The organism is Pseudomonas sp. LRP2-20 (assembly GCF_024349685.1).
Lineage (GTDB): Bacteria > Pseudomonadota > Gammaproteobacteria > Pseudomonadales > Pseudomonadaceae > Aquipseudomonas.
Genome location: NZ_AP025944.1, coordinates 934684 through 992354, shown reverse-complemented (window position 1 = coordinate 992354; position 57671 = coordinate 934684). Strand labels below are relative to the sequence as shown.

42 protein-coding genes and 1 tRNA gene (2 of these 43 only partly in view) are annotated in these 57671 nt (G+C 64.0%); 23 read left to right on the top strand and 20 right to left on the bottom strand.

The window, feature by feature from the left end; translation table 11 throughout:
- Nucleotides 1-556, bottom strand: partial view of a tRNA preQ1(34) S-adenosylmethionine ribosyltransferase-isomerase QueA gene (gene queA / locus OCX61_RS04260; protein ID WP_261942744.1) — the 5' portion only. It extends 494 nt beyond the left edge of the window; the window shows 556 of its 1050 coding nt (coding positions 1-556); the start codon lies at nucleotides 554-556; its stop codon lies beyond the left edge, outside the window.
- Nucleotides 557-664: 108 nt separating this feature from the next.
- On the opposite strand from queA, the gene OCX61_RS04255 reads away from it, so the two are divergent.
- Nucleotides 665-749: transfer RNA gene (locus OCX61_RS04255), tRNA-Leu, on the top strand.
- A gap of 147 nt (nucleotides 750-896) precedes the next feature.
- On the opposite strand, the gene OCX61_RS04250 is transcribed toward OCX61_RS04255, so the two are convergent.
- Nucleotides 897-2228: a Fic family protein gene (locus OCX61_RS04250; protein ID WP_261942743.1), complete on the bottom strand. Its 1332-nt coding sequence runs from the start codon at nucleotides 2226-2228 to the stop codon at nucleotides 897-899.
- Between the two features lie 370 nt (nucleotides 2229-2598).
- Between OCX61_RS04250 and OCX61_RS04245 the strand changes: the two genes are divergently transcribed.
- From OCX61_RS04245 to OCX61_RS04230, 4 genes are all read left to right on the top strand, one after another.
- Complete coding sequence (locus OCX61_RS04245; protein ID WP_261944267.1) at nucleotides 2599-3246, top strand: trypsin-like peptidase domain-containing protein; 648 nt, start codon at nucleotides 2599-2601, stop codon at nucleotides 3244-3246.
- Between the two features lie 150 nt (nucleotides 3247-3396).
- The gene (locus OCX61_RS04240; protein ID WP_261942742.1) at nucleotides 3397-4167 is read left to right on the top strand and encodes a hypothetical protein; all 771 of its coding nucleotides are present in this window, start codon (nucleotides 3397-3399) and stop codon (nucleotides 4165-4167) included.
- 98 nt (nucleotides 4168-4265) lie between these two features.
- Nucleotides 4266-4745, top strand: a complete 480-nt coding sequence (locus OCX61_RS04235; protein WP_261942741.1) for a GNAT family N-acetyltransferase — start codon at nucleotides 4266-4268, stop codon at nucleotides 4743-4745.
- Nucleotides 4746-4825: 80 nt separating this feature from the next.
- Nucleotides 4826-5716: a bestrophin family protein gene (locus OCX61_RS04230; protein WP_261942740.1), complete on the top strand. Its 891-nt coding sequence runs from the start codon at nucleotides 4826-4828 to the stop codon at nucleotides 5714-5716.
- A 169-nt stretch (nucleotides 5717-5885) separates the two neighbouring features.
- Here OCX61_RS04230 and phnE read toward each other — a convergent pair whose 3' ends face one another.
- From phnE to OCX61_RS04210, 4 genes are read right to left on the bottom strand one after another with little or no spacing between them, the layout of a single operon-like run.
- Nucleotides 5886-6653: a phosphonate ABC transporter, permease protein PhnE gene (phnE, locus tag OCX61_RS04225; RefSeq protein WP_261942739.1), complete on the bottom strand. Its 768-nt coding sequence runs from the start codon at nucleotides 6651-6653 to the stop codon at nucleotides 5886-5888.
- Nucleotides 6650-7477, bottom strand: coding sequence for a PhnE/PtxC family ABC transporter permease (locus tag OCX61_RS04220; protein ID WP_261942738.1), 828 nt, complete (start codon nucleotides 7475-7477; stop codon nucleotides 6650-6652). The genes phnE and OCX61_RS04220 overlap by 4 nt, the downstream gene beginning before the upstream one ends.
- Nucleotides 7471-8268, bottom strand: a complete 798-nt coding sequence (locus OCX61_RS04215) for a phosphonate ABC transporter ATP-binding protein (RefSeq protein WP_261942737.1) — start codon at nucleotides 8266-8268, stop codon at nucleotides 7471-7473. Before OCX61_RS04215 ends, OCX61_RS04220 begins: the two co-directional genes overlap by 7 nt.
- The gene (locus OCX61_RS04210) at nucleotides 8265-9119 is read right to left on the bottom strand and encodes a putative selenate ABC transporter substrate-binding protein (protein WP_261942736.1); all 855 of its coding nucleotides are present in this window, start codon (nucleotides 9117-9119) and stop codon (nucleotides 8265-8267) included. The genes OCX61_RS04215 and OCX61_RS04210 overlap by 4 nt, the downstream gene beginning before the upstream one ends.
- A gap of 126 nt (nucleotides 9120-9245) precedes the next feature.
- Here OCX61_RS04210 and selD point away from each other — a divergent pair, with 126 nt between their 5' ends.
- Nucleotides 9246-10280 carry a selenide, water dikinase SelD gene (gene selD / locus OCX61_RS04205; RefSeq protein ID WP_261942735.1) on the top strand — a complete coding sequence of 345 codons (1035 nt, stop codon included), beginning with the start codon at nucleotides 9246-9248 and terminating at the stop codon, nucleotides 10278-10280.
- Complete coding sequence (gene mnmH, locus OCX61_RS04200) at nucleotides 10280-11380, top strand: tRNA 2-selenouridine(34) synthase MnmH (RefSeq protein ID WP_261942734.1); 1101 nt, start codon at nucleotides 10280-10282, stop codon at nucleotides 11378-11380. Before selD ends, mnmH begins: the two co-directional genes overlap by 1 nt.
- A gap of 33 nt (nucleotides 11381-11413) precedes the next feature.
- Here mnmH and OCX61_RS04195 read toward each other — a convergent pair whose 3' ends face one another.
- The 13 genes from OCX61_RS04195 to hmpA form a co-directional block, all read right to left on the bottom strand.
- Entirely contained in the window at nucleotides 11414-11794 is a 381-nt protein-coding gene (locus OCX61_RS04195; protein WP_261942733.1) for a lysozyme inhibitor LprI family protein, read from the bottom strand.
- An 11-nt stretch (nucleotides 11795-11805) separates the two neighbouring features.
- Nucleotides 11806-12345, bottom strand: coding sequence for a hypothetical protein (locus OCX61_RS04190; RefSeq protein ID WP_261944266.1), 540 nt, complete (start codon nucleotides 12343-12345; stop codon nucleotides 11806-11808).
- Nucleotides 12346-12356: 11 nt separating this feature from the next.
- On the bottom strand, nucleotides 12357-12920 hold the full coding sequence (locus tag OCX61_RS04185; RefSeq protein ID WP_085673742.1) for a GNAT family N-acetyltransferase: 564 nt from the start codon (nucleotides 12918-12920) through the stop codon (nucleotides 12357-12359).
- A gap of 371 nt (nucleotides 12921-13291) precedes the next feature.
- Nucleotides 13292-13675: a YkgJ family cysteine cluster protein gene (locus OCX61_RS04180; protein WP_261942732.1), complete on the bottom strand. Its 384-nt coding sequence runs from the start codon at nucleotides 13673-13675 to the stop codon at nucleotides 13292-13294.
- A 150-nt stretch (nucleotides 13676-13825) separates the two neighbouring features.
- Nucleotides 13826-15034 carry an alanine transaminase gene (gene alaC / locus OCX61_RS04175; RefSeq protein ID WP_261942731.1) on the bottom strand — a complete coding sequence of 403 codons (1209 nt, stop codon included), beginning with the start codon at nucleotides 15032-15034 and terminating at the stop codon, nucleotides 13826-13828.
- Nucleotides 15035-15207: 173 nt separating this feature from the next.
- On the bottom strand, nucleotides 15208-16335 hold the full coding sequence (locus OCX61_RS04170) for a hypothetical protein (protein WP_261942730.1): 1128 nt from the start codon (nucleotides 16333-16335) through the stop codon (nucleotides 15208-15210).
- A 133-nt stretch (nucleotides 16336-16468) separates the two neighbouring features.
- Nucleotides 16469-17356 (bottom strand): heme o synthase, encoded by an 888-nt coding sequence (gene cyoE / locus OCX61_RS04165; protein ID WP_261942729.1) that lies wholly within the window; start codon nucleotides 17354-17356, stop codon nucleotides 16469-16471.
- An 11-nt stretch (nucleotides 17357-17367) separates the two neighbouring features.
- Nucleotides 17368-17700 carry a cytochrome o ubiquinol oxidase subunit IV gene (cyoD, locus tag OCX61_RS04160; RefSeq protein WP_054887538.1) on the bottom strand — a complete coding sequence of 111 codons (333 nt, stop codon included), beginning with the start codon at nucleotides 17698-17700 and terminating at the stop codon, nucleotides 17368-17370.
- The gene (gene cyoC, locus OCX61_RS04155) at nucleotides 17700-18323 is read right to left on the bottom strand and encodes a cytochrome o ubiquinol oxidase subunit III (protein ID WP_027920308.1); all 624 of its coding nucleotides are present in this window, start codon (nucleotides 18321-18323) and stop codon (nucleotides 17700-17702) included. The genes cyoD and cyoC overlap by 1 nt, the downstream gene beginning before the upstream one ends.
- 3 nt (nucleotides 18324-18326) lie before the next feature.
- The gene (cyoB, locus tag OCX61_RS04150; RefSeq protein ID WP_054887537.1) at nucleotides 18327-20345 is read right to left on the bottom strand and encodes a cytochrome o ubiquinol oxidase subunit I; all 2019 of its coding nucleotides are present in this window, start codon (nucleotides 20343-20345) and stop codon (nucleotides 18327-18329) included.
- Nucleotides 20346-20348: 3 nt separating this feature from the next.
- A complete protein-coding gene (gene cyoA, locus OCX61_RS04145) occupies nucleotides 20349-21293 on the bottom strand; it encodes a ubiquinol oxidase subunit II (RefSeq protein WP_085673753.1) in 945 nt (314 codons plus the stop codon).
- A gap of 558 nt (nucleotides 21294-21851) precedes the next feature.
- Nucleotides 21852-22358, bottom strand: a complete 507-nt coding sequence (locus OCX61_RS04140; protein WP_261942728.1) for a disulfide bond formation protein B — start codon at nucleotides 22356-22358, stop codon at nucleotides 21852-21854.
- Between the two features lie 506 nt (nucleotides 22359-22864).
- Nucleotides 22865-24043, bottom strand: a complete 1179-nt coding sequence (gene hmpA / locus OCX61_RS04135) for an NO-inducible flavohemoprotein (RefSeq protein WP_261942727.1) — start codon at nucleotides 24041-24043, stop codon at nucleotides 22865-22867.
- A 155-nt stretch (nucleotides 24044-24198) separates the two neighbouring features.
- Between hmpA and norR the strand changes: the two genes are divergently transcribed.
- The 15 genes from norR to OCX61_RS04060 all read left to right on the top strand — a co-directional run bounded on the left by norR (nucleotide 24199) and on the right by OCX61_RS04060 (nucleotide 56813).
- A complete protein-coding gene (gene norR, locus OCX61_RS04130; RefSeq protein WP_261942726.1) occupies nucleotides 24199-25752 on the top strand; it encodes a nitric oxide reductase transcriptional regulator NorR in 1554 nt (517 codons plus the stop codon).
- A 149-nt stretch (nucleotides 25753-25901) separates the two neighbouring features.
- A complete protein-coding gene (locus tag OCX61_RS04125) occupies nucleotides 25902-38687 on the top strand; it encodes a BapA/Bap/LapF family large adhesin (RefSeq protein ID WP_261942725.1) in 12786 nt (4261 codons plus the stop codon).
- Nucleotides 38688-38750: 63 nt separating this feature from the next.
- The gene (locus OCX61_RS04120; RefSeq protein WP_261942724.1) at nucleotides 38751-40184 is read left to right on the top strand and encodes a TolC family outer membrane protein; all 1434 of its coding nucleotides are present in this window, start codon (nucleotides 38751-38753) and stop codon (nucleotides 40182-40184) included.
- Complete coding sequence (locus tag OCX61_RS04115; protein ID WP_261942723.1) at nucleotides 40181-42349, top strand: type I secretion system permease/ATPase; 2169 nt, start codon at nucleotides 40181-40183, stop codon at nucleotides 42347-42349. The genes OCX61_RS04120 and OCX61_RS04115 overlap by 4 nt, the downstream gene beginning before the upstream one ends.
- Nucleotides 42346-43530 carry an HlyD family type I secretion periplasmic adaptor subunit gene (locus tag OCX61_RS04110; protein WP_261942722.1) on the top strand — a complete coding sequence of 395 codons (1185 nt, stop codon included), beginning with the start codon at nucleotides 42346-42348 and terminating at the stop codon, nucleotides 43528-43530. The genes OCX61_RS04115 and OCX61_RS04110 overlap by 4 nt, the downstream gene beginning before the upstream one ends.
- Nucleotides 43531-43810: 280 nt before the next feature.
- The gene (locus OCX61_RS04105) at nucleotides 43811-44710 is read left to right on the top strand and encodes a chemotaxis protein (RefSeq protein WP_261942721.1); all 900 of its coding nucleotides are present in this window, start codon (nucleotides 43811-43813) and stop codon (nucleotides 44708-44710) included.
- Nucleotides 44711-44808: 98 nt separating this feature from the next.
- The gene (locus OCX61_RS04100) at nucleotides 44809-45120 is read left to right on the top strand and encodes a hypothetical protein (RefSeq protein ID WP_261942720.1); all 312 of its coding nucleotides are present in this window, start codon (nucleotides 44809-44811) and stop codon (nucleotides 45118-45120) included.
- Nucleotides 45117-45851 (top strand): YkgJ family cysteine cluster protein, encoded by a 735-nt coding sequence (locus OCX61_RS04095; RefSeq protein ID WP_261942719.1) that lies wholly within the window; start codon nucleotides 45117-45119, stop codon nucleotides 45849-45851. The genes OCX61_RS04100 and OCX61_RS04095 overlap by 4 nt, the downstream gene beginning before the upstream one ends.
- 839 nt (nucleotides 45852-46690) lie before the next feature.
- Entirely contained in the window at nucleotides 46691-47854 is a 1164-nt protein-coding gene (locus OCX61_RS04090) for an efflux RND transporter periplasmic adaptor subunit (RefSeq protein WP_261942718.1), read from the top strand.
- Complete coding sequence (locus tag OCX61_RS04085) at nucleotides 47851-50943, top strand: multidrug efflux RND transporter permease subunit (protein WP_261942717.1); 3093 nt, start codon at nucleotides 47851-47853, stop codon at nucleotides 50941-50943. The genes OCX61_RS04090 and OCX61_RS04085 overlap by 4 nt, the downstream gene beginning before the upstream one ends.
- Nucleotides 50944-50952: 9 nt before the next feature.
- The gene (locus tag OCX61_RS04080; protein WP_261942716.1) at nucleotides 50953-51627 is read left to right on the top strand and encodes a heavy metal response regulator transcription factor; all 675 of its coding nucleotides are present in this window, start codon (nucleotides 50953-50955) and stop codon (nucleotides 51625-51627) included.
- A complete protein-coding gene (locus OCX61_RS04075; RefSeq protein WP_261942715.1) occupies nucleotides 51602-52996 on the top strand; it encodes a heavy metal sensor histidine kinase in 1395 nt (464 codons plus the stop codon). The genes OCX61_RS04080 and OCX61_RS04075 overlap by 26 nt, the downstream gene beginning before the upstream one ends.
- 335 nt (nucleotides 52997-53331) lie before the next feature.
- A complete protein-coding gene (locus tag OCX61_RS04070; protein WP_261942714.1) occupies nucleotides 53332-53553 on the top strand; it encodes a hypothetical protein in 222 nt (73 codons plus the stop codon).
- Nucleotides 53554-53757: 204 nt separating this feature from the next.
- Nucleotides 53758-55089 carry an OprD family porin gene (locus tag OCX61_RS04065; protein ID WP_261942713.1) on the top strand — a complete coding sequence of 444 codons (1332 nt, stop codon included), beginning with the start codon at nucleotides 53758-53760 and terminating at the stop codon, nucleotides 55087-55089.
- Nucleotides 55090-55316: 227 nt separating this feature from the next.
- Complete coding sequence (locus tag OCX61_RS04060; RefSeq protein WP_261942712.1) at nucleotides 55317-56813, top strand: sensor domain-containing diguanylate cyclase; 1497 nt, start codon at nucleotides 55317-55319, stop codon at nucleotides 56811-56813.
- On the opposite strand, the gene OCX61_RS04055 is transcribed toward OCX61_RS04060, so the two are convergent.
- Complete coding sequence (locus tag OCX61_RS04055) at nucleotides 56810-57286, bottom strand: ferritin-like domain-containing protein (RefSeq protein ID WP_261942711.1); 477 nt, start codon at nucleotides 57284-57286, stop codon at nucleotides 56810-56812. The two genes, OCX61_RS04060 and OCX61_RS04055, sit on opposite strands and share 4 nt — an antisense overlap.
- 201 nt (nucleotides 57287-57487) lie before the next feature.
- Between OCX61_RS04055 and OCX61_RS04050 the strand changes: the two genes are divergently transcribed.
- Nucleotides 57488-57671, top strand: the 5' portion of a protein-coding gene (locus tag OCX61_RS04050; RefSeq protein WP_085674113.1) for a DUF3820 family protein. The gene runs 38 nt beyond the window's last position; only the first 184 of its 222 coding nucleotides appear in the window; it begins with the start codon at nucleotides 57488-57490; its stop codon lies off the right edge, out of view.

The window sequence follows — 57671 nt, the reverse complement described above, 5'->3', positions numbered from 1 at the left end:
GCAGCGCTTCGTCGAAGTGCAGGCCGGCAGTCGGCGCAGCTACGGCACCGGCACGCTCGGCGTACACGGTCTGGTAGCGCTCGCGGTCGGCGCCCTCGTCCGGGCGGTCGATGTACGGCGGCAGCGGCATATGGCCGACGCGGTCGAGCAGTGGCAGCACCTCTTCGGTGAAGCGCAGCTCGAACAGCGTGTCGTGGCGGGCGACCATCTCGGCCTCGCCACCGCCATCGATGAGGATCATCGCGCCTTCTTTAGGGGCCTTGCTGGCACGCACATGGGCCAGCACGCGGTGGCTGTCGAGCACGCGCTCGACCAGCACTTCCAGCTTGCCGCCGGAGGCTTTCTGGCCAAACAGCCGCGCGGGAATTACCCGGGTGTTGTTGAACACCATCAGGTCGCCCGGCTGCAGGTAGTCGAGCAGATCCGGGAATTGCTTGTGCGCCAACGCCCCGCTCGGCCCATCGAGGACCAGCAGACGGCTGCCATGGCGCTCGGCCAGAGGGTGGCGGGCGATCAGGGAATCGGGGAGTTCGAAGGAAAAATCGGCGACGCGCATGATGATGTTCGGGTTCGACAGGGCCGGGAAGTTTAGCCCAATGTGTGAAAATTGACCATGAAAGCCGATTGACCGACCACGGGCACCTCTCTATACTGCGCGCCACAAGCCCTGATGGCGGAATTGGTAGACGCGGCGGATTCAAAATCCGTTTTCGAAAGGAGTGGGAGTTCGAGTCTCCCTCGGGGCACCAAGATCCGGAAAAAACCGACCTTATGGTCGGTTTTTTTGTGCCCTTGTTTTGATGATTCCCCAAAGGCTGAAGCGACCTGTAGAACAGCGTTCAGCCCTATTGAACACGCCAGCGAATTCAAGACGTGCTCTCTGCCTGGGTAGATTCTCAGCAGGGGCGCCCTGCATCAATCCATGCCTTCACCTGATTCAAGGTAAGCCGATAACGGGCACAGTTGTGCAGTGCGAGAATATCCAGTTCGTTGCGCAACAGCGGTTCGAACTGTACGTTCTCTTCTGCTGGCAGATCCAGCCCAGCCACCACTTGAGCCACCGTCATGCGCTCACGAACGACCGCATTGATCGCCTCGTTCAGCAGCTCTCGATAACGCAGACGAACCAGATCGGGAACACCCATTGCTTCGAGCATCACCCCATACTTGCTTATGGAGCGGCGATACACCCAGACGAACAAGTCCGCCGCCATGGCCATGTCACGCTGCTCGTACACGCCCATCATGGCCAACGCATAGTCCTGCGGATCCACATCCAGAAACGATAACGGCGAGCAGTTGTAGAGCAACAACGGGATGTTGGCCGCCAGCCGGCTCGTGCGTTTGTTGCCATCCTCGAAAGGTTGCAGGTAAGCAAGATTTACCCAGAGGAAGAAGGCTGCCTCGATCGGGTTCTTCACCTGTCGCGCCTTGTCCAGCACCTGTTCGAACATTTCTTCCAGCAGCGAAGGCACCTGGGTCGGAAAGTACGTGGTACCACTGATGTTCACCACGGTCTGGCGAATGCTGCCCAACGCCGTGCCATCGGCAAGCAGGTCCTGCATCAGCAGGGCATGCAGGTTGCTTATCACTGCCGCGTTCAGCCCATACTCGGGCACCGCATCTACCATGAACTCGATGGCGGCCTTGTGGTTGAGCAGCATGACCGCGTCCAGATCGCCGTCCGTTACACCACTTTTGAACAACCTTTCCGTGTCGAGCAGCGTGTACCGGTTACCTTCAAGGTGTGAGGAAGACCACGAGAGGTCGATCAACAAGGGCTCCAGCACCTTGCGCGCATAGGTGCCTGCCGGTTGCTGCCCCCGCATCCGCCCCTCGACTTCAAGCGCGGCAGCCAGCGCGGAAGGCAACCACGCAGTCTGATTCGGTTGATAGCTGTCAACCAAGCCACGCTGATAGGTGACCGCTTCGCGCACTGCCAGAGGCCGAAGCAGCGATGCACGAAGCACGCGACTTTCCGGTGACCAGGGGATTGCGGCCGAGGCGCCCCACTCCACGGAGCTTTCGGCAAGCTGGGTTCCTGCAACCGCCTGCCGGTAACGCGTGGTGCGCCCGTCTTTCTCACGCTCGACCTGGCCCGACTCGAGCAATACCTCAAGATGGCGCTTGACCGTCGACCAACTTGCGTCAGTGCGCTCTGCTAGTTCACGAGAACTGAGGGCCTGGCCGCCCTGCAAAGCGACCAGAATCTTGTTTGGCAAACTCATGACATCTCCGGATATAGCTCAATGCAGCTCAATATAGCTCAATGCAGCTCAATGCAGCTCAATGCAGCTCAATGCAGCTCAATGCAGCTCAATGCAGCTCAATGCAGCTCAATAGAGCTCATCTGCGATCACCCATCCCCGCAACACCTTTTTACCCCCCGTTTTTGACGCCAACCCAACGGCCATGGGCCCTTCAGCAATCCACGCAATCTATTGGCCAAGCCGTGATTGATAGCAATAAGCTGTCACTCGTCGGATATATATTCCGAAAGCATTGATGGCTTAATGACATCTAGCCATAGTTGCGCTCCTTTTCCAGCCAACCACCGCGTGCCCCATGAACAAAACCGCGCCCTGTCTGGCAGCAATGATGCTGCTGAGTGGGTGCAATGGAATGCCAACCGCATACGTTTCAGATCCCGTCTACGACCAGGCTTTTGTCGTCACCTCCGGTGCCCCCCTGCCAATGCTGCTGATGGCCACTGCCATCCAGTGGAACGAAGACTTTGCCGTCACCGCCAAGCACACACCATTCCTGCCCAATGTGGTGCACGAAGGCTTGGGGGACGTGGTGTTCTTCAAGCACAAGGCCAGCAAGGTGCCGCAGTGGCGTCAGTTCGTGCCGGGCGAGTCGGTGACCGCAGTCGGCTTCAACAGCTTCATGATGCCGGTGCAAGGCAAGGGCCGCACGCTCGACTCCCTGGTGCGACTCGAAGGCACGCCGAGCAGCGTTTTCTATTCGGTGCATGATGGCCCTATCACCAAGGGCATGTCCGGAGGCCCGGTGTTCGCCGATGACGGCAAGGTGGTCGGGATGAACGTCGCCTTCATCGCCAAGGATGGGATCGATGCCCGCAACCGCCCGGATCTGGCCAGCAAGGCACGGGTGAGCGTGTTCCTCTCGTACAGCGAAATCGACAAGGAATGGCGGCGCTTTCAGTACCTGGTGCACAAGGGCAAATCACACGGCGCGCCAGCCGCAATCCAAGGCTACGTGACAGTCGCCAGCAAACTCTGAGGCAGCCAGGCTCCAGAACACGCCAGGTTTCGCTTGCGCGACGCCGCACCGATGAGCCTGGCCCTTTACCCGTGCTCCCTGCATTTACGATAATGTCATTTTGAAATCACCCGTCTCAGCCACCTGCCGAGACAATGACACGGAGTTCGTATGTCCCAGATGGAGCAGACCCTGCAGGCTGCCAGGAGTAATCGCGTCACGTCCATGGTCGCCAAGATCATGACCGGCATCGGTGTCGCACTGGGCGCGATGTGGGCGGTCATCACCTACCTGGTGCCCGATCCAAGCGTATTTGGATTCGGCTTCATCAATTGGCGCAACATCGTTCTTCTGGTCAGCACATTCGCACTACTGTCGAGCCTGTCGATCTGCTGGCAGATTCGCAACCTGCCAAAAATGATGCGGGGCTCGCTGACGACGATCCTGATTACCGCCCTGTGCTTCGTGTTTTTCATCCTTGGCACCGAATACGCCAAGCCCAGCTTCGAATTCGCCAAGGTGCAGTCCAATGTCATCGAGAATGATGGCAGCAACCTGCTCGGCAAGCGCATGGAAGTGGTCGACGATATACGCTTCGAATTGATCGGCTGCGAGAACATCGGCCGCTATCCCAATTGCACGCTCCAGCTGACCAACCTGGGCATGGATCGCTCATTCAAGTTCCAGGGTGAATCACGCCTGTTCGATGAGGCCGGCGCCCCGATCAAGATCAGCCAGGTGCGGGTAGGCCAGCAGCTCAGCGAATGGAATGGGTTCCAGTTGATTCGCAATGTGCCAACATCGGTCACCTTGCTGTTCATGGAAGCAGACCGGAAGATCGAACGCTCACCATCGATCAAACTGATGTTCCAGACCCGCAACAATGATGAGCAAGCACTCAAGTTCAATGATGTCTCGATGAGCAACCAGACCGACCGCTGACATGTCGGGATCCGCCACCACAGGGCCTGCGCACTTTCCTGGGCAGTAAACCCCTGTGGGACGGGCTCGATGCCCCTGCAAGTGCAAAGGAGCCTGCCATGCACCTCACTCACCGTACCGTTGAACCCAATGACATTCCCATCATCTGCAGCTTTCCACAGGAGCCGGACGAGCTGTTCTACATGTTCCCCAAGGCCAGCTACCCGTTGACGCCCATGCAACTGAGCGAGGCCATCGCCCAGCGCAGCGGTTCGACCGTGGTCGAGGGCGATGGCCTGGTGCTGGGTTTCGCCAACTTCTACAAGGCCGAGCACGGCGGTATCTGCGCCCTCGGCAACGTGGTGGTCGCCCCCGCCGCTCGCGGTCAGGGGGTGGCGCGTTACCTGGTGCAATGCATGGTCGACCTGGCCCGCGAGCAGTTCGCGGCGCGGGAGGTCTGGGTGTCGTGCTTCAACCACAACACGGCGGGTTTGCTGCTTTATCCACAGCTTGGCTTTGTACCTTTTGCCATCGAAGAGCGGCAGGCTCGGGATGGCAGGCGGGTAGCGTTAGTGCAGATGAAACAACACGTTCAGTAACACCCCTTAACGAACAGCGCCGAACCATAGCCATCCGTCGACGTCCCATCCTGCATCCCCGGCTTTTCGAGGCAGCTCGCGTGAAAGACGTCATCGCCCGCAAATACCGCCTGATCGTCAAGACCTTCGGCTACATCGGCTGGTCGCTGTTCTGGCTGATGCTCTGGGACGTGCTGGTCACCATCGATTTCATGCTGTTCTTCAACAGCAAGTTCACCCTGCCGCTGATCCCGCTGACCTTGCTGGGTTCGGCGCTGGTGGTGCTGGTGAGCTTTCGCAACAGCAGCGCCTACAACCGCTGGTGGGAAGCGCGGACCTTGTGGGGGGCGCTGGTGAACAGTTCGCGCAGCTTCGCCCGGCAGACGCTGACACTGATCGATGACCCCGAAGACGGACTGAACCCGGTCAAGGCGACCTTGCTGCGCCGGCATATCGCCTATGTGAACTGCCTGGCGGCGCACCTGAAGGGCGAGCCCTGCCCGGACGCGCTGATGGCGTTCATCCCGCCGGGTGAGTTTGAACGGCGCAACCGTTCGAACAACTTCGCCAACGACATTCTGGGTGGCTCGGCGGCGTTGCTGGCCAGGGAATACCAGGCGGGAAGGCTCGACAGCATTCGCCTGGCGCGGCTGGAGTCGACGCTGGTGGACCTGTCCAACGCCCAGGGCGGCATGGAGCGGATCGCCAATACGCCGCTGCCCTACCCCTACGTGTATTTCCCACGGCTGTTCATCACCCTGTTCTGCCTGATCGTACCAGTGGGGCTGGTTGAATCGCTGGGCTGGTTCACGCCACTGGCGTCTACGGTGGTGGGGTTCATGCTGCTGGCGATCGAACGGATCGGGACAGATCTGCAGAGCCCGTTTCGCTTCAGTGAGCATCAGATCCAGATGGATACGATTTGCGAGACCATTGAGCGGAATCTGGAGTCGATGCAGCGCGAAGCGCAGTGTGGGGAGTTGGTGCAGTAAGGGGGCCGCTTCGCGCCCCATCGCCGGCAAGCGCGGCTCCCACAAGTTGGACTGCCCCCCAGAAGTTGGACAACAAATCCAACCCTTGGGGGCAGTCCAAGTAGCACACATACCTCCTGTGGGAGCCGCGCTTGCCGGCGATGGGCCGCGCAGCGGCCCCGGCTATCTGTCAGGCACGCACATAGCGCTGGCGCAGCACATCACTGAAGGCATCAACCAACAACACCAGCAGCAACATGGCCATGATCACCGTACTGGCCTGGGCCTCCTGGAACAGGCTCAGGGTTGTATAGAGCATCTGCCCCAGCCCCCCTGCCCCGACAAAGCCCAGCACACTGGCCATGCGAATGTTGTTCTCCCAGCGGTACAAGCTGTACGCCAGCAATTGCGGCCACAGGTTCGGCAGGGTGCCGAAACAGAACGCCGCCACCTGCCCGCTACCCTGCAGGCGAATGGCCGCCGCGGGCTCCGCCGGCGCATTCTCCAGCGCCTCGGCGAACAGTCGCCCAAGCACCCCTGAGGTGTGCAGCGCCAAGGCCAGAGTACCGGCATTGGGCCCCAGCCCTGCCGCCAGTACGGTCAATGCCGCCCATACCAACTCGGGTATGGCTCGCAGGGCATTGAGCAGCAAACGTGCCAGCGATTGCAGCGGCCAACCGAAGCGCCCCGCCGCCGGCAGGGCCAACAGCATGCCGAGGACCATTGCCAGCAGCGTGCCCAGGCCCGACATGGCCAGCGTTTCCAGCGCGCCGCGACCCACCGCCTGCAAGTGCTCGCCGGACAGGTCCGGATGCAGGAAGCGCGCGGCGTACTTACCCATTTGCCCCAGCCCGCCATCGTCCACCAGGGCGTGCAGGTCCAGCTCCAGATAACCGAACGACGCCACCACCGCCGCCACGATGGCCACGATCACCAGCAGGTTGATCACCCGGTTCATGCCAGCCTCCCACGCAGGAAGCGGCTGAGCAGGTCGGCCAACAGCACCAGGCCGAGGAACGCCAGCAGCATGCTGGCCACCTCGCCCCCGGCGAACATGCGCATCGACAGGTCGATCTGCTGCCCCAACCCGCCGGCACCGACAAACCCCATCACCACCGACGCACGCACGGCACACTCCCAGCGGTACACGGTGTAGGACACCACTTCAGCCGACGCACTGGGCAGGATGCCGTAGAAGAATGCCGTCAACCGGCCGCTGCCACCCTGCAGCAAGGCATGCGCCGGGCGCTGGTCGACCGATTCGAAGATTTCCGCGTACACCTTGCCGAGCATGCCGCTGTAGGTAATGGCGATGGCCAGCACCCCGGCCGTCGGCCCCAAGCCCACGGCCCGCACGAACAGCAGCGCCCAGACGATCTCCGGCACGCTGCGCAGGAATATCAGCAGGCCGCGAACGGGCAAGCGCAACAAGCGCGACCACGGCCCTGCCCGGCCACCACGAGAGGCGGCGCGCAGTGACAGCGCACGGCTTGCCAGCAGGCTGGTCGGAACCGCCAGCAACAGCGCCAAGGCCATGCCAGCTGTCGCCACGGCCAGCGTCTGCAAGGTGGACTCGTACAACAACGTGAGGAATTCGGCACTGTGTGCCGGTGGCCAGAACCCACGGGTGAAGCTGGCGATCTGCTGACGGTTTTCCGCCTGCAGCAAAACACCCGGGTTCAGTTCGCTCAATTGCAGCCCTGGCCACAGCACAGCCAGCGCCAGCAAGGTCAGCAGCAACCGCGGCAACCCAGCCGGGTCGCGGGCGTCGGCCTTCAGCATCGCGGAATCTGCACGGTCAGGGTCGGCCCTTGGGCTTGCACGGGCGAGCCCAGCTGTTCGTTGGCGTACAGCGCATCCAGCAACTGCTCGGTCACCGCCTCGGCCGGGCAGTCGAACGCCACCTGCCCATCACGAATACCAATCACCCGCGCAAAGTGCGCCAGCGCCAGGTCCACCGCATGCAGGCTGGCCACCAGGGTCACGCCATTGGCCTGGGCATGGCGATTGAGCAGGGCCAGGCTGTGATCGGCCAAAACCGGGTCCATGGCCGACACCGGCTCGTCGGTCAACAGCACTTCCGGGCGCTGATACAACGCCCGGGCAATGCCGACCCGCTGCAACTGGCCACCGGACAACTGCCCGCACTGGACGAACAGCTTGTCGGCCAGGCCCAGCTCGGCCAAGGCCTGGCGCGCGCCCGGCACGTCGGTCGGATACACCAGGTTGAGCAGCCCACGCAGCAGGCCCCACTGCCCCAGGCGCCCTGCGAGCACCGCCGTCACCACGCGCTGGCGCGGCGGCAGTGGCGGTGCCTGGTGAACCAGGCCAATGCGCGCGCGCAGGCGCTGGCGCGCCCCGGTAGACAGCGCCCAGGGCTGCTCACCGAACAGTTCCAGGTGCCCGCTGCTGGGCTGCACGGCGGTAGCCATCAGGTGCAGCAAGCTGGACTTGCCGGCCCCCGAAGGGCCGATGATCGCTACCCGCTCACCCTTGGCGATGCTCAGGCTGACCGCATCGAGCGCGCGGACCTGGCCGTGGCGCAGGCCGGCGCCGTGTACATGAATAGTCACTTGAGCAGGCCGGCCTCACGTGCGGCTTGCTCGGTACCCGCATAGTTCTCGGGCTTGGTCTCGATGAAGCGGCTGGCCGCCTGCAGGTCGAGGATCGCCTTGTGCTCCGGGTTGGCCGGGTCGAGGTCGAGGAAGGCCTTCTTGATCTTTTCTTTCAGCGCCGGGTCCATGTTGCCGCGCACGGTCCAGTTGTAGTCGTAGTAGGCCGGCGTGGTGGCGAACACCTTGACCTTGCTGGTGTCGACCTTGCCGGCATCGACCAGCTTTTGCCAGACGCTGGCATTGAGCACGCCGCCATCGACCTTGCCGGCCTGCACCCAGGCGACAGTGGCGTCGTGGGCACCGGAATAGGCCACGCGGCTGAAGTAGCTTTCAGGCTTGATGTTGTCTTCCTTGAGCATGAAGTAACGCGGCATCAGGCTGCCCGAGGTGGACGAGATCGAACCGAAGGCGAACGACTTGCCCTTGAGGTCGGCCAGGCTCTTCACGGCCGGGTTGGCGGTGATGAACTTGGAGGTGAACTGGGCGTCCTGCTCACGCTGCACCAGCGGCGTGGCGGTCGGGTCTTTCAGGTGCACCTGGACAAAGGTGAAACCACCCAGCCAGGCCATGTCCAGGCGGTCGCTGGCCAGCGACTCGACCACCGCCGGGTAGTCGGCTACCGGGACGAATTTCACGTCCATGCCCAACTGCTTGGACAGGTACTTGCCCAGTGGCTCGAACTTGCGCAGCAGTTCAGTCGGCGCCTCGTCGGGGATGGCACTGACCCGCAAGGTGTCGGCAGCCTGGGCAACAACGGCACAGCAGGACAGCACGAGGCCGGCGGCGAGCGCCAGGGGGCGTTTGAGCATGGGAGTTCTCCGGTTCAATAGCGGGGAAAGTGCCGGCAACGCGCCGACGGTGGGAATTATAAGAGCCACAGGCGCAAAGGCCAGCTTTGCTACAATCGCGCAACAAATTGATCCCCTGAGGTACGTATGAGCGAGCCGATTCGCCTGACCCAGTACAGCCACGGTGCCGGCTGTGGCTGCAAGATCTCCCCCAAGGTGCTGGATGTGATCCTTGCCGAAAGCGGCGCCCAGGCCCTGGACCCGAAGTTGTGGGTCGGCAATGCCTCGCGTGACGATGCCGCCGTGTATGCCCTGGACGACGAGCGCGGGGTGGTTTCGACCACTGATTTCTTCATGCCGATCGTCGACGACCCTTACGATTTCGGTCGCATCGCCGCGACCAACGCCATCAGCGACATCTACGCCATGGGCGGCGACCCGCTGATGGCCATCGCCATCCTCGGCTGGCCAGTCAACGTGCTGCCACCGGAAGTCGCCCGCGAAGTGATCCGCGGTGGCCGCGCCGTGTGCGCCGAGGCCGGCATTCCGCTGGCCGGCGGCCACTCCATCGACGCCCCCGAGCCGATCTTCGGCCTGGCTGTCACCGGTGTGGTCAGCAAACGCCACCTCAAGCGCAACGACACCGCCACCGCCGGCTGCCGCCTGTACCTGACCAAGCCGCTGGGCATCGGCATCCTCACTACCGCCGAGAAGAAGGCCAAGCTGCGCGAGCAGGACCAGGGCCTGGCACGCGACTGGATGTGCACGCTAAACACGCCGGGCAGCCGCTTCGGCAAGCTCGATGGGGTCAAGGCAATGACCGACGTGACCGGTTTCGGCCTGCTCGGCCACCTGGTCGAGCTGGCCGAAGGCAGTGGCCTGACCGCTCTGCTGGACTATGCCGCCGTACCGCGCCTGCCAAGTGTCGACCACTACATGGTCGAGGGCTGCATCCCTGGCGGGACCTTGCGCAACTTCGACAGCTACGGGCACAAGCTCGGTAGGCTGACCGACGAGCAGAAGCACCTGTTGTGCGACCCGCAGACCAGCGGTGGCCTGCTGGTTGCCGTTACCCCTGAAGGCGAAGCCGAGTTCCTCGCGCTGGCCGCCGAACTGGGCCTGAACCTGGCGCCGATCGGCGTGCTGGTCGAGCGACAGAGCCATGCGGTCGAGGTGAACTGATGCGCCCCGACTGCACCGACTTCCAGCAACTGTTCCTGAACGACGCGCCGATGATGGACATGCGCGCGCCGATCGAATTTGCCAAGGGGGCCTTCCCCGGCACCGTCAACCTGCCGCTGATGAATGACCTGGAGCGGCAGAAGGTCGGCACCTGCTACAAGCAACAGGGCCAGGCCGCCGCCATCACCCTCGGCCACCAGCTGGTCAGCGGCGCCACCCTGCGCGAGCGCCTGCACGCCTGGGTCAGTTTTGCCAAAAAGCATCCCGATGGTTACCTGTACTGTGCCCGCGGCGGCCTGCGCTCACTGCTCGTGCAAAACGTGTTGCGCGACGAGGCCGGCATCGACTACCCGCGGATCAAGGGTGGCTACAAGGCGATGCGCAGCTTCCTGCTGAACACCACCCAGCAGGCCGTCGAGCAATGCGATTTCATCCTTGTCGGCGGCCTTACCGGCACCGGCAAGACCGATGTCTTGCACCAGCTTGGCAACGCGCTGGATCTCGAGGGCCATGCCAACCACCGCGGTTCCAGCTTCGGCAAGCGTGCCACCGCACAGCCGGCGCAGATCGACTTCGAGAACAGGCTGGCCGTCGATGTGCTGAAGAAACGTGCCCGTGGCATCAACCAGTTCGTGCTTGAGGATGAAGGCCGTATCGTCGGCAGTTGCTCGGTACCGCTGGAGCTGTATCACGGCATGCAGCACTACCCGATGGTGTGGCTGGAGGACAGCTTCGACAACCGTATAGACCGCCTGCTGCGCGACTACGGGATAAGTCTCTTCGCCGAATTCCTCGACAGGTACGGTGAAGACCAAGGCCGCCAGCTGTATGCCGAACGGCTGACGCAAAGCATGGCCAACATTCGCAAGCGGCTGGGTGGCGAGCGCTACCAGCGTATGTCCGAACTGCTGCGCCAGGCGCTGGAGAAGCAGCTGCGCAGTGGCGAGGTGGATCTGCACCGTGGCTGGCTCGAGGTCTTGCTCAAGGAGTATTACGACCCGATGTACGCCTATCAACGCGAGGCCAAGGCCGAGCGCATCGAGTTCGCCGGGGATGGCCTGGAAGTGCGCGAATACCTGAAGACCCGCGCACTGCGCTGATCGAAACGCCCCGTTGCAGGAGCGTCAAGCTCATCACTGCCCGGGGCTGAGCACCCGCTCCAGCTCCGCCGCCCGTTCGCGGGTCATGGCCAGCACGCACAGGCCGCCTTCAAGCTGCGCCAGGGTCCCGCCACTGGCCTGCACATGGAACGCACAGTTCGCATCTCGATAGGCGATCCACTGCCGCTGCACATCGCGCAAGCCCTTCTGGGGCCCGCTCCCAAGCTTGCTCATCAGTTGCTTGTAGACCCGATTCAGGCGCTGGTCCTGAAGCTGGGTCTGCGCCTGGATGCAACTGCTCATGGCCAGCGTGCTGGAGGCCTTGTCCATGCATTGGCTGTAAGCCGGTGAGTTGTCGTCGGCCAGCGCCATTGGCGCCAGGAAAGCCAGGAGCAATAGATATCGCTTGTTCATCGCAAATCCCTTCAGAGCGTTTGTACCGGCTGCGGCGGCATCAGTACCTTGCCCGGCTCGAATTGCAGCGATGGCATCTGGGTGGCCGCATAAGCGGTCACGGCCAACGCCGCGATCAAGGCGACATCCAGCCAGTTCCAGCTCGGTACATCGCCACTGCTGCGCACGATCCAGCATTGCCAGGCCTGGCCCGCACAGAACACCAGGATCGCCGCCAGCCACAGGTAGAAGCCAGCGCCGAAGCCGGTGCGAGCAGTGAATTCATAGCTGATGTTATCCGGCAGGCGTTCGATGCCAAAGCTGCTGGCCGCCAGGTACAACGCCCCCAGCCCAAGCAGCAAGGCCAGCCGCCGCAGGCGCCGATGGCAAAGGATGGCTAACGCCAGCAGCGGGTTGGCAAACCACTGGAACATCCCGAAGGGGACGCCCCAGGGGCCGTACAGGAACATCTGCAGCGCCGGCATGTGCCTGCCGGCGCCCATCACGGCACCGTCGAAGGCCAGGCTGAGCAGGTACAGGGCAAGGCTCAGCGTCAGGTAGAACCCAGGCAAGCGGGATAGGCTCATGCGACGGGTGGTTCGAGCAGCAGACCATAGATACCCGAGTCGGTCAGCTCGCCCGCCACGCACCAGCGAGCCCGCAGCGTACCTTCAAGCACGAAACCCTGGCGCTCGAGGGTGCGCGCCGAGCCCTGGTTGCGCGGGTCGATCTCGCCTTCCAGGCGGCGCATGTGCAGGGTATGGGCGATATAGTCGATGAAGCAGGTCAGCGCCTCGTCCATGTAGCCCCTGCCCTGCACGGCACTGGCCAGGCAGTAGCCGATCTCGCCACGGCGCGAGACGTCGTCGATATTGAACAGCTGGACCATGCCGATCAGTTCGCCATTGTCGCGGCGGTACATGCCGAGCTTGAGCTGGTCGCCATTGGCATAGGCTTCGCGGTCGGCAGCCAGGGCGCTTTCGGCTTCGGCCAGGTCTTGCCAGGGGGCATGGTGCCAGTAACGCATGACCTCAGGATCGGCCATGATCGTCAGCCATTGCTCTGCGTCGGCATGGCGCATCGGGCGCAACTGCAGACGCGGGCTGTCGAGGCAGAGGTCAGTGGGGAAACTGCGGGGTGGGGTCACGCCGGATCTCCTGTCCATTGCTGGGGAGACGACAGTTTAACGTCATGTGGGGGCTGCGGGGGTATGTCTTGGGGTTTGCGGTGGGGCGGATATCGAGCGCCGCCCGCGCGGCGCATCGCGAGCTATCGCTCGCTCCTGCGTTTGTTTCTGGCCAGTAAACCCTGTTGCAGACGCGCGCGCCTTGTTTGTTCGACGCGATATCGTGCCATGCGTTGAAGGGATCGCGCGCAGATCTCCCAGGAACAATTGGCCCGAAACAAACGTAGGAGCGAGCGATAGCTCGCGATGCGCCGCGCGGGCGGCGCTCGGTCTCAAGAGCGCTGCATCTCTATCGGCGAACCCCTTCAGGCGCCGCAGATCGCGAAAATGGCTCAGGCCACCTCCGCCCCATCATCCGGCCAATGCGGCTCGTTGGCCCCCGGCGGGGTCAGTGGCGGCAGCCCATAGGCCGCCCGCGCATCGTCGCAACTCGGGTTATGCACACCGCCCTCCCAAGACGCCTCGAACTCACGGCAAGGGCTGGATCGGTTGGCGTAGATGGTGCACGCCACCTCGGTACCGATCTCGCCCTGCAGGCTCACGCAGCGGCAAGGCTTGGCGTCGGTGCCGATCATGGCAACGCGGGTGGGGTTGATCTGCACCACCAGGTCATCCGGCACAACGCCGCCGGCAGACTGGCATTCGCCCCAGAAGAAGGACACACGGAAATACCCGCAGCAGGCGCCGCAGTCAAGGCAAGGGTTGTATTCGGACATGATGGCACGGAGGGAAGGTTGTTGTTATCGGGGCTGGCCCGCGCGCCATTTGTAATCGAAGCCAGGTCGGCTGAGAAGAGGGGTAATGCAAAAATAGTTTGCCGTTGATCCGGCTGGCCCGAGCCCGCCAAAGCGGGCCCGGGTGAAGCGTTATTTCTGGATCAATCCATCGGCACGGAACATCTGGCGAATACCGCGAATCGCCTGACGAATCCGATCCTGGTTCTCGATCAGCGCGAAGCGCACATGGTCGTCGCCGTAGTCACCAAAACCGATGCCCGGCGACACGCAGACCTTGGCTTCGGCCAGCAACTTCTTGGAGAACTCCAGCGAACCGAGGTGCGCGTACTGCTCCGGGATCTTCGCCCACACGTACATCGACGCCTTGGGGTTCTCGACCATCCAGCCCAGCTCGTGCAGGCCCTTGACCAGCAGGTTGCGGCGCTGGCGGTACTGCTCGGCGATGTCACGCACGCACTGCTGGTCGCCTTCCAGGGCCGCGATGGCAGCGACCTGCAGCGGAGTGAAGGTGCCATAGTCGTGGTAGCTCTTGATTCGCGCCAGGGCACTGACCAGCTCGGGGTTGCCGACCATGAAACCGATCCGCCAGCCGGCCATGTTATAGCTCTTGGACAGAGTGAAGAACTCCACCGCGATGTCCTTGGCGCCCGGCACCTGCATGATCGACGGGGCCTTCCAGCCGTCGTAGACGATGTCGGCGTAGGCCAGGTCGTGCACCACCAGCACGTCGTACTGCTTGGCCAGGGCTACCACGCGCTCGAAGAAATCCAGCTCCACGCACTGGGCAGTGGGGTTGGACGGGAAGCCGAGGATCATCATTTTCGGCTTGGGGATCGATTCGCGGATCGCCCGCTCCAGTTCGTTGAAGAAATCCACCCCCGGCACCAGCGGTACCGAGCGCACCTGGGCGCCGGCGATCACGGCGCCGTAGATGTGGATCGGGTAGCTCGGGTTGGGCACCAGCACGGTGTCGCCGTGGTCGAGAGTGCCGAGCATCAGGTGCGCCAGGCCCTCTTTAGAGCCAATGGTGACAATGGCTTCGCTTTCCGGGTCGATGTCGACCGCGTAGCGTTCCTTGTACCAGTTGGAGATGGCCCGGCGCAGGCGCGGAATGCCGCGGGATGTGGAGTAACCGTGGGTGTCATCGCGCTGGGCGACCTGCACCAGCTTCTCGACGATGTGCGGCGGGGTCGCGCCATCGGGGTTGCCCATGCTCAGGTCGATGATGTCCTCGCCACGGCGGCGCGCAGCCATCTTGAGTTCGGCCGTGATGTTGAAGACGTAAGGGGGGAGACGATCGATGCGCGCGAAGCGGCGCGGCGAACCTGGATTGGCCATGGTTTCCTCTGCAGACGTAAGCGCCCGGAACCGTCCGAGCGACGCTGGCCGCTGGGGCGGCCGAATAAGAGGATAGTGCCGCTTCAAATGGCATGTAAAGGCATTTTTCCTGTTTATATATATTTTTTCAGATGCTTAGATCGAAATTCTTATATTTTCAGGACCTTGCAAAGTCACTTCAAGGCCTCGTACGTGCTTTGATCCCACTGTTTCAGACCCAACCCTGCACTCGGCTGCATGTGCGCCCCATTCACCTCGCTGAATGGCTTTTCCTCAAGGCCGTGGTGAACCTTGCGCTCGTCGCCCTGCCCTTCGTCGAAATAGGTATAGGACTTGCTGCGCATGGCCAGGTAAATCGCATCGTCGCTGGCCAGCGCCTGGTGATGCGCCATCAGCTCACGGTCATCCAGCTGCAGGCGCTTTTCAAGATTGACGCCCCAACCTTCCAGGCATCGCTCGGCCAGGTGTCGCACGATGCGGCCGGGCGCCTTGCAGGTGTCACCGGGCCCTTCGCCAGTCGGTGAAGCATTGCCCACGAGTGTGGCGTGACGCCCTGGCATCGGGTAAATGCTCATACGCGTACCGACGGCCACCTCCGGCACCACGCAGGCGAACCCCCTGGAGCGTTCGTCGCGAGCGTAGAAACCGACATACTGCCTGACATTTGCAGCCAGGACGGCGCGCGCCTTCTGCACGTTGAGTATCCCTGGAACCGGGTCGACGGCAAAAATGTTCACCGGTGTGTGCTGCAAGACCGGGTCCTGTGCCATGGCGTTGGCTAGCATGTGGCAACTGATGCCGCCGCGGCTCCAGCCAATCAGGTTGACCTGTTCGGGTATCAGCTGCTTGCGGAACTGGCGGATGATCTGCTCCTGCAGCGCCTGAGGGGTGACCGGCCGCTGGCCGTAATCGTAACGCTCGCGGAACCAGTTGCCGGTTCCCTTGGCCTCGTCAAGCGGTGCTCCGGCCTCTTTCAGCCGCTGGTACTCGGCCTGGGTTCGCTCGCCACGCTGCCACAGCGACTCGCCCTTGATCATTTGCAAGGCATGCTGGACATTCTCTTCCCAGCCCTTGCCGAGCAACGTTCCCATTGCCGCGCCATGGTCGCCATCATCGACGAACAGGTTGTCGTCCTGAAGATTGCCACTGCCCGGCCCATCGACCACGATCTTGTCGGCAAACTCCCGCCCCTGGTCATTGAAGGCAAGCAGCGAGATCAGCTCGCCATCCCAATAGTCAGGGTTGCTGACATCGCCTGCGGTAGCCCCGGTGCCGCAGAAATACACGTTGAACACACTCATGCCTGTTTTCTCCGATTGGCTGAAGCACGCACGGTAGCGCCGCAGTCGCCGGCGCTATCAGCCGGAAGCGCTGAACCACAGGCAAAAAAAATCCCGGCACATGGCCGGGGTTTTCGTGTAACAGGGGTCTGTATCAACGCGCGTAGGTCATCAGCACGTCCGCAGCGGTCTGGCTGTCCACCGACATCATCACGCTCAGGGCAGTGACGGTGAGGATGGAGAAGCCGAACACCTTGCGGGCCCACTTGCTGTCGTCTTCAGCCTTGTAGCCACCCCAGGCCATGTACAGCCAGTACAGGCCCATGGCTGCTGCCACGGCCAGGTAGCCGAGGCCGGCGTAACCGCCGAGGGTGAGCATCAAGGTGGCGAGCAGGAAGGCCAGCACATACAGCACGATCTGCTTCTTCGCCGCGAGGATGCCACGTGCCACCGGCAGGACCGGAATGTTGGCAGCGCTGTAATCCTTGAAGCGGAAGATGGCGATGGCGAAGCTGTGCGGCATCTGCCACAGGCTGAACATCACCAGCAGGGTCACTGCAGCCAGGTCGAAACTGTTGCTCACGGCGCAGTAGCCGATCACCGGAGGCATGGCACCAGACAGGCTGCCGACCAAGGTGCCGTGCACCGATTTGCGCTTCAGCCAGAGGCTGTAGAAACCGACGTAGACGATAAAGCCTACAGCCGCGCAGAACGCCGACAGCGGGTTGGCCTGGACATACAGCAGGCTGAAACCCGCCACCCCGAGCAGGGTGGCGTAGACCAGCGCGAGGGTCAGCGACATGCCGCCCTGCACCATGACGCGGTTCTTGGTGCGCTCCATCTTGTGGTCGATGTCACGGTCGATGCAGTTGTTGAACACGCATCCGGACGCCACCACCAGCGAAGTACCGATCACCACTGCCAGGAACAGGGCGAAGTCCACATGGCCCTTCGAGGCAAGGAAGAAACCGCCTGCCACGGAAAGCACGTTACCGAAAATGATCCCCGGTTTGGTGATTTGGATAAAGTGCTTAACGGACATGCAGTCTTACCTCACTTGGCCATCATTTCGAAGTGGATGCTGAACATGATCCACAGCGACAGGCCGACCAGCAGAGCGATTACCAGGGTGGTGAACAGGAACGTCGACACGTTGGAACGCTGCTCTTTCGAGCGGTCCATGTGCAGGAAGTACACAAGGTGTACCACTACCTGAATCACGGCCATGGCCACGATGATCAGAACGGTCAGGTTCTTCGGCAGGCTTGGCGACATGGCCAGGCCGAACGGGATCGCGGTCAGGATGATCGACAGGATGAAGCCGATCATGTACGACTTGACGCTGCCGTGATTACCTTCGTGATGAGTGTCGTGTGCGTTAGCCATTACAGAACTCCCAGCAGGTAGACGACGGTGAATACGCAGATCCAGACCACGTCCAGGAAGTGCCAGAACAGGCTCAGGCAGCTCATGCGGGTCTTGGCGGTCGGCGTGATGCCGTGCTTGTTGATCTGGTACATCATGATTGCCATCCAGATCAGGCCGGCGGTCACGTGCAGACCGTGGGTACCTACCAGGGCGAAGAAGCCCGACAGGAAGCCACTGCGGGTCGGGCCGAAGCCCTCGCCGATCAGGTGATGGAATTCATAGATTTCCATCGCGATGAAGCCTGCACCGAACAGGAAGGTCACAGCCAACCAGCCCAGTACGCCCGCTTTCTTGCCGTCGAACATCTTCAGCATGGCGAAGCCGAAGGTGATCGAGGACAGCAGCAGGAACAGCGTTTCTACAGCTACGAAGTCGAGCTGGAAGATGTCGTGACCCGACGGGCCGCCGGCAAAACTGCCGGACAGCACCGCGTAGGTGGCGAAGAGCGACGCAAACAGGATGCAGTCGGTCATCAGGTACAGCCAGAAACCGAGGACGGTCATCTGGCCCGAGTCGTGGTGGTGGTCATCGTGAGCATGGTCATGACCATGCGCGCCACCGTGGATTACTTGACTGGACATTGATTACACCCGTTCAAACGATTCGACACGTGCGCCGGCAGGCAGAGCACCTGCTTTGGCCAGCGCTTTGAGACGCTCGCCTTCGATGCGCGCCACTTCTTCGGCCGGAACCATGTAGCCCTGGTCGTCACGCGCAGCGTGGCGAACGAAGACCGCGATGGTTGCCAGCAGGCTCGCGCCAACCAGCCACCAGATGTGCCAGATGAAAGCGAAGCCGAAGACAGTCAGGAACAGACCCATGAACAGACCGGTAGCGGTGTTGTTCGGCATGTGGATCGCTTCGTACTTGCCTGGCACCTTGTAGGCAACACCGGCTTCCTTGGCTTCGTTCCAGCAGTCCAGGCCAACTTTCTCAGGCATGTGGGCGAAGTTGTAGAACGGAGGTGGCGACGAAGTCGACCATTCCAGGGTACGGCCGCCCCATGGGTCGCCGGTCACGTCCAGGTTCTGCTCGCGATCGCGGATCGAAACGACGATCTGGATCAGCTGGCAGGCGATACCGAACAGGATCAGCACGGCGCCGACAACGGCTACGTAAAGGTAGGGTTCCCACAGTGGGTTGTCGGAGTGGTTCAGACGACGGGTCATGCCCATGAAGCCCAGGGCGTACAGCGGCATGAACGCTACGTAGAAGCCAGAGATCCAGAACCAGAAGGCAGCTTTGCCCCACTTCTCGTTCAGCTTGAAGCCGAACGCTTTTGGCCACCAGTAGGCGAAGCCGGCGATGTAGCCGAATACCGCACCACCGATGATCACGTTGTGGAAGTGAGCGATAACGAACAGGCTGTTGTGCAGTACGAAGTCAGCACCTGGAACAGCCAGCAGAACGCCAGTCATGCCACCGATCGAGAAGGTGATCATGAAGCCCAGGGTCCACAGCATCGGTGCGGTGAAGCGCACACGGCCCTGGTACATGGTGAACAGCCAGTTGAACAGCTTCACACCGGTCGGGATGGAGATCAGCATCGTCGCCAGGCCGAAGAAGGTGTTGACGCTGGCGCCGGCACCCATGGTGAAGAAGTGGTGCAGCCATACAGCGAAGCCCAGAACGGCGATGGCGCCCGATGCGTAGATCATCGAGTGGTGGCCGAACAGACGCTTGCCGGAGAAGGTCGAAGTCACTTCCGAGAACACGCCGAAGGCCGGCAGGATCAGGATGTAAACCTCAGGGTGACCCCACGCCCAGAACAGGTTGACGTACATCATCGGGTTCCCACCAAGCTCGTTGGTGAAAATGTGGAAGTCCAGATAACGGTCAACAGTCAGCAGAGCGAGTGCAGCGGTCAGGATCGGGAACGAAGCCACGATCAGCACGTTGGCCCAGGTGCAGGTCCAGGTGAAGATCGGCATGTCCATCAGCTTCATGCCAGGTGCGCGCATCTTCATCACGGTGACGAGGAAGTTCACGCCGGTCAGTGTCGTACCCAAGCCTGAGAGCTGTAGCGCCCAGATGTAGTAGTCGACACCCACCCCAGGGCTGTACTGGATGCCCGCCAGCGGCGGATAGGCAACCCAGCCGGTCTTGGCGAATTCACCAACGCCCAGCGAGATGTTGACCAGCAGCACGCCTGCCAGCAGCAGGTAGAAGCTCAGGGAGTTCAGGAACGGGAAGGCAACGTCACGTGCACCGATCTGCAGAGGAACCGCCAGGTTCATCAGGCCGGTGAAGAACGGCATCGCCATGAAGATGATCATGATCACACCGTGAGCGGTGAAGATCTGGTCATAGTGTTCAGGCGGCAGGTAGCCTTCGGAGCCACCGGTAGCGGCAGCCAGCTGGGTACGCATCATGATGGCGTCGGCGAAGCCGCGCAGCAGCATGACCATCGCGACGACGATGTACATCACCCCGATTTTCTTGTGGTCGACGGTGGTCAACCACTCGGTCCACAAGTAGGTCCACTTGCGGAAATAGGTGATAGCACCAACGACAGCAATACCCCCGAGCGCGATCATGGCAAGGGTCACCATGACTATCGGCTCGTGGAAGGGTATCGCCTCCAGGGTTAATTTACCGAACATCTCTTACTCCTCTGCACCGGCAGCTGGTTGCATACTCGATTCCACACCCTTGGTTGTGGCCAGATCTTTGCTGCCTGCTTCTTCGTGGCTCGGACGACCGCGGTTCATGCCTTCGTACTTGTCGACGATGATCTGGAACTGGTCAGGCGAGGCCTCGCTGTACAGCGCGACTGGGTTGTTTTCGCTTGGTTTGGCCAAGGCGTCGTATTCAGCCTTGTCCAGCTTCTTCGGCGACTGCTTGACCTCGGCGACCCACTTGTCGAAGTCTTCCTGAGAGGTTGCAGTGGCCTTGAATTTCATGCCGGTGAAGCCAGCACCGCTGTAGTTGGCGCTGATACCGTCGAATTCGCCGTTTTCGTTGGCGATCAGGTGCAGCTTGGTGGTCATGCCAGCCATGGCGTAGATCTGGCCACCCAGGCCCGGGATGAAGAACGAGTTCATCACGGCGTCGGAGGTGACGCGGAAGTTGACCGGGGTGTTAGCCGGGAAGACGATCTTGTTGACCGTGGCAATGCCCTGCTCCGGGTAGATGAACAGCCACTTCCAGTCCAGCGCGACCACGTCGATCTGCACCGGCTTCACATCGGAATCCAGTGGACGGTACGGGTCCAGCTTGTGGGTCGACTTGTAGGTGACGTAGCCCAGGGCGATGATGATGATGATCGGGATGATCCACACCGCGGCTTCGATCTTGGTCGAGTGCGACCAGTCTGGGGTATAGGTGGCGGCCTTGTTGGAAGCACGGTACTTCCAGGCGAATGCCACGGTCATGATGATGACCGGAATCACCACCAGCAGCATCAGGCCGGTAGCGATCAGGATCAGGTTCTTTTGCTCAATGCCGACCTGACCTTTCGGGTCGAGCAGGGTCCAGTTGCACCCACTGAGTAAAAGCATGCCTAAAAAGGGCAATATGCCAAACAGTCTGGGGTAACGCTTTTTACTCATCTCACGACCTCTAGATCAGCTTGCTTCAATGCAATTTGTGTTTTGGTAGCCAACACTTCGTCCTGCCAAGTGCGGCATTTCGCGCCCGTACTCGCTCCTGCCTGGGTCCGACTGCAGGACCTTGGCGCAAAGCGGGTTAGCGGTGCTTATGGTTTCGTAGGCAACAGGCCTGTACTTCAGACCAAGTCCATTTGGTGCGGGAAAACGCGGAGGGGGGTCCGCCCGGTATCGCCGTTGGGCGAAACTTGACGAAGTCAGCAAAAAGGAGCGCTGGGGCTTCCTTCAATCCTGCGACTCGCAAGCAGTGCCGAACGGAAATTGGGGGCGATTGTAGATAGGTCGCCAACCCTTGACTATGACTTATTGAGCAACAGTCCTTTACAGGATCTGTAACAATACAGCTCGACAAATCAACTTCGCGACAGTTTGTCGCACCCCGCTTGATAGGCCTCGAGCCCGCATTTCACAAGGCTTTGAGGTTGATCTGGATCAAGCGGGAGAGGACTTTTCACTCTTCTCATCCGGTGCAAAAGACCACACCGAAATCGGGACTTATGTCTAAGACTGGCGCCGGTTGCGGTAGATGCCGAACGGTACCAGGATGGCAGTCAGGACGAACGCCACCAGTGCCCACTGCGCCAGCGACAAACCGAGGATCGGCGGGTACGGCGTGCTGCAGAAGCCATCGACCTGGAACACCAGCGGCCAGAGCTTGGCCAGGGGCAGGTCGTCGACGATCGGTTGCAGGGTATCGATGCCGCAACTGACCATGGGGTTGGCGAGTATATACACATGGTTGCCGGCCGCAACGATTCCGCCAATGGCACTGAGCACCACCAGGCCCTCGAACAGGGTCAGGCTGCGGCGCCCGGGCATGGCGGCGGCAATGAACGCGAAGATGGCGATAAAGAGCAAGGCATAGCGTTGCAGGATGCACAGCGGGCAAGGTGCCTCACCCAGTACCACCTGCATGTACAGCGCACCGCCGATCAGGGCGAGGCAGATCACCCCCAGCAGCACCAGAAAGCGCCGTTCGCGGTTCAGGCGCAAGGTTTGTTCGTTCATTGCCGATTCCTTCGATGGATAGTGGCAGCGTGGTCCGCCCGCCTTCGTGCGATTCTACACGCAGGCATGGCCCTTTAGCGTGTCGAGGAGGCGGCGAGACAGCACTGCACAGGGCTATCCGGAGATGCTGAGACCGGCTGCAGCAAGGTCGGTTCAACGTCGGCCGGTAAAAAAGCGGCTGCCCGGGTGCCGCGCAGGGGCAAGCCCCTCGACACCCGGGAGTGAAGGATACAGTGATTAAAGGAGGATTAAAGATGAAAGGTGCCGAGGCACCCTTCATCTTTCCTTATATATAGGCAGGAAGTATTGATCGGCCCAGTCGCTGGCAAGCCAGCCCCCGCGCGGCGAATGCGATCGACCGTTTCGTTCTCGATTACCCACGGGCGGGAGCACTGCTGCAGGGGAGCTGGCTTGCCAGCGACTGGGATGATGTTTTGATGAACCTGTACCGGCCTCTTCGCGGCGGTTCGGCGCGAAGAGGCCGGCCCAGTCAGTACATCACTCCATCACTCCAGGGCAGCCGCCGGCCCGAAGAACTCGTAACGGCTCTGCTGCTCTGGCACACCCAGGCCCTTCAGCTGGCGCTTGACCGCTGCCATGAAGCCTTTCGGCCCGAGGAAGTAGGCATCCACATCGCGCTCACGCGGCAGCCACTCGCCCAGCAGGTCCTGGCTCAGCAGCCCCACTGCGTCGGCCTTCTGTGCGCCCGTTTGCTCGGCATAGCAATAGAAGCGCTTGAGCTGCGGATGGCGCTCGGCCAGACCGTCGACCCAGTCGCGGAAGGCGTGCACCGCACCGTTACGTGCGCAATGGATGAAATGCACCGGGCGCTGGGTCTGCAGGGCGGCTTCGAGCATCGCCAGGGTCGGGGTAATGCCCACACCGGCGCTGATCAACACCAACGGCTTGTCGCTGGCAGCCAGGGTGAAGTCACCGGCTGGCGGGAACAACTGCAGGGTGTCGCCCACCACCAGCTCATCATGCAGGTAGTTGGAAACCTTGCCGCCCTCCTCGCGCTTGACGCTGATGCGGTACCCCTGGCCGTCGCACAGGGCCGACAGCGAGTAGTTGCGGCGCTGCTCGGCACCGTCGATGAACAGCTGCAGGCCGATGTACTGGCCAGGCTCGGCCTTGAGTACCGGCTGGCCATCCACCGGGGCGAAGTAGAACGAGGTGATCTCGCTGCTTTCCTGTTCACGACGGACCAGGCGGAATTCGCGGGTACCGCGCCAGCCGCCGGCGGCCTCTTCCTTCTGTTTGTAAAGGCTTTCCTCGGCACCGATCAGGATGTCGGCCAGCTGGCCATAGGCGGCGGCCCAGGCGGCGATGACCTCAGGGGTGGCGATTTCCTTGCCCAGCACTTCCTCGATGGCGCGCAGCAGGCAGCTGCCGACGATCGGGTAGTGCTCCGGCAGAATCTGCAGGGCGACGTGTTTGTTGATGATCTGGCCGACCAGGCCACCCAACTGCTCCAGCTGGTCGATATGACGGGCATACATCAGCACGCCATTGGCCAGGGCACGCGGCTGGTCGCCACTGGCCTGGTGGGCCTGGTTGAACAGTGGGCGGACCTCTGGGTACTCGCTGAGCATCATCTTGTAGAAGTGGGTGGTCAGCGCTTCACCACCGGTTTCCAGCAGAGGGACAGTGGCTTTGATGATTGCACGTTGTTCGGCATTGAGCATTTGCAACGACTCCTGAGCCAGTGGCTTCAAATGGTTGCCCCTGCTACTTCAGCAATCGTGCCAACTTTTTTCGCCAATGAAATCAGGGCACTGGCAGCGATCATGTCAAAAAGACCTACTCCGCTGTATAGTCAAATCGACACACAGGAGTCCATATGACTACAAAGCCGTTGCTCACCACCTTGCTGCCCCTGGTCAGTGACCTGTCCCGCGACTTGCCCGACCAGGAGCGCTACCGCCGCCTGCTGCAAGCCATGCGCGGGCTGCTGCCGTGCGATGCCGCCGCGCTGCTGCGCCTGGATGGCGAATGGCTGGTGCCGCTGGCCGTCGATGGGCTCTCCCCGGATACCTTGGGTCGTCGCTTCAAGGTCAGCGAGCACCCGCGTTTCCAGATCCTGCTCAGCCGCCCGGAACCGACCCGCTTTGCCAGCGACTCCGAGCTGCCCGACCCCTACGATGGCCTGGTCAATACCCCTGACGCCGACCTCGAGGTGCACGACTGCATGGGCTGCCCGCTGATGGTCGACGAGCGCCCTTGGGGCCTGGTGACCCTCGACGCCCTCACCCCCGGCCAGTTCCAGAGCCTGGAGCTGGAATCCCTGCAAGCCTTCGCCAGCCTGGCCGCCGCCACCGTGACCGTGGCCGAGCGCATCGAGCACCTGGCCCTGCGCGCCGAAGACGAGCACCAGCGCGCCGAGATCTACCGCCAGGCCAGCGGCCAGGACAAAGAGCTGATCGGCCAGAGCCCGGCGCACAAGCGCCTGCTGGAAGAAATCCGCCTGGTGGGCGCCAGCGAGCTGACCGTGCTGATCACCGGCGAAACCGGCGTGGGCAAGGAACTGGTGGCCATGGCCCTGCACCAGGCCAGCAACCGCGCCGACAAACCTCTGGTCAGCCTGAACTGTGCAGCCCTGCCCGACACCTTGGTGGAAAGCGAACTGTTCGGCCATGTGCGTGGCGCCTTCACCGGCGCCCACGGCGAGCGCCGCGGCAAGTTCGAGCTGGCCAACGGCGGTACGCTGTTCCTCGACGAAGTGGGCGAATTGCCGTTGACCGTGCAAGCCAAGCTGTTGCGCGTGCTGCAAAGCGGCCAACTGCAACGCCTGGGGTCGGACCACGAACACCGGGTCGATGTGCGGCTGATCGCCGCCACCAACCGCGACCTGGCCGCCGAGGTGCGCACGGGCAACTACCGCGCTGACTTCTACCACCGCCTCAGCGTGTACCCGCTACAGGTGCCGCCGTTACGCGAACGTGGGCGCGACGTGCTGCTTCTTGCTGGCTATTTCCTCGAGCAGAACCGATCACGCCTGGGTTTGAACAGCCTTCGGCTGAGCAGCGAGGCGCAAGCGGCATTGCTTGCGTATGACTGGCCAGGCAACGTGCGCGAACTCGAGCACCTGATCGGTCGCTCGGCACTTAAAGCCATGGGCCAACACCCGCAGCGCCCACGCATCCTCACCCTGGAAGCCAGCGATCTCGACCTGCGTGCCACCGCGCCAGCGGTGACTGCCACCCTTGCCCCCGCCGCGCCTGCAACCCTGGCGGTACCCGCTGGTGGCCTGCGCGAGGCTATCGATGACTACCAGCGCCAGGTGATCGATGCCTGCCTGCAACGCCATCAGGACAATTGGGCCGCAGCGGCCCGCGAACTGGGCCTGGACCGTGCCAACCTGAGCCGCCTGGCCCGTCGTCTGGGGCTTCGCTGAGGCACCATGCACTAAAGGACTACCCGGAAAGCCATCTGGTGGCAATCTGTTGGGCTGCTATATCTCCCTAATCTCCGGTTACGCGGCCGTGCCACGGCCAAGGGTCGCCAAACGCGACCCTGTGGACCGAAATCCAGCAGGGAGCACTCATGGACAACATCGTCGTCGCCGACAAGCAATCTGCCGTCGCCACCCAGAATGCCTGGGGCAATATCACCCTCAACAACCCTGCCGTGGTGCAGATGCCCATCGCCCCCGACCAGGTGGCGACCGTCACCCGGCGCGGCCAGGACCTGATCGTCACGCTCAAATCCGGAGAAAAGGTCACTGTCGGCAACTTCTTTGCCGTGGACCAGGCAGGTGTTGGCAGCGACATGGTGTTCGTTGGCGAAGACGGTACCTTGTGGCACGCCAACTATGATGCGACGACCTTCACCGGTTTCACCTTCGATGAAGTGGCCTCGCTTGACGAACTGGTGGCAGGCATCGGTGTCGCCGGTGCCGGGACCTCGACCTTTGCCATCGCTGGCCTCAGCCTGCTCGGTGTCGGCGGCGTGGCGGCTGCGGCAAACAACAGCGGTGGCAGCAGTGGTGGAGGTGGCGGCAGCGCACCGGGCGACACCACCTCCCCAGCCACGCCCATCGACCTGCTGGTTTCGCCCGATGGCCTGCGCCTGAGCGGTCGCGGTGAAGCGGGGGCCACGGTGAATGTGTTCGACGCCGCAGGCAACCTCATCGGCAGTGGCACGGTGAATGCCGATGGCCGCTTCGATGTCGCCCTGAACACCCCGCAGGCCAACGGCGAAAACCTGGCTGTCTCGCAGACCGACGCCGCTGGCAACACCTCGCAGGCTGGTGCGGTGACGGCCCCGGACATCACCCCGCCTACAGCACCGACGGAGCTGACGATAGACCCGCAAGGCACCACCCTCACCGGCCGCACCGAGCCAGGTTCGACCGTTCAGGTACGCGGTGCCGACGGCGCTGTTCTGGGAACTGCCGTGGCCGGCGCTGATGGCCAGTTCAGCCTGACCTTGCAACCGCCGCAGACCGAAGGCCAGCCTTTGCAAGTCACGGTCACCGACCCAGCCGGCAATGTCTCCGGCGCCACCACCATCACCGCACCGAACGACGGCGTCGGCAACCCGCCCGATACCACGCCCCCTGACGCCCCGACCCAGCTGGTCATTGGCCTGGCCGGCCAACGGCTCAGCGGGCGCGGCGAAGCGGGCGCCAGCGTGCAGGTGCGCGACGCCGGGGGCAACCTGATCGCCAGCGGCACGGTGGGTGGCGACGGCAACTTCCAGATCACCCTCGCGCCGCCGGTGAAAGACGGCAGCAGCTTGCAGGTGACCCTCACGGACGCGGCCGGCAACGTCTCGCAACCCGGCACCGTGGTCTCGACCGACCTGCAGGCCCCGGCACAACCCAGCGATCTGGCCCTGGTCGCCGGCGTGACCCTCACCGGCCGAGGCGAGCCGGGTGCCGCCATCGAAGTACGCGACGCCAACGGTGCCGTCATCGGTACCGGCCAGGTCGGCCCAGACGGCAGCTTCACCCTGACCCTCGCCCCGGCCCAGGCCAATGGCGAGGTGCTGGACGTGCGCCTCACCGACGCCGCTGGCAACACCTCCACACCGTTGGCATTCACCGCCCCCGACACCACCCCGCCTGCCGAAGTCAGCAACATCGTGGTGGGCAACGGTGGCCTGGCCCTGAGTGGCCGCGGCGAGGCCGGTGCCACGGTGGAAGTGCGCGATGCCAATGGCAACCTGATCGGCAGCGCTACGGTCAGTGCCAATGGCACCTTCCTGATCGACCTGGCGCCCGCAGCACAGCCCGGCGCCCGCCTTAGCCTGGTGCAGACCGACGCGGCCGGCAATGCGTCCGAAGCGCTGCAATTCGACGTACCACTGACCCAGACCCCGGCCAGCCCGAGCGACCTGACCATCGCAACCGATGGCACCAGTATCAGCGGCAGCGCGCCCGTCGGCAGCCGCGTGGAGGTGCATGACGCCAACGGCACGCTGATCGGCAGCGTGACCGTCGGTGCCGAAGGCACCTTCACCGTAGTGCTCACCCCTGCGCAGGCCAACGGCGAACTGCTCGACGTGAGCGCAGTTGATGGTAGCGGTGCATCGTCCCTTCCCGCACAGGTCACCGCGCCCGACATCACCGCCCCGGTCACACCCAGCGAGCTGGCCGTGAATGCCGACGGCACTGTCGTCACCGGCCGCGCCGAGCCCGGCAGCACCGTGCGCGTGCTGGCCGCCGATGGCACAACGGTGCTGGGCAGTGCCGTGGCTGGGGCCAACGGCGCGTTCAGCGTCACCCTCGACCCACCACAGGTCGATGGCGAACAACTGCAGGTCACCGCCACCGATGTGGCAGGCAACCCCTCCACGCCGGGCAGTGTGACAGCACCAGACATCGACAGCGGTGGTGACACCACACCGCCACAACCGGCCACTGACCTGATCATCAGCGCCGACGGGCGCACGGTCTCGGGCCGTGGCGAAATAGGCGCCACTGTCCAGGTATTGAACGACCAAGGTCAGGTCATCGGCACCGGAACCGTTCAAGCGGATGGCAGTTTCACCCTGCAGCTGGATGTGCCGGTGGTCGATGGCTCATCCTTGCAGGTCAACCTGACCGATGCCGCCGGCAACGTCTCCACGCCAAGCCCGCTGACCGCGCCAGACCTGGTGCCACCAGCACAACCCAGCGGACTCAGCCTGGCCAACGGCGTGACCCTGAGTGGCAGCGCCGAAGCGGGCGCCCGGGTGGAAGTGCGTGATGCTGACGGCAACCTGATCGGCAGCGGCATCGCCCAAGCGGACGGTAGCTTCAGCCTCACCCTCGACCCGGCCCAGAGCGATGGCGAACACCTGGCCATCAGCGTGATCGATGCCGCCGGCAACGCTTCTGCACCGCTGGACTACACCGTACCGGACACCACGCCACCGTCGATCATCAGCAACGTCATCATCGGCGCCGGTAGCCTGGTCGTGTCTGGCCGCGGCGAACCTGGCGCCACGGTCGAAGTGCGTGATGCCAACGGCGCGGTGATCGGCACTGGTGTAGTCGCGGCCAACGGTACCTTCCTGGTCGACCTCAACGGCCCGGTCAGCGCCGGTGATGCCATCGTGCTGCAACAGACCGACGCCGCCGGCAACCCTTCGGTCTCGCTCACCGTCATCGTCCCCGCCACTGCGGTGCCTGAGAGCCCTGACGGGCTGGTGCTGGCCGCCGACGGCTCGTCCATCAGCGGCACCGCTCCGGTGGGCAGCCTGGTGGAGGTGCGCGACGCCAGCGGCACGGTGATCGGCAGCGTTCAGGTGGGTAACGATGGCACCTTCACCATTACCCTCGACCCGGCCCAGGCCAACGGCGAACTGCTCGACGTGGTGGCCATCGATGCCGACGGCAACAGTTCGTTGCCGAGCCAGATCAATGCACCGGACATCACCCCGCCAAACGCAGCCAGCGACCTGCAGCTCAGCGCCGACGGCGTGACCCTGACCGGCCGCGGCGAAGCAGGCGCCACGGTACAAATCAGCAATGCCCAGGGCACCGTGCTGGGCAGTGCGGTAGTCGCTGCCAACGGCACCTTCACCGTGACCCTGAGCCCGGCACAGATCAACGGCCAGGAACTCGACGTGGTGCTGCGCGATGGCGCGGGCAACAGCTCCACCGCCACCCTCACCGCCCCTGACCTGGACGGCCCGCTGCAGCCTTCTGGCCTGGCCATCGACAGCAATGGCCTGCACCTTACCGGGCAAGGCCAGGCAGGCTCGATCGTCACCGTCCGCGACATCAACGGCAACGTGCTGGGCAGCATCACGGTTGGTGCCGACGGTCGCTTCGACGTCACCCTCGGCCAGCCGCAGCGCAACGGTGAAAGCCTGACCGTAGAGGCCACCGACAGCCTGGGCAACAGCGCCGGGCCGGTGAGCTTCACTGCACCGGACAGCACCCCACCGCAAACCGTCAGCACGCCGACCATCGATGGCAACGGCAGCACGGTCAGCGGCACTGGCGAACCTGGCGCCACCGTCACCGTGCGCGGGCCCGATGGCAGCGTCCTGGGTACCGCGTTGGTCGGTGGCAATGGCAACTTCGAAGTTACCCTCGACCCACCTCAGACCAATGGCCAGGCGCTCACCGTCGAGCAGCGCGACCCTGCTGGCAACGTCTCGGCCGCCGTCGATCTGCCAGCACCCGATAGCACACCGCCTGCAATCACCTCCGGCCTGGCGCTGTCTGGCAACGGTACGCAACTCACCGGCAATGGTGAGCCCGGCGCGCAGGTGCAGGTTACCGGTGCTGGCGGCGTGGTCCTGGGTACCGCCACGGTTCAAGCCGACGGCAGCTTCAGCGTGACCATCGACCCACCACAACTCAACGGCCAGACCCTGACCGTCATCCAGACCGACGGCGGCGGCAACCCCTCGCCTGCCAACACCGTGACCGCCAGCGACCTCGAAGCACCCGCGCCTGCACAAGGCCTCGGGCTCAGTGCCGATGGCATCACCCTCACGGGTCAGGGCGAAGCCGGTGCCACCGTGGAGGTGCGCGATACGGCCGGGCAATTGCTGGGTAGCGGCGTCGTTGAAGAGGACGGCACCTTCAGCATCAGCCTGGCGCCGCCACAGACCCACGGCGAAACCGTGTCGGTGGTGCTGATCGACACCGCTGGCAACGCCTCGCCTTCGGCCCCCTTCACCGCTGACGATACCAGCGGCCCGGCGGTCCCGGGCGGCGTGCAGGTGAGTGCCGACGGCACTCTTGTGCAAGGTACCGGCCAGGCCGGCGCAACGGTAGAAGTGCGCAACGCCGCCGGCGATCTGCTAGGTAGCGTGGTGGTGCCGGCCAGCGGTAACTTCAGTGTGGCGTTGAACCCGCCACAACTGGACGGCCAGACCCTCGACATCACCCAGACCGATACCCAGGGCATTGTCTCTGGCGCCGCCCAGGCCACCGCGCCGGACCTTACCCCACCCGCACAGCCCACGGACCTGGCGATCACCCCCGATGGCCTGGCGCTCACCGGCAACGCACCGGGCGCGACTTCGGTCACCGTAATCAGCGCGACCGGCGTCGAGTCCACCGTAGCGGTCAACCCTGACGGCAGCTTCAGCGTTCCGCTTGCCCCTCCCCTGCTCAACGGCGAGACGGTGACGGTGGTGGTCACCGATGCCGCTGGCAACGCGACCCAACCCACCAGCGTCAGTGCCATAGACAGCACACCTCCGGCACCGGCCACGGATATCTCGGTCAGCCCGGATGGCAGCACCATCAGCGGCACTGCCGAACCCGGTACCACCGTGATCGTGCGTGACGGCAACTCCGAACTGGGCACCGTCACCGTCGGCCCGGACGGCACGTTCGTGGTTCAGGTCAGCCCACCCCTGGCCACTGGCGACAGCGTGCAGCTGGTGGTGCAAGACAATGGCAACAACGAAACCGCGATCACCGTGAATGGCCCGACTGGCAGCGAGCTCGCCACCCCGAGCAACCTTGTCATCAGTGCCGATGGCTTCCTGCTGACCGGTCAAGGTACCGTGGGTTCGCTGATCACCGTCACCTCCGGCGGCGCGACGCTGGGCACCGGCACGGTCGGCAGTGACGGTTTCTTCCACATTTTCCTGGCCAGTGCCCAGCTCAATGCGCAAGTTCTGAGCGTCAGTGCACGCGCTTCAGCCGGCGGCCCCCCATCCGTACCGGCCACCATCGTGGCGGCGGACACCACCCCACCCGACGCCCCCACCCAGGTTGCCATCAACCGCAGCGGCAGCACCCTCAGCGGCCATGGCGAAGTCGGTGCGACGGTAACTGTGACCGATGCCAATGGCACCCTCGTAGGCAGCGGTACCGTGGGCAGCAACGGCCTGTTCAACGTCACCCTGGTGCCGGCGCAGACCAATGCGCAAAACCTCACCATCACCCAGGCCGATGCCGCAGGTAACGTCTCGCTGGCAGCCACCGTGCAGGCACCCGACCTGCAAGCCCCGGATGCCGCCACTGGCCTGAGCCTGAACAGCGCCGCCACCGTGGTCAGCGGCCAAGGCGAAGCGGGCGCGCTGGTGACCGTGCGCGATGCCAGTGGTGCGATCCTGGCCACCGGCACGGTCAACCAGAGCGGCCAGTTCCAGATCACCCTGCCCAGCGCACAAACCACCGGCAGTGCGCTGCAGGTCACCCTTAGCGACGCCGCCGGCAACGTCTCCGGCCCGGCCAGCCTGGCGACCCCGGACCGCACGCCGCCAGCGGCCGTGAGCAACCCGCTGCTCAGTGCCGATGGCCGGCAACTGTCCGGCAGCGGTGAAGTCGGCGCCACGGTACAGGTACGCAATGCGGCCGGTACTGTGCTCGGCACCGCCATCGTCGGCGCCGACGGCCGCTTCACCGTTACCTTCGGCACCTCGCAAGCCAATGGCCAGGCCATCGGCGTAAGCCAGGTGGATGCCGCTGGCAACGTCTCGCCAGCCGTGAGCGTCATCACACCGGACCTGACCCCGCCTGCAGCATTGACCAATGTCGCGCTGAACAACAACGGCGTGACCTTGACCGGCCTTGGCGAAGCTGGCGCCAGCGTCACCGTGCGCGGCCCTGACGGCACCATCATCGGTAACGGCCAGGTGGCCGCCAACGGCACCTTTACGCTCTCGCTCGCCAGCGCGCAGCTCAATGCGCAGCACCTGAGCGTGACCCAGACCGACACCGCTAACAACACATCGGTCGCAGTCACTGTCATCGCACCGGATCATACCCCACCGGCAGCGCCCACTGCGCTGGCGCTGGCGGGCACCGGCCTGCAACTGAGCGGTAGCGCCGAGGCCGGTAGCACCGTCACCGTGCGCGACGCGGCGGGCAATGTGCTCGGCACTGCCGTGGCCAGCGCCAACGGTACCTTCCAGGTCACTCTGAGCAGTGCCCAGACCAACGGCCAGACCTTGCAGGTCACGGCCACCGATGCGGCAGGCAACGTATCGCCCGCCACGCCGTACACGGCTGCCGACACCACACCACCGGCAGCAGTCAGCAACCTGGCCGTGTCGCCCGACGGCACCACCCTGACGGGTAGCGGCGAAGCGGGCGCCACGGTCACCGTGCGCGCACCGGATGGTTCTTCGCTGGGTACCGCCACGGTGGGCAGCAATGGTCGCTTCACGGTCACGCTGGCACCGGCCGCCACCACCGGCGAAAGCCTCAGCGTGGTGCAAACCGACGCGGCGCAGAATGCCTCGCCGGCACAGAGCGTCACCGCACCGGGTGAGCTGGCGCCAGATGCCCCCGACAACCTGGTGCTGTCCGCCAACGGCCTGGTAGTCACCGGCAGCGCCGCGCCGGGCAGCACGGTCAGCGTCTACGGCCCGGGCGGCGTGTTGCTGGGCACCGCGCCGGTCGGCAACGACGGCACCTTCACTGTCAATCTCGGCAGTGCCCAGGTCAACGGCGAGCTGTTGCAAGTCAGTGCGGTAGGCACCGATGGCAGCGCTTCGCTGCCGGCCGACCTGCAAGCCCCGGACATCACCGCGCCGCAACCGCTGAGCAATCTGGTGATATCCAACGACGGCCTGGTGCTCACCGGCCGCGGCGAGCCAGGTGCCACCGTGACCGTGCTGGGTGTCGGCGGGGCCGACCTGGGTACCGCCGTGGTCGGCGCCAATGGCAATTTCACCGTCAACCTCAACGCCGCACAGGTCAACGGTGAACTGCTCAGCGCCGCACAGACCGACGCGGCCGGCAACGAGTCCAACAGCGTCAGCCTCACCGCGCCGGACATCACGGCACCCAATGCGCCGGCCAACCTGGCATTCGCCGGTGGCGGCAGCCTGCTCAACGGCACTGGCGAGGTTAATGCCACGGTAAAAGTCGTCGCTGCCGACGGCACTGTGCTGGGCACCGCCACGGTGATGAGCAATGGCAGTTTCCAGGTCACCCTCAACCCGCCACAGGCCAACGGCCAGGCCGTGCAAGTGGTGCTTACCGATGCCACCGGCAACCAGTCCCCGGCGACTGCCATCACCGCGCCCGACACAACGCCACCGGCGGCGCCGGGCGAGCTGGCGATTTCCAGTGATGGCGTTACCCTCACCGGACGCGGCGAGGTCGGCGCGCGGGTCAGCGTGACCAACGCTGCCGGTAACGAGATCGGCACGGCGACCGTCGACGCCAGCGGCCACTTCACCGTGACCCTCAACCCGGCGCTGGGCAACGCGGAACTGCTCAGCCTTACCCAGACCGACGCTGCCGGCAACGTGTCGGCGGCAGCGACCCTGCAAACCCCGGACTTCACCCCGCCAGACGCCCTCACCGACGTGGTCATCAATGCCGACGGCAGCGTGGTCAGTGGCCGTGGCGAGCCAGGTGCGACAGTCACCGTGAACAACGCCGCCGGTGTACTGCTGGGCACCACCACGGTGCTCGCCGACGGCAGCTTCCGCGTCGAACTCAGCCCTGCGCAGATCAACCAGCAGGCGCTGTCGGTGCAACAGGCCGACCCACCCGGCAACATCAGCGAGCCGGTCACCGTCAACGCGCCTGACCTGACGCCGCCCGCCGCGGCGCTCGACCTGCGGCTCAATGCCGCGGGCGACCAGCTCGGCGGTACCGGTGAAGCCGGCACGACCGTGCGGGTGTACGTCGGCAGCATCGAAATCGGCACCACCACGGTGGCTGCCAACGGCACGTTCGTGGTCAACCTGAGCCCGGCGCAACTCAACGGCCAGGTCCTGCAGGTGACCCTGACAGATGCCAGTGGCAACCTCTCGCCGATCAGCACGGTGACAGCCGTCGACAGCACACCGCCGGGCACCGTGATCGCCAGCCTCAACGCCAGCGGCACGCAACTGGTCGGTACCGGCGAAGCCGGCGCGCGCGTCACCGTGATGGACAGCCAGGGCAACCTGATCGGCCAGGGCACCATCGACCCCGACGGTCTCTTCGTGCTCAACCTGAACGCAGCGCAGGTCAACGGCCAGGTGCTGACCGTGATCGCCCAGGACGCCACTGGCAACCCGTCCGCGCCCCTGCAACTGATCGCCCCGGACCTGACACCACCGGTACAGCCCAGCAACCTGGCCCTGACCGGGAACGGCACACTGCTCAGCGGCAGCGCTGAAGCGGGCAGCGTGATCACCGTGCGCAACGCTGCCGGCACCGTGGTCGGCACCGTCACCGTGCCGGCAGGCGGCGAATTCACTGTCAGCCTGAGCCCGGCGCAAAACAACGGCCAGCTGCTGAGCGTGATTTCCACCGACAGCGCCGGCAACACCTCGCTGCCGGCCGAGTACCAGAGCGACGATACTTCACCGCCCGCCATCGTCACCAACCTTGCCATCAACACCGACTACAACGTGCTCACCGGGCGTGGTGAAGCGGGTGCGACCGTAACTGTCAGTTTCGGCGGCGTGCCGATCGGCATCGGCCTGGTCGACAGCGGCGGCAACTTCTCGATCACCCTGTCACCGGCACCCGGTTCGCTAGCCATCTTGGAAGTAACCCAGACCGATGCCGCCAACAACACCTCGGCGGTGTTCGAATACACCACGCCGTTGGTGCCACCACCGGAACCACCGGTCAACGTGACCCTGGCCGCCAACGGCCTGACCCTGACAGGTACAGCTGCCGCCGGCGCGTCGATCCGTGTCTACGACGCCGCCGGCGACCTGATCGGCACCGGTACGGTCAATATCGTCAACGGTGGCTTCTCGATCACCTTGAACAACGCCCAGCTCAACGGGCAACACCTGACGGTGACGGCAGTGTCGTTGCTCGGTGGCGAGTCGCAACCAGTGTTCGTCACCGCGGCCGACACCACACCACCGGCCAACCCGGTAGTCACCTCGCTGTCGGCCAATGGCCTGGTGCTCAGCGGCACCGGTGAAGCTGGAGCCACGGTGACCGTGCGCGATGCCAGCGGCAATGTGCTCGGCAGCGGCCTGGTCAATGGTGCAGGGGCATTCAGCATCAACCTCAACAGTGCCCAGCTCAATGGCCAGGTGCTGAGCCTGAGCCAGGCCGATACCGCCCTGAACGTTTCTGGCACCACCAGTTACACGGCGCCAGACACCCAGGCCCCGCTGGCACCGACCAACCTGGTGATCAATGGCGCTGGCACCCTGCTCACCGGTAACGGCGAGCCGGGCGCGACCGTGACCGTGCAAGGCCCCGGCGGCCAGGTCGGCAGCGCCATCGTGCAGAGCGACGGCACTTTCAACATCACCCTGACCAGCGCCCAGAACAATGGCCAGGCCCTGGTCGTGCGCCAGACCGACGCCGCCGACAACGCATCCGGCAGCACCGGCATCACTGCGCCAGACACCACCCCGCCAGTCGCCCCCGTAGCGACAATCAACACCAACGGCACCACGGTCAGCGGCACTGGCGAGGCCGGTAGCACAGTAACCGTGCGCAACAGCGCCGGCACCGTGCTCGGCACCGCCACGGTGGCCAGCAACGGCCAATACACCGTGAGCCTGAGTGCGGCGCAGATCAACTTCCAGGCGCTGAGCGTCACCCTCACCGATGCCGCCGGCAACACCTCCAGCGCCACTGCGCTGAACGCCCCGGACCTCACCCCACCGGCCAATGCCAGCAATCTGGTCATCAGTGCCGACGGCACCACCCTCACCGGCTCCGGCGAGGTCGGTGCCACGGTGACCGTGCGCAGCGCCAGCGGCACCGTGCTGCAAACCGCGGTGGTACAGCCTAATGGCACCTTCAGCGTGACCCTGAGCCCGGCCCAGGACAACGGCCAGGTGCTCACGGTGACCCTCACCGACCCGCGCAACAATACCTCTGGCAACGTCAACATCACCGCGCCAGACATCGACGCCAACGCCCCGGTCATCGCCAGCGACAACCTGGCCACTGCCACCGTCAACCTGGCGCCAGTCACCGCCACCACCACCTACAGCGACAGCTTCACCACCCTGTTGTCGGGCTTCAGCAAGACCTACACCTGGACGGTGGCGGCCGGCACCACGGTCGATCCGACCCTGACACTGACCACCAACAGCGTGCTGGCACTGCTGAACAACTCCACCTTCACCTTGCAAGTGAAGGATGCCACCGGCGCCTGGGTGACCATCGCCACCGGCAACACCCAAGGGCTGCTCGACCTGATCGTGCTGCCGCTGGGGCTGCAGGTCGATATCGGCAAGCTGCAGGCCGGCGACTACCGCCTGACCGTGGCCAGCGGCGGCATCGGCCTGGTGACCCAGGTCACCACCAGCCTGGACATCGAAGCCACCAGCCTCACCCAGTTCACCGGCACGGGCAGCGCCACCTCAGGTAACGTCATCACCGATACGGGCACCGACGGTACCGTCGACTCACGCGGCCCGGACAGCGGCGCGGTGCTGCAGGTGCTGAAGAACGGTACCTACGTGGCCGCCGCCAGCGGTGCGGGGACCACGGTACAGGGCCAGTACGGCACCCTGGTGATCCATGCGGACGGCAGCTACACCTATACGCCCAATGGCAGCCCTTCGAGCGTCGGCAAGGTGGACGTGTTCAGCTACCAGCTGGTGCACCCGAACGGCCTGTCCGACTCGGCCAATCTGTACGTGCGCATCGACAGCCCGCAGGCCACGGAAATCTGGAGCGACAGCAACCTCAGCGCGCCGGCCACGGTGGTGGATGCGGTCAACGATATCGACAGCAGCCAAATCACCCTGGCCAACCGGGTCGACAGCAGTAGCGCCACCCTGGGTACGCTGAGCCTGCCGGTGATCGGCTCGCGCCAGGCCATCTACACCACGTCGGTGGCCGCCGACACCAGCGCCGACCTGCAAGTGGTGGTCAACTCGGCCAACCTGCTGACCCTGCTCGGCAACACCACCATTGCCCTGTACAAGCTCAACACCAGCACCGGCCAGTACGTGCTGGTGCAATCGGTGCCGGGCAGCTCGCTGCTTACCCTGCTCGGTGGTGGCGCCGGCTACACCTTCACCGGGCAGACGGCCGGCAGCTACCAGGTCCGCGTCAGCTCCAGTGGCATCGGGCTGCTCAGCTCGATCACCACCAGCCTCAACACCACCACCACGCACCTCACCGAGTTCGTGGTCAGCAGCGCCACGGTGGCCAGCGGCAACCTGATCACCGACCCGACCGGTACCGACAACCTGGGTTCGGCACTGACCGTGCTGAGCGTGCTGACGGCCGCCGGCACGTATACCATCCCCGGCTACAACGGCGTCAGCGTGGCCGGTACCTACGGCACGCTGCTGGTGCATGCGGACGGCAGCTACACCTACACCCTCAACAGCGGGCTGACTTCGGCGGTGATCGGCCAGCACGACACCTTCACCTACGAGCTGACCCACCCCAACGGCACCACCGACACCGCCACGCTGACCGTCAACCTGGACAACGCCGCCGGTCTCACCACCTTCTCCGCGCTGGTGGCCGACACCAGCGACGACAGCCTGGCCGTGGCCAGCGTGGCGGCCGCCGCTTCCAGCGAAGTGCTCGCCGGCACCGACGGCAACGACCACCTGGTGGGCAGCCAGGGCGGGCACATCACCCTGGAAGGCGGCGCCGGCAACGACATCCTCGAAGTGGTCGACCAGAACTTCGCCAGCGTCGATGGCGGCAGCGGTACCGACACCCTGCTGTGGGGCGGCGGCGATGCCAGCATCGACCTGGGCACCCTGGCCGAACGCATCCACAACATCGAGGTGATCGACCTCAACGCCACCAGTGCGGTGGCGCTGACCCTCAACCTGGCCGACGTGGTGGCAATCACCGAAACCGGCACCAACACACTGATCATCAAGGGGGATGACAAAGACTCGGTGCACATGACGGACAACTGGACCCTGGTCGGCAACCAGACTGCCGACGGCATCGACTATAACCAATACACGGCCCAGGAAGATCCGAGCCACCACCTCTGGGTGCAGAACAGCATCCATGTCGTCTGAGGCCGCTGCAATCCGCCGGGCACACCGCCCGGCGGCAAGGACGATCAGCAGTAAGGGAATTACGTGAAGCGACGCAGTCCGCTGTCACCGCTGTGGCTGGGAGCCTTCGGGCTCCTGGTAGTGAACCTGAACCCGGTTGCCCAGGCAGCCGATGACATAGACCCCAGACTGCGCACCATCGGCCCGTCGCTGATGCGCGACGCGCCCGATGCCATCCCCGCCCGCCCGCCTTCCGGCCAGGCCGCCAGCCATGGCGACCGGCTGGGGCTGGCCGAGGCGGTGTTGACCGCCGCGCAGTGGCACCCGAGCATCGCCGAAGCAGTCGGCAACCTGTACAAGCAGGGCGAAGGCATCAACGTCGCCCGTGCCGGCTATTACCCACAGATTTCCGGCGGTATCCGCACCGGCTATGACAGCGGCTACGGCGGCGACCGCAACAGCCAGGCGCTGAACCTGTCGTTGAAACAGATGCTCTACGACTTCGGCAAGGTCGACAGTGCCGTCAGTGCCGCCCAGGCCGCCGCTACCCGGGCCCAGGCCAATATTTTGCTGGTGGTCGACGACCTCGCCCGCGACACCGCCTACGCCTGGATCGAAACCCGCCGCTATGAACAGCTGATGGTGATTGCCCGCGACCAGATCCGCGGCGTCGGCGACATCGCCGGCATGGCCCGCCAACGCAGCGACATGGGCGCCAGCACGCGCTCTGACGTAGTCCAGGCCGAATCACGGGTGGAAGGTGCCCGCGCCACCCTCGAGGAATACCAGTCGCAGTACGAACGCTGGCGTTCGACCCTGGCCGAACTGCTTGGCCGGGTAGCGCCGCCGGCCCTCGCCGAGGAACAACCGCCAGAGCTGAACCAGGCCTGCAAGCGCGCCTCAGGCAGCAGCGACCGGCTGCCGGCCGTGCTCATGGCCCTGGCCTTGCGTGCCCAGTCCCAGGCCGAACTGGCCCAGGCCAAGGCCGAAGCCTACCCCACGCTGTCGCTGCAACCACAGGTCAATCACTACCTGGACAACGACTACAACCGCGACAACCGCAGCCTGGACCGTACCCAGGCGGGCATCTACCTGAACGTCGAGGTGCCCATCTACCAGGGCGGAGCCATCAGCGCCCGCAGCCGCGCCGCCGGCCATGCCCTGAGCGCCGCCGACTCCGCCGAAGACGCCGCACGCCTGCAAGCCCGCCGCGGCCTGGCCGAAGCCATGGCACAGACGTCCGGGCTGGGCCGGCGCCTCAACTCGCTGGAGGCGCGCCAGGCCAGCATCCAGGAAGCCCGCGAACTGTATGGCCGGCAGTACCTGGACCTGGGCACCCGGCCACTGCTCGACCTGCTCAACGCCGAGCAGGAGATCTACCAGTCACGCTTCGAACTTGCCGGCACCCGCTCCGACCTGCTGCGCCTGGATGTCGACTGCCTGTACAACACCGGCGCCCTGCGTACCGCCTTCGGGCTGGAAGGGCGCAACCTGCAAGGGGTGGAAATCGAGCCATGAACGATACCGTGAAGCTGACCCAGGCCGCTCAGGAGCAGAACCCGGAGCAGGCGGTGGTACATCGGCCCGACCTGGGCCCCTGGCTGGAAGTGATGCTGCAAGTCGCCCATCACTATCGCCTGGACGTCTCACCCCAGCGCATTCGCCTGGCAGCGGTCGAAGATGCGCGCCCGCTGGATGAAATTCTCCGGCACATGGCGCGCCAGGCTGGCCTGACCTTGCGCTTCGTGCGCTACGACGCCAAGGCCCTGCGCCAATGGCGCACGCCACTGGTGCTGGAACTGGACGATGGCCAGCTGGCCACGGTCGAGGCGGTGACCGAAGAAAACGAGCTGGCCGTGGTCTTCGCCGGCGACCAGCGCCTGACCTCGCGCCTGCCCCGCGAGGCGCTTGAAGGGCGTATCAACCGCGTGGCATTGATGCGCCCGGCGCGGCCGCTGCGCGATGTGCGCACCGACGACTACACCGCGCCCTATGATCGGCACTGGTTCGCCCGCATCGTGCTGCGCGACCTGCGCCCCTACGGCCAGGTGATGGTCGCCTCGCTGGTGGCCAACGTGCTGGCCCTGGCCGGGGTACTGTTCTCGATGCAGGTGTACGACCGGGTGATCCCCGCCGAATCCCTGCCAACCCTGTACGTGCTGTTTGGCGGTGTGGTGCTGGCGCTGGTGTTCGACTTCAGCATGCGCCTGCTGAGGTTGAAGGTTACCGACCTGCTCGGCAAGCGTGCCGACTTGCGGGTGTCCGACCTGGTCTACGGGCATGCGCTGCGCCTGCGCAACTCGGCCCGGCCGAAATCCACCGGCTCGTTCATCTCGCAATTACGCGAGCTGGAGTCGATCCGCGACCTGATCACCTCGAGCACCGCCACCGCCTTGGCCGACCTGCCGTTCTTCCTGCTGTTCCTGTTTGTGTTCTGGCTGATCGGTGGGGTGCTGGTATTCATCCCGCTGGTGGCGCTGCTGGCCATGGTCATCCCGGGCCTGCTCGCACAACGGCGCCTGGCGGTACTGGCCAATGCCTCGATGCGTGAATCTTCGCTGCGCAATGCCATGCTGGTGGAAAGCATCCAGGGCCTGGACGAGATCAAGGCGCTGCAGGCCGAGGCGCGTTTCGAGCGCCAGTGGAACCAGTACAACGCCGCCTGCGCGCACACCAGCCTGCGCCTGCGCACCCTGACCAACGGCCTGGTGACCTGGACCCAGAACGTGCAGGGCGCGGTGTTTGCCGTGGTCATCGTGATCGGCGCACCGATGGTGATTGCCGGCGACCTCACCACCGGTAGCCTGGTCGCCGCCTCGATGCTGTCGTCTCGGATGATGGCACCACTGGCGCAGCTGACCCATGTGTTGACCCGCTGGCAGCAGGCCAAGGTGGCCCTGCAGGGCCTGGACAAACTGATGCAGTCGCCGGTCGACCACCCTGAAGGTGAAGCCCGCGTACACTTGCCGGCCATCCGTGGCGAATATGCCCTGCGCCAAGCCACCTTCCGCTACAGCCCGGAAGCCCCACCGGTACTGAGCATCGGCCAGCTGCACATAGAGCCCGGCGAGCGCATCGCCGTGCTAGGGCGCAACGGCGCCGGCAAATCGACCTTGCTGCAGGCCCTGGGCGGCGCCATGGACCTGAGCCAGGGCGAAGTCAGCCTCGATGGCATCGCCATGGCCCACCTCGACCCGGCCGACCTGCGCCGTGACGTCGGCCTTCTGGCCCAGTACGCCCGGCTGTTCCATGGCACCCTGCGGGAGAACCTCACCCTCGGCGCCGGCCAGGCCAGCGACCAGGAACTGGTGGCCGCGCTGGCCGCCACCGGTGCGCTGGAGTTCGTCCGCCACCTGCCCAAGGGCCTCGACCACCTGATCCTCGAAGGTGGCCAGGGCCTGTCCGGCGGGCAGCGTCAGGCCCTGGTACTGTCTCGCCTGCTGGTACGCCAGCCCCAGGTACTGCTGCTCGACGAACCCACCGCCTCGCTCGACGACGTCACCGAACGCAAGCTGCTGGATAACCTTGATCGCTTCTGCCAGGGCCGCACCCTGGTGATCGCAACGCACCGCTTGAGCGTGCTGCAGCGGGTCGAACGCATCATCGTGCTGGACGGCGGGCGTATCGTCATCGACGACAAACGCGACGCTGCCCTGGCCAAGCTGCAAGGAGCGCAGGCATGAGCAACCACGAACTCCCCGCGTCCTACCTGGACGGCCAGGATGACCAGGCGGTGCTGCGCGCCGGCCGTGTCATCACGCTTTGCGCCATCATGCTCGCCGCGTTCCTGGCCTGGGCGGCCTGGTTCGAGGTGACCGAAGTCTCCACCGGCACCGGCAAGGTGATCCCCAGTTCACGCGAGCAGGTGATCCAGTCGTTCGAAGGCGGCATCGTCGCTGAAATGAACGTGGCCGAAGGCGACCTGGTCGAACGCGGCCAGGTGCTGGCCCAGCTCGACCCGACCAAGACCGCCTCCAGCGTTGGCGAAAGCGAGGCCAAGTACCGTGCGGCCAAAGCCAGCGTCGCGCGGCTGCGTGCCGAGGTCACCGGCAAACCGCTGAGTTTCCCCGAAAGCCTGCGCGACTCGCCCGACCTGATCGACGCCGAGACGGCACTGTACGAAACCCGCCGCCGTGGCCTGGAGCAGACCTTGGCCGGCATCGAGGACTCACTGCGGCTGGTGCGTGCGGAGCTGAAGATCACCGAGAACCTGGCCAAGATGGGGGCCTCCAGCCGGGTCGAAGTGATCCGCCTGAACCGCCAGCGCTCGGAACTGGAACTCAAGGCCAACGAAGCGCGCTCCGACTACCTGGTACGTGCCCGCGAAGAACTGGCCAAGGCCAGTGCCGAAGCCGACAGCCTGTCGGAAGTGATCCGCGGGCGCAGCGATTCGCTGACACGCCTGACCCTGCGCTCGCCGGTACGCGGCATCGTCAAGGACATCGAGGTCAACACCCTGGGCGGCGTAGTGCAGCCCGGCGGCCAGGTGATGAAGATCGTGCCGATGGACGAGCGCTTGCTGATCGAAACACGTATCGCCCCACGCGACATCGCCTTCATCCACCCCGATCAGGCCGCCAAGGTCAAGATCAGCGCCTATGACTACTCGGTGTATGGCGGCCTGGATGGCAAGGTGGTGGGGATATCGCCGGATACCCTGCAGGACGAGGTGAAACCGGAGATCTACTACTACCGGGTGTTCATCCGCACCGAGCAGGACAGCCTGACCAACAAGGCCGGCAAGCACTTCGCGATCGTACCGGGGATGATTGCCACGGTGGATATCCGCACCGGCGAGAAGACCATTCTCGATTACCTGATCAAGCCGCTGAACCGCGCCCGCGAAGCCCTGCGCGAACGCTGATCTGGGCCCCGGTAGAGATCCCCTGTAGGAGCCGCGCTTGCCGGCGATGGGCCGCGAAGCGGCCCCACGATTTCAAGGTTGCTGCATAAATTGCCGGGGCCGCTTCGCGGCCCATCGCCGGCAAGCGCGGCTCCCACAGGGATGGCGCCAGCTTCAAGAAATTGAGCAAGTCAGTTGCTCCCACAGGATCCAGATCCGCTCTGCAATATGTACATGGGCGCTAAAGCGCAGCCAGATCAGGCCGATAACCCGGCATCCCCTGTTTCCCACGAAGGTCACCATGGCCACGCAAAATGCCCGCGCGGATTCGCTGTCCCTGCTGCTGTTCACCCTGCGCAGCGGCAAGCTGATGGCAATCAACTTGCTCAAGGTCAGCGAGATCATCCCCTGCCCGCCCCTGACCAAGCTGCCCGAATCGCACCCGCACGTGAAAGGCGTGGCGACCCTGCGCGGCAATTCGCTGTCGGTGATCGACCTGTCCCGCGCCATCGGCGAACGCCCGCTGGCCGACCCGGACGGCGGCTGCCTGATCGTCACCGAGATCAGCCGCTCGCGCCAGGGCCTGCACGTGCAGGCGGTGAGCCGCATCGTCCATTGCCTGAGCACCGACATCAAGCCGCCGCCGTTCGGTTCGGGCAACCGTTCGTTCATCACCGGCGTGACTCGGGTCGACAACACGCTGGTGCAGGTGCTGGACATCGAAAAGGTCATCCACGGCATCGCCCCGCCCGAGCCGGAGCCACAACCGGGTGAGCTGAGCGAGGAAGACGCCAGCCTGCTGGCCGCCGCCAACATCCTGGTGGTCGACGACAGCCAGGTGGCGCTGCAGCAGTCCGTGCACACCCTGCGTAACCTCGGTATCGAGTGCCACACCGCACGCAGCGCCAAGGATGCGATAAACGTGCTGTTGGAGCTTCAAGGCACCGCGCAGGAGATCAACATCATCGTCTCGGACATCGAAATGTCCGAGATGGACGGTTATGCCTTCACCCGCACCCTGCGCGAGACGCCGGACTTCCAGCACCTCTACGTGCTTTTGCACACCTCGCTGGACAGCGCCATGAGCAGCGAGAAAGCCAGGCTGGCCGGGGCCAATGCCATCCTCACCAAGTTCTCTTCGCCCGACCTGACCGACTGCCTGGTGACGGCGGCGCGGACCGTGGTGTTTGCCGAGCGCTGAAGCACGTGTTGTTATATTCAGCGACAAACTCCATGGCTTGCCGCCAGGGATGACTCGGGCATAATTCGCGCCCCTCGGATAATTTCCCGGAACCGCGTATGAAGTTTTTCAGCTCTCTTCTGATCGCCTGCGCCCTGTTCAGCGGTGTCGCCCAGGCCTCCAGCAGCCAGGCCTGGAACGAGCAGCGCCAGCAGATGCTCAAGGCCTGCCTGAAGGCCAGCCAGTTCAAGGATGCGCACGCCCGTGGCAAACCGGCTGAGTTCGATGATCAGGTCGGTTTCAGTGCCCTGCTGATCGAAGGTGTTTATCCACAGAAGCACATGCAGCAACGTACCGGCACCGAGCTCTGCCTGTACGACCGCAAGCAGCAGCAGGCCCACATCAGCGAATGGAACCCGGACGCCAAGTGAACGACAGCCTGCGCTTTGCCTGTACCGGTTGCGGCAAGTGCTGCACCGGCCACCATGTGCCATTGACCTTGGCCGAGGCACGCCAGTGGGCGACGGCCGGTGGCCAGGTGATCGTGTTGATCGAAGCCTTCGTGACCGATGGGCCAGGCATGCCTGCAGAGCAGCGCGAGCATGTGATGCGCCGCTCGTACCCGGTGCCTTGTGGCGGCAGCGAAGCCCGCGTTTCGGTGACCTTTGCCGCGTTCAACCCAGGGCGCTGTCGCAACCTCGACGACAACGACCTGTGCACCATCTATGAAAGCCGGCCACTGGTCTGCCGCATCTATCCGGTGGAGATCAACCCGCATATTCCTTTGCGGCCAGAGAACAAGGACTGCCCGCCCGAGGCCTGGGAACAGGGGCCTGAACTGATCCATGGGTCGCTGCCGGTGGACCCGGCGTTAACGGCGCTGGTGCAGGCTTCGCGGCAGGCGGATCGCGATGATATCGCGGCCAAGGTGGCCATCTGCGAGGCGCTGGGGATGACTACCAGCGCGCTTAAAGGCAATGGGTTTACTGCTTACCTGCCAGAGATGGCGGCCTTTGCCGGGGTGCTGGCACAGGCGCCATCTGGGACCGGGGCTGAGTGGATGCTGCATGTCGAGCAGCCTGGGCTGGTGAATGATTTGCAGGCTCAGGGATTGCGGACCACTGCTGAAACGCCGGTCTACTATGCCTTCATCGGGTTTTAGGTAAGCAGGCTCGGCCTCTTCGCGGGTAAACCCGCTCCCACAGGAACTTCACAGCATTCAAGGTTTGTGTAGTACCTGTGGGAGCGGGTTCATCGGGGCGCCGAACCGCCGCGAAGGGCCGCAAAGCGGCCCCCATAACTGTCAGGCGCTGCGGTTCAAGCCCATTTCCATATCATTGATCAGCGCCTTGGCCATGGCGCTGAGAATCCGCGTTGCACGGCCGCTCGCCGTTGTTGGCGAACCGTGAAGTTATCGCTGAAGCAGTTCCCCGACTATCAGACGCCATCCGACAGGGGGTGTAGGATAATTCGTCATGCCTGCGTTCTTGAAGCATTTGGTTTCAGGTTCAGAATCTTCCTACAGCTGGTGACAGGATCGCGTTAGGGCCACCAGGTGCTTGCCACACATCTTCAGCGCCTATGAGATCGAGCGCCGCCCGCGCGGCGCATCGCGAGCTGCGCTCGCTCCTACGTTTGTTTCGGTCCAGTAACGCCTGTGGCAGGCGCGCGCGACCGCCTTGTTGGTACGACACGATATCGCGCCATGCGCCAAAGCGTTCGCGTGCAAATTTCCCAGGATTCACTGGCCCGAAACAAACGTAGGAGCGAGCGCAGCTCGCGATGCGCCGCGCGGGCGGCGCTCGATTTCCGCGTCACCACAACACTCAAGGCATGCACCCCAAAGCCCACATCAACTTCCAGCCAGGCACCCGCAAAGCCAACACAAAACCCAACCTGTCACCGCTGTCAGCCAGCTGTCACGCTGCCGACCCGGTCACAGCGCTATAAGCTTCAATACAGACCTCCGTTTCCCCCCCCTTGGCCAAGGTGCCCGCGCCGATGCGACGTCCTTCCCGTTCCGTACTTCTCGCCGCGTTGGCCCTGCTCGCCCTGGTGGTCCTGGGCGTCTGGTATGGCCAGCGCCAGCAGGCCACCACGCCGCGCGCGCAAGCGGCGATTCCGGTGCGGGTGGTCAGCGTCGCCCAGCAGGACGTACCCCGCTACGCCAGCGCCATCGGCGCGGTGCTGTCCCTGCACAGCGTTGAAGTGCGGCCCCAGGTCGAAGGGGTGCTGACCCAGGTGCTGGTCAAAGAGGGCCAGTGGGTAAAAGAAGGCGACCTGCTCGCCACCCTCGATGACCGGGCGATCCGCGCCAGCCTCGACCAGGCCCGTGCCCAGCTCGGCCAGAGCCAGGCGCAGATCCAGGTGGCCGGTGTCGACCTCAAGCGCTACCGCCTGCTCAGCACCGACGATGGCGTGTCCAAGCAGACCCTCGACCAGCAACAGGCGCTGGTCAACCAGTTGCAGGCCACAGTCAAAGGTAACCAGGCAGCCATCGCCAACGCCGAGGTGCAGCTGTCATACACGCAGATCCGCTCGCCGGTGACCGGGCGTGTCGGTATCCGCAATGTCGACCCCGGCAACCTGGTGCGCACCAGCGATACCCAGGGCCTGTTCAGCGTCACCCAGATCGACCCGATCGCTGTCGAGTTCGCCTTGCCACAACAGATGCTGCCAACCCTGCAAGCCCTGCTCAAGGCGCCAACCCCGGCGCTGGTGCAGGCCTACATGGACGCCGACGGCGAACGCAACCTGCTCGGCGAAGGCCACCTGGCCCTGATCGACAACCAGATCTCGGCCAACACCGGCACGGTCCGGGTCAAGGCCGAATTCGACAACAAGGACGGCCGCCTGTGGCCGGGCCAGCTGGTCACCATCCGCCTGCGCACTGCGGTCGAAGAGAACGCCCTGGTGGTGCCGCCGCCAGTGGTGCAGCGCGGCATCGACGGGCACTTCGTCTACCGCCTGGACGGCGACAAGGTCACCAGCGTGCCGGTCAAGGTGCTGTACCAGGACAGCGGCCTGAACATCATCGCCGGGGTCAAGCCGGGCGAGCGCCTGGTGCTCGACGGCCAGTCACGGCTCAAGCCTGGTGCACGGGTCGAGGTCACCCCGGACGCACCACCACCGGCAGAAATGGCTGACCGCAGGAGCCAGCCATGAATACCAGCAACGGCGTGTCGGCGTGGTGCATCGATCACCCGATCGCCACCTTGCTGCTGACCTTCGCCCTGGTGCTGCTGGGCGCCATCGCCTTCCCGCGGCTGCCGGTGGCCCCCCTGCCCGAAGCGGACTTCCCGACCATTCAGGTCACCACCCAGCTGCCCGGTGCCAGCCCGGAAACCATGGCGTCGTCGGTGGCCACGCCGCTGGAGGTGCAGTTCAGTGCCATCCCCGGCATGACCCAGATGACCAGCAGCAGTGCGCTGGGCTCGACTACCCTGATCCTGCAGTTCACCCTCGACAAGAACATCGACACCGCCGCCCAGGAAGTCCAGGCGGCGATCAACACCGCCACCGCCCGCCTGCCCCAGGACCTGCCCAACCCGCCGACCTGGCGCAAGGTCAACCCGGCCGACAGCCCGGTGCTGGTGCTCACCGTCAGCTCCGCGCAAATGCCCGGCAATGACCTGAGCGACTACGCCGAAACCCTGCTGGCGCGCCAGCTCAGCCAGATCGAAGGGGTCGGCCTGATCAACATCACCGGCCAGCTGCGCCCGGCCATTCGCGTGCAGGCCCAGCCGGAAAAACTCGCCGCCATCGGCCTGACCCTGGCCGATGTGCGCCTGGCCATCCAGCAGACCAGCCTGAACCTGGCCAAGGGCGCGCTGTACGGCGAACACAGCGTCTCGACCATCGCCGCCAACGACCAGCTGTTCCACCCCGAGGACTACGCCAAGCTCATCGTTTCGTACCGCAACGGCGCACCGGTGCACCTGCAGGACGTCGCCAAGGTGATCAATGGCGCCGAGAACGCCTACGTCAAGGCCTGGTCCGGCGACCAGCCAGGGCTCAACCTGGTGGTGTTCCGCCAGCCCGGGGCGAATATCGTCGACACCGTCGACCGGGTGATGGCGGCCCTGCCCAAGCTGCAGGAAATGCTCCCGGCGTCGATCGAAGTGTCGGTTCTGCAGGACCGTACCCAGACCATCCGCGCCTCCCTGCACGAGGTGGAGCTGACCCTGATGATCGCCGTGGCCCTGGTGATCGGGGTGATGGTGCTGTTCCTGCGCCAGTGGTCGGCGACCCTGGTGGTGTCCAGCGTGCTCGGCGTGTCGCTGATCGCCAGCTGCGCACTGATGTATGTGCTGGGCTTCAGCCTGAACAACCTCACGCTGGTGGCCATCGTCATCTCGGTGGGCTTCGTGGTGGACGATGCCATCGTCGTGGTCGAGAACATCCATCGTCACCTCGAAGCCGGCGACGACAGCCGCACGGCAGCGCTCAAGGGCGCCGGCGAGATCGGCTTCACCGTGGTGTCGATCAGCTTCTCGCTGATCGCCGCGTTCATTCCGCTGCTGTTCATGGGCGGTGTGGTCGGCCGGCTGTTCAAGGAGTTCGCCCTGACTGCCACCTCGACCATCCTGATTTCGGTGATGGTGTCGCTGACCTTGGCCCCCACCTTGTGTGCGTTGTTCATGCGCCGCCCGCCCGGCGAGCAGCACGGCGGCTTTGGCGAGCGCCTGGTGAAGTGGTACGAAAAGGGCCTGAACCGTGCCCTCGCCCACCAGCGCCTGACCCTTGGCGTGTTCGGCGTGACCCTGGCCCTGGCCGTGGTCGGTTATGTCGGCATCCCCAAAGGCTTCTTCCCGCTGCAGGACACCGGCTTCATCCTCGGCACCACCGAGGCGGCGGCAGATGTGTCGTACCCCTCGATGGTCGAGAAGCACCTGGCGCTGGCGAAGATCATCGGCGACGACCCGGCGGTGCAGGCCTATTCCCATTCGGTGGGGGTCACTGGCAGCAACCAGACCATCGCCAACGGCCGCTTCTGGATCGCCCTCAAGCCTCGCGGTGAGCGTGACGTGTCGGCCAGCGAGCTGATCGACCGCCTGCGGCCGAAACTGGCCCAGGTGCCGGGCATCGTCCTGTACATGCGTGCCGGCCAGGACATCAACCTCAGCTCCGGCCCGTCGCGCACCCAGTACCAGTACGTGCTCAAGAGCAACGACGGCGTGGCCCTGAACCTGTGGACCCAGCGCCTGACCGACCGCCTGCGGGAAAACCCGGTGTTCCGCGACCTGTCCAACGACCTGCAGCTGGGCGCCAGCGTCACCCGCATCGACATCGACCGCCAGGCCGCGGCGCGCTTCGGCCTGACCACCACCGACGTCGACCAGGCGCTGTACGATGCCTTCGGCCAGCGGCAGATCAGCGAATTCCAGACCGAGACCAACCAGTACAAGGTGATCCTCGAACTGGACGCGAAGCAGCGCGGCAAGGCCGAGAGCCTGAACTTCTTCTACCTGCGCTCGCCACTGACCAACGAGATGGTGCCACTGTCGGCCCTGGCGCATGTCGCGCCACCGAGCACCGGCCCGTTGTCGATCAGCCACGACGGCCTGTTCCCGGCGGCCAATCTATCGTTCAACCTGGCCCCCGGCGTGGCCCTGGGCGATGCGGTGAAGATCCTCGAGCGCACCCAGCGCGAACTGGGCATGCCCGACTCGATCAGCGGCAACTTCCAGGGCGCGGCCCAGGCCTTCCAGAGTTCGCTGTCGAGCCAACCGTGGCTGATCCTCGCCGCGCTGGTGGCGGTGTACATCATCCTTGGTGTGCTGTACGAGAGCTTCGTCCACCCCCTGACGATCATTTCCACCCTGCCCTCGGCCGGCCTGGGTGCGTTGATATTGCTCTGGGGCATGGGCCAGGACTTCAGCATCATGGGCCTGATCGGCGTGGTGCTGCTGATCGGCATCGTCAAGAAGAACGGCATCCTGCTCATCGACTTCGCCCTGGAAGCCCAGCGCCACCAAGGCATGACGCCCGAGCAGGCGATTCACCAGGCGTGCCTGACGCGCTTCCGGCCCATCATCATGACCACCCTCGCCGCCCTGCTCGGCGCGGTGCCGCTGATGTTCGGCTTCGGCGCCGGCGCCGAGCTGCGCCAGCCGCTGGGCATCGCGGTGGTCGGCGGGCTGCTGGTGAGCCAGGCACTGACGCTGTTCACCACCCCGGTCATATACTTGGCCCTGGAGCGCCTGTTCCACCGCCGCCAGGCCGCCCGTGCGGCGGCGCCAAGTGCCAGCTAGGACAAGACCATGCGTGTGCTGATCATCGAAGACGAAGAAAAAACCGCCGACTACCTGCATCGCGGCCTGACCGAGCAAGGCTTCACTGTCGACCTTGCGCGCAACGGCATCGACGGCCTGCACCTGGCCCTGGAAGGCGACTACGCGGTGATCGTGCTGGATGTGATGCTGCCAGGCCTGGACGGCTACGGCGTGCTGCGCGCACTGCGCGCACGCAAGCAGACACCGGTGATCATGCTCACCGCCCGCGAGCGCGTCGAAGACCGCATCCACGGCCTGCGCGAAGGTGCCGACGACTACCTGGGCAAGCCGTTCTCGTTCCTCGAACTGGTCGCCCGGCTGCAGGCTCTGACCCGCCGCAGCAGCAGCCATGAGCCGTTGCAGATCCAGGTCGGCGACCTGTGGATCGACCTGATGGCGCGCAAGGCCAGCCGTGCCGGCCAGCGCCTGGAGCTGACCGCCAAGGAATTCTCGCTGCTCAGCGTGCTGGCCCGGCGCCAGGGCGAAATCCTCTCCAAGACCGCCATCGCCGAGCTGGTCTGGGACATCAACTTCGACAGCGACGCCAATGTCGTCGAAGTGGCCATCAAACGCCTGCGCGCCAAGCTCGACGGGCCGTTCGACAACAAGCTGCTGCACACCATCCGAGGCATGGGCTATGTCCTGGAAAACCGTGCCGCTTAATTCCATCGCCCTGCGCCTGTCGACGCTGTTCATCCTGGTGGCGCTGGGGGTGTTCCTGCTGATCGGTACGGCGCTGTATCGCCAGGTCGATCGCAGCCTCGACCTGCTGCCGGCCGCCGAACTGGATGCGCGCTTCAGCGTGCTCGAGTCCACCCTCAACCGCTTCGGTACACCCGAGCACTGGGCCAAGATCAACAACAAGCTCAACCTGCTCAGCGAAGAAGACAAGCGCATCCGTTTCTGGGTAGTCAGCAGCAACCCGGCCTACGAATACGGCCACCCCAGCGAACTGGTCCGCGCCTTTGCCGAGGGCCCGCAAGGCATGCATGACCTGCGTCTGCCTGACCAGCCTTACCCGTACAAGGTGCTGGTCAGCGAATTGCCAGCCCTGGGCGAGCGCCCGCCGCTGCGCTTTCTGATCGGCATCGACACCGAAACGTTCTGGCAGGCCCAGCACAGCCTGCTGGTGGCCATTGTCGGCCTGGCCGTGCTCGGTGTGCTGCTGGCTTCGGTGCTGGGTTACTGGGTTGCCCGCGTCGGCCTGCGGCCACTGCTGGCGCTGTCTGTCGAGGCCCAGGCGCTGGCACCGCCGCGCCTGGACGGGCGCCTGCAGACCCAGGACCTGGCACCGGAACTGGCGCAGTTCGCCGGCGCCTTCAATGCCGCGCTGGAGCGGGTCAGTCAGGCCTATTCACGGCTGGAGGCCTTCAACGCCGACGTCGCCCACGAACTGCGCTCGCCGCTGACCAACCTGATCGGCCAGACCCAGGTCGCCCTCACCCGCGGGCGCAGCGCCGAGCATTACTTCGAGGTGCTGCAATCGAACCTGGAAGAACTGGAGCGCCTGCGCAGCATCATCAACGACATGCTGTTCCTTGCCAGCGCCGACCAGGGCAGCAAGGCCACCGCCCTGACCCAGGCCTCGCTGGCCGAGGAGGTAGCCACCACCCTCGATTACCTCGACTACATCCTCGAAGACGCCCAGGTCAGCGTCACCGTCAGCGGTGATGCCCAGGCGCCCATCGAAAAAGCCCAGTTGCGCCGGGCGTTGATCAACCTGCTGAACAACGCCGTGCAGCACACCGCGCCGAATCAGGTGATCGGCGTGCACATCGAGGACGGGCCAGAACACGTCAGCATTGCCGTGAGCAACCCGGGGCCAGCCATCGACGACGCGCACCTGCCGCTGCTGTTCGAACGGTTCTACCGGGTGGACGCGGCGCGCAGCAACAGTGGCGGCGGGAACCATGGGTTGGGGCTGGCAATCGTCAAGGCGATCGCGCTGATGCATGGTGGGGAGGTTTTCGTGCGCAGCGCTGCCGGCGCCAATACTTTTGGCATCCGTTTACCCATCTGCAAGCCCGTCTAGCACCCTGTGGGAGCGGGCTTGCCCGCGAAGCAGGCGACACGGTGTATGGCACCGGCTTTCGCCGGTGTTCGCGGGCAACCCCGATCCACAAGGATCGCGCCAGACTCTAGAAATTGAGCAAGACAGTTGCTCCCACAGCGAGGCGCACAAGCCCGCAAAACACGAGCAGGCCCTCTAGCATGCTGGTTTACGGCCAAAGTTCAATTGCTTTCCCATCGATCATTACTTTTTGCGCAACAGTGCTTATCGCCAAAGACGCTGTTTCCGCGGCACTTTAAGGACTAACTTTAGCCCCGTCCTCATAGCACTTGCCAAGCAAGAAGGTAGTTTCAAACATGTCCAACAGTATGGGTATTGCCAGCGTTTTCGTTCTGTCGTCCCTGTTGTTGTCGCCCCTGGCCATGGCCGAAGAATCCCCGGCTTTCGTTGCTCGCACTGCAGAACTTGCCGCTGTTCACCAAGATGCCCGCGAAGCCCTGGCACACAAGGCCGACGCCGGCAAAGACGCAGAACAGACAGCTTCGAAAGTTTCCAGCGACGCCAATGCCGATAGCTGATCGGGCGTTGCACCTGCTCCAGTTTTCCCTTGGCTATACCATGGGCACCGTCGGTGCCGATATGTTAGCCTTTCAAAGCCGCTGCCGATCAGCGGCTTTTTTTATGTGCTCTAACTATCAGCCCCGCCGTAACGTACACCTATAAAAAGACGCACATTCAAAAATAAAAACTGCCCCACCGCCCGACCCAAGGAGCTAGTACCGGTGCCTTCCGCGTTTCGTTTCACCCCGTTGTTCATTGCGTTGACTGCAACGATCCCTTTCGCCGCCCAGGCAGATGAAGACAAGGCTGATGGCTTCATCGAAGGTTCGTCCTTCAATCTGCATTTCCGAAATGCCTACTTCAACCGTGACAACCACAATGCCGGCGTGCGCGACACCCGCGAGTGGGGCCAGGGCGCGGTCGCCCGTTTCGAGTCCGGTTACACCCCGGGAGTGGTCGGTTTCGGCCTCGACGCCCATGCCATGCTGGGCCTGAAGCTCGACGGCGGTGGCGGCCATGCCGGCACCAGCATCCTGCCCGAACACATCAAGGACAACGGTGAACTGGGCGCCGCCCCGCACTCGTTCTCCACCGCCGGTGCAGCGGTCAAGCTCAAGGCCTTCGACACCGAGTTGAAAGCCGGTGACCTGTTCATCACCAACCCGGTGATCGCTGGCGGCGAAACCCGCATGCTGCCGCAGACCTTCCGCGGTGTGAGCTTGACCAACCACAGCGTCGACGGCCTGCTGCTCGAAGGCGGCCAGGTCAGCTTCACCCACCCGTACAACCAGAGCGGCCACCGTCGTATCGACAGCTACTACGGCGACATGCAGGGCCAGACCAGCAAGCACCTGAACTGGGCAGGCGCCGCGTGGAGCGGTACCGAGAACGTCACCGCCAACCTGTATGCGGCCGAGCTCAAGGACGTCTGGAACCAGTACTACGCCGACTTCGACTACACCTACGTGGTCAACGACCTGGTCAGCCTCAACCCGGGCGTGCACTTCTACCACACCCAGGACACCGGCCAGGCGCTGCTGGGCAAGATCGACAACAACACCTACAGCCTGCACTTCACGGTCAACGCCGGTTACCACAGCGTCACCGCCGCCTACCAGCGGGTCAACGGCAACACGCCGTTCGACTACATCAACCTGGGCGACAGCGTGTACCTGGACAACTCGCGCATGTACTCGGACTTCAACGCCCCCAACGAGCGTTCGTGGAAGCTGCAGTACGACTACAACTTCGCCGGTATCGGTATTCCGGGCCTGAGCACCTCGCTGTCGTACTCGCGCGGTGAGGCAGACCTGACCAAGGCCACCCAGGACACCAGCCACTACGACTACTACCGCGCCGATGGCAAGAACGCCATGCACTGGGAGCGCGACATGGATGTGAAATATGTGTTCCAGGAAGGCGACCTGAAGGATCTGGCGGTGCAACTGCGCTATGCCACCCACCGTGGCAGCCAGGGTTATGCCTCGATCGACAGCAACAGCGACAACGATGAAGTGCGTGTGATCGTCGATTACCCACTGAACATCTTCTGACCTGAGACCGCTGGCGAGGGCTTTGCCCTCGTTTCGCCGGCAAGCGCGGCTCCCACCAGGACACCACAGGCCTCAAGGGCGGTGAAATACCTGTGGGAGCCGAGCTTGCCGGCGATGGGCTGCAAAGCAGCCCCCTGCGTATTTCCGTCGGACAAATCTTGTCCGACAATCCACGCTTCCCTAGAATGTCGCCCGCCGCAAATGGCCCTGCCTCAGCAGTAGCGCGCATGCCCACTCGATCTTCGCGTTTCGCACTCTACAGGTCGCACCCCGAGCTGATCCTCAACCTGGGCAGTTGCCTTGCCGTGCTCGCCATCGTGGCCATCGTCAGCTACCTGCTGGCCCGCGAGCGCGACAGTGTGGAGCAATCGGCCATCCGCTCCTCGAACAACATCGTCCAGCTGATCGAAAGCGACATCCTGCGCAATGTCGAACTCTACGACCACTCGCTAAAAGGCCTGATCTGGGCGGTCAGCCGCAAGGAACTGCCGGAGATCTCCGGCCCGCTGCGCCAGCATCTGCTGTTCAATGAAGCCTTCGTCGACCGCAAGCGCGGTAATGTGCTGTGGCTGGACAAGGATGGCAATGTGGTCGGGGACTCCAGCAGCCCCGTCCCCCCCAAGGCCAGCTTCGCCGACAGCGTCTTTTTCCAGGCACACCAGCATGATCCAAACCTGGGTTTGCTGGTGGGGCCGCCCTTCAAGGCCAAGCTGGGTAACATGGACTGGTGCATCAGTTTCAGCCGACGCATCAATGGCCCGCACGGCGAATTTGCCGGATTGGCCGCCGGGGCTCTGCGCCTGTCGTACTTCAGTGAGTTGTTCCGCCGTCTGGATATCGGCGATGAAAGCAGCATCAACCTGTTCAATACCAACGGCCAGCTGCTCGCCCGGGAACCTGCAAGCCCAGAGGATTCGGCAATCGGCAGCTATTACGGCGAACGCCCAAACTTCAAGCGCATTCTCAGCGAGCACAGCGGCAGCTTCACCGCCCGCTCTGGCAGCTCCCCTTCCCAGCGCATGTACACCTTCGCCCAGGTCGCCGACCTGCCGCTGATCGTACTGGTGGTGCACTCCGCCGACGAAGTGTTCCAGTCATGGCGGCGCACGGCCATTCTGGTCAGCGTCGCCACAGGGGTGCTGTGTATCGGCATTCTCTGGCTGACCTTGCTGCTGGGCCGCGAACTGCGCCGCCGCCACGAAGCCGAACTGGGCCTGGCGACCCTGGCCGCCACCGACAGCCTGACCGGCCTGGCCAACCGTCGCCGGCTGGACCAGGTGTTGCGACAGGAATGGTCACGCGCGCAGCGCAACCGCAAGCCGCTGGCGGTACTGATGGTGGATGTGGATCATTTCAAGGCATTCAACCAGCGCCATGGCCACGCGGGAGGGGACCACGCGTTGCGCGAGGTCGCCAGTACACTGGAGCGGTGTATCCGGCGCCCGGCAGACCTGGCTGCACGCTACGGCGGAGAAGAATTTCAGGTGATCCTGCCGGAAACCGAACTGGCCGGCGCGCTGCTACTGGCCGAGCGCATTCGTGCCCAGGTCGAGGCGCTGGCACCGTTTGCCGATGATGCTCACTCGGTGACAGTGAGCATTGGCGTCGGGGTCTACATCCCCGGCACCCAGCAAGACCTGACACAGGTGCTGGGTGCCGCGGACGAAGCGCTCTACCGGGCCAAGGCCAATGGCCGCAACCGGGTCGAGGGGCCGATGGACTAGGAACGGGCGCGGGCGGCGTTGCGCAGTGCCTTCACCTGGTCGTGGTTACGCTGCACACCCTGCAGCTGTTTCTCAACCAGCGCATAGCTCTGATCACTGGCCTGGCGGCCAAGCTTGACCAGTTTCTCACGTGCTTCCTTGTAGGCCTTGAGGGCATGGTCTTCACCACGCTCAACTTCGTTGAGCACCGCTTCCTCATCCTTGCCGGTGACCATCGATTTGAGGTTGACCCAGCCACGGTGCAGGTCGCCGCTGATGCTGGTGGAGGTTTCCGGATCTCCACCCAATCGGCGTACTTCGCTCTGCAACTCGCTGGCGGCATTGGCGCACTCTCCGGCACGCTGGACGAAGAACGCCTTCAGTTCGGGGTTTTTGACATCATCGGCCGAGGCTTTGAAGCCTTTTTCGCCATCCTTGCTGTACTCGATCAGGTCGTTCAGTACGTCGATCACGTCTTTGTTGGGGTTGCTCATGGCACGAACTCCTTGGCAGGTGATATTCACTTGTACTGGAGCAGCCTTCATGCCAAACCGCACAACTAAAATAAAACTTTTAAAAACAATAGGTTAGTGATCTCAAGAGGAAACCTGAAAACGGCGTTATGCATGATTGCCGCTTGGGTGCTCGTGCAGATTGCAGTATGGTCGGCGCTCATTCACTGCCAGGCTTCGTCGATGAAACCGGAAATGCTCGAACTGCTGGTTACCCGCACCATGCCCTTTGGCAAGTACCAGGGGCGGATCATTGCCGACTTGCCGGGCGACTATCTGGCATGGTTTGCGCGCAAGGGCTTTCCGGCAGGAGAGTTGGGCGGGTTGCTGGCGTTGATGCATGAGGTCGACCATAACGGCCTGGCCG

Bases quoted from the DNA above. Each gene is read 5' to 3' on its own strand.
- mnmH (WP_261942734.1), top strand. From the start codon at position 10,280: ATGCGCCCCGACTGCACCGACTTCCAGCAACTGTTCCTGAACGACGCG.
- OCX61_RS04085 (WP_261942717.1), top strand. From the start codon at position 47,851: ATGAATACCAGCAACGGCGTGTCGGCGTGGTGCATCGATCACCCGATC.
- OCX61_RS04055 (WP_261942711.1), bottom strand. From the start codon at position 57,286: ATGAGCAACCCCAACAAAGACGTGATCGACGTACTGAACGACCTGATC.
- OCX61_RS04070 (WP_261942714.1), top strand. From the start codon at position 53,332: ATGTCCAACAGTATGGGTATTGCCAGCGTTTTCGTTCTGTCGTCCCTG.
- OCX61_RS04210 (WP_261942736.1), bottom strand. From the start codon at position 9,119: ATGCTCAAACGCCCCCTGGCGCTCGCCGCCGGCCTCGTGCTGTCCTGC.
- alaC (WP_261942731.1), bottom strand. From the start codon at position 15,034: ATGGCCAATCCAGGTTCGCCGCGCCGCTTCGCGCGCATCGATCGTCTC.
- OCX61_RS04110 (WP_261942722.1), top strand. From the start codon at position 42,346: ATGAGCAACCACGAACTCCCCGCGTCCTACCTGGACGGCCAGGATGAC.
- OCX61_RS04250 (WP_261942743.1), bottom strand. From the start codon at position 2,228: ATGAGTTTGCCAAACAAGATTCTGGTCGCTTTGCAGGGCGGCCAGGCC.
- OCX61_RS04060 (WP_261942712.1), top strand. From the start codon at position 55,317: ATGCCCACTCGATCTTCGCGTTTCGCACTCTACAGGTCGCACCCCGAG.
- OCX61_RS04245 (WP_261944267.1), top strand. From the start codon at position 2,599: ATGCTGCTGAGTGGGTGCAATGGAATGCCAACCGCATACGTTTCAGAT.
- OCX61_RS04115 (WP_261942723.1), top strand. From the start codon at position 40,181: ATGAACGATACCGTGAAGCTGACCCAGGCCGCTCAGGAGCAGAACCCG.
- OCX61_RS04080 (WP_261942716.1), top strand. From the start codon at position 50,953: ATGCGTGTGCTGATCATCGAAGACGAAGAAAAAACCGCCGACTACCTG.
- hmpA (WP_261942727.1), bottom strand. From the start codon at position 24,043: ATGCTCAATGCCGAACAACGTGCAATCATCAAAGCCACTGTCCCTCTG.
- norR (WP_261942726.1), top strand. From the start codon at position 24,199: ATGACTACAAAGCCGTTGCTCACCACCTTGCTGCCCCTGGTCAGTGAC.
- phnE (WP_261942739.1), bottom strand. From the start codon at position 6,653: ATGAACCGGGTGATCAACCTGCTGGTGATCGTGGCCATCGTGGCGGCG.
- cyoA (WP_085673753.1), bottom strand. From the start codon at position 21,293: ATGAGTAAAAAGCGTTACCCCAGACTGTTTGGCATATTGCCCTTTTTA.
- OCX61_RS04240 (WP_261942742.1), top strand. From the start codon at position 3,397: ATGTCCCAGATGGAGCAGACCCTGCAGGCTGCCAGGAGTAATCGCGTC.
- OCX61_RS04170 (WP_261942730.1), bottom strand. From the start codon at position 16,335: ATGAGTGTGTTCAACGTGTATTTCTGCGGCACCGGGGCTACCGCAGGC.
- selD (WP_261942735.1), top strand. From the start codon at position 9,246: ATGAGCGAGCCGATTCGCCTGACCCAGTACAGCCACGGTGCCGGCTGT.
- OCX61_RS04195 (WP_261942733.1), bottom strand. From the start codon at position 11,794: ATGAACAAGCGATATCTATTGCTCCTGGCTTTCCTGGCGCCAATGGCG.
- cyoB (WP_054887537.1), bottom strand. From the start codon at position 20,345: ATGTTCGGTAAATTAACCCTGGAGGCGATACCCTTCCACGAGCCGATA.
- OCX61_RS04140 (WP_261942728.1), bottom strand. From the start codon at position 22,358: ATGAACGAACAAACCTTGCGCCTGAACCGCGAACGGCGCTTTCTGGTG.
- OCX61_RS04100 (WP_261942720.1), top strand. From the start codon at position 44,809: ATGAAGTTTTTCAGCTCTCTTCTGATCGCCTGCGCCCTGTTCAGCGGT.
- OCX61_RS04125 (WP_261942725.1), top strand. From the start codon at position 25,902: ATGGACAACATCGTCGTCGCCGACAAGCAATCTGCCGTCGCCACCCAG.
- OCX61_RS04075 (WP_261942715.1), top strand. From the start codon at position 51,602: ATGTCCTGGAAAACCGTGCCGCTTAATTCCATCGCCCTGCGCCTGTCG.
- OCX61_RS04105 (WP_261942721.1), top strand. From the start codon at position 43,811: ATGGCCACGCAAAATGCCCGCGCGGATTCGCTGTCCCTGCTGCTGTTC.
- OCX61_RS04090 (WP_261942718.1), top strand. From the start codon at position 46,691: ATGCGACGTCCTTCCCGTTCCGTACTTCTCGCCGCGTTGGCCCTGCTC.
- cyoE (WP_261942729.1), bottom strand. From the start codon at position 17,356: ATGTCCGTTAAGCACTTTATCCAAATCACCAAACCGGGGATCATTTTC.
- OCX61_RS04235 (WP_261942741.1), top strand. From the start codon at position 4,266: ATGCACCTCACTCACCGTACCGTTGAACCCAATGACATTCCCATCATC.
- cyoD (WP_054887538.1), bottom strand. From the start codon at position 17,700: ATGGCTAACGCACACGACACTCATCACGAAGGTAATCACGGCAGCGTC.
- cyoC (WP_027920308.1), bottom strand. From the start codon at position 18,323: ATGTCCAGTCAAGTAATCCACGGTGGCGCGCATGGTCATGACCATGCT.
- OCX61_RS04180 (WP_261942732.1), bottom strand. From the start codon at position 13,675: ATGTCCGAATACAACCCTTGCCTTGACTGCGGCGCCTGCTGCGGGTAT.
- OCX61_RS04220 (WP_261942738.1), bottom strand. From the start codon at position 7,477: ATGCTGAAGGCCGACGCCCGCGACCCGGCTGGGTTGCCGCGGTTGCTG.